Source organism: Salmonella sp. WC3 (genome assembly GCF_042932255.1).
Lineage (GTDB): Bacteria > Pseudomonadota > Gammaproteobacteria > Enterobacterales > Enterobacteriaceae > Salmonella > Salmonella enterica.
In genome coordinates, this window is the sequence record NZ_CP170629.1 from 1,031,066 (window position 1) to 1,088,736 (window position 57,671).

Annotated in this window: 49 protein-coding genes, 2 pseudogenes and 1 riboswitch (2 of these 52 running past the window's edge); of the genes and pseudogenes, 30 read left to right on the forward strand and 21 right to left on the reverse strand. The window is 54.4% G+C overall.

The window, feature by feature from the left end; genetic code table 11:
- A protein-coding gene (lptD, locus tag ACFK9X_RS04880; RefSeq protein WP_151115737.1) for an LPS assembly protein LptD crosses the window boundary here: on the reverse strand, positions 1-2,337 show its 5' portion. The gene continues 24 nt to the left of window position 1, outside the view; the window shows 2,337 of its 2,361 coding nt (coding positions 1-2,337); the start codon lies at positions 2,335-2,337; the stop codon falls past the left edge of the window.
- Positions 2,338-2,590: 253 nt separating this feature from the next.
- Between lptD and djlA the strand changes: the two genes are divergently transcribed.
- Positions 2,591-3,403, forward strand: coding sequence for a co-chaperone DjlA (gene djlA / locus ACFK9X_RS04885; RefSeq protein WP_001200595.1), 813 nt, complete (start codon positions 2,591-2,593; stop codon positions 3,401-3,403).
- Between the two features lie 94 nt (positions 3,404-3,497).
- Here the strand turns inward: djlA and rluA are convergent, their stop codons facing one another.
- The 4 genes from rluA to ACFK9X_RS04905 all read right to left on the reverse strand — a co-directional run bounded on the left by rluA (position 3,498) and on the right by ACFK9X_RS04905 (position 10,264).
- Positions 3,498-4,157: a bifunctional tRNA pseudouridine(32) synthase/23S rRNA pseudouridine(746) synthase RluA gene (rluA, locus tag ACFK9X_RS04890; RefSeq protein WP_000525198.1), complete on the reverse strand. Its 660-nt coding sequence runs from the start codon at positions 4,155-4,157 to the stop codon at positions 3,498-3,500.
- A gap of 11 nt (positions 4,158-4,168) precedes the next feature.
- Complete coding sequence (gene rapA, locus ACFK9X_RS04895; protein WP_151115738.1) at positions 4,169-7,075, reverse strand: RNA polymerase-associated protein RapA; 2,907 nt, start codon at positions 7,073-7,075, stop codon at positions 4,169-4,171.
- Positions 7,076-7,248: 173 nt separating this feature from the next.
- The gene (polB, locus tag ACFK9X_RS04900; protein WP_000035715.1) at positions 7,249-9,600 is read right to left on the reverse strand and encodes a DNA polymerase II; all 2,352 of its coding nucleotides are present in this window, start codon (positions 9,598-9,600) and stop codon (positions 7,249-7,251) included.
- A 43-nt stretch (positions 9,601-9,643) separates the two neighbouring features.
- Positions 9,644-10,264 carry a YdcF family protein gene (locus ACFK9X_RS04905; RefSeq protein ID WP_017441567.1) on the reverse strand — a complete coding sequence of 207 codons (621 nt, stop codon included), beginning with the start codon at positions 10,262-10,264 and terminating at the stop codon, positions 9,644-9,646.
- A gap of 517 nt (positions 10,265-10,781) precedes the next feature.
- Here ACFK9X_RS04905 and ACFK9X_RS04910 point away from each other — a divergent pair.
- Positions 10,782-11,201: a DUF4751 family protein gene (locus ACFK9X_RS04910; RefSeq protein WP_151115740.1), complete on the forward strand. Its 420-nt coding sequence runs from the start codon at positions 10,782-10,784 to the stop codon at positions 11,199-11,201.
- A gap of 5 nt (positions 11,202-11,206) precedes the next feature.
- Here ACFK9X_RS04910 and araD read toward each other — a convergent pair whose 3' ends face one another.
- The 3 genes from araD to araB form a co-directional block, all read right to left on the reverse strand.
- Positions 11,207-11,902, reverse strand: coding sequence for an L-ribulose-5-phosphate 4-epimerase (araD, locus tag ACFK9X_RS04915; RefSeq protein WP_015406121.1), 696 nt, complete (start codon positions 11,900-11,902; stop codon positions 11,207-11,209).
- Positions 11,903-12,042: 140 nt separating this feature from the next.
- Positions 12,043-13,545 (reverse strand): L-arabinose isomerase, encoded by a 1,503-nt coding sequence (araA, locus tag ACFK9X_RS04920; protein WP_000151697.1) that lies wholly within the window; start codon positions 13,543-13,545, stop codon positions 12,043-12,045.
- A gap of 10 nt (positions 13,546-13,555) precedes the next feature.
- A complete protein-coding gene (gene araB, locus ACFK9X_RS04925) occupies positions 13,556-15,265 on the reverse strand; it encodes a ribulokinase (RefSeq protein WP_151115743.1) in 1,710 nt (569 codons plus the stop codon).
- A 339-nt stretch (positions 15,266-15,604) separates the two neighbouring features.
- On the opposite strand from araB, the gene araC reads away from it, so the two are divergent.
- The gene (gene araC / locus ACFK9X_RS04930) at positions 15,605-16,450 is read left to right on the forward strand and encodes an arabinose operon transcriptional regulator AraC (protein ID WP_000852387.1); all 846 of its coding nucleotides are present in this window, start codon (positions 15,605-15,607) and stop codon (positions 16,448-16,450) included.
- 118 nt (positions 16,451-16,568) lie between these two features.
- Entirely contained in the window at positions 16,569-17,336 is a 768-nt protein-coding gene (locus tag ACFK9X_RS04935) for a DedA family protein (RefSeq protein ID WP_001148369.1), read from the forward strand.
- Positions 17,337-17,374: 38 nt separating this feature from the next.
- Here the strand turns inward: ACFK9X_RS04935 and thiQ are convergent, their stop codons facing one another.
- The 4 genes from thiQ to sgrR all read right to left on the reverse strand — a co-directional run bounded on the left by thiQ (position 17,375) and on the right by sgrR (position 22,471).
- The gene (gene thiQ, locus ACFK9X_RS04940; protein ID WP_000915965.1) at positions 17,375-18,082 is read right to left on the reverse strand and encodes a thiamine ABC transporter ATP-binding protein ThiQ; all 708 of its coding nucleotides are present in this window, start codon (positions 18,080-18,082) and stop codon (positions 17,375-17,377) included.
- A complete protein-coding gene (gene thiP / locus ACFK9X_RS04945) occupies positions 18,066-19,676 on the reverse strand; it encodes a thiamine/thiamine pyrophosphate ABC transporter permease ThiP (RefSeq protein ID WP_000235635.1) in 1,611 nt (536 codons plus the stop codon). Before thiP ends, thiQ begins: the two co-directional genes overlap by 17 nt.
- Positions 19,652-20,635, reverse strand: a complete 984-nt coding sequence (gene thiB / locus ACFK9X_RS04950) for a thiamine ABC transporter substrate binding subunit (protein WP_000915326.1) — start codon at positions 20,633-20,635, stop codon at positions 19,652-19,654. Before thiB ends, thiP begins: the two co-directional genes overlap by 25 nt.
- Positions 20,636-20,666: 31 nt before the next feature.
- Positions 20,667-20,766, reverse strand: a riboswitch (TPP riboswitch).
- A gap of 46 nt (positions 20,767-20,812) precedes the next feature.
- Positions 20,813-22,471: an HTH-type transcriptional regulator SgrR gene (gene sgrR / locus ACFK9X_RS04955; protein WP_017441564.1), complete on the reverse strand. Its 1,659-nt coding sequence runs from the start codon at positions 22,469-22,471 to the stop codon at positions 20,813-20,815.
- Positions 22,472-22,563: 92 nt separating this feature from the next.
- Here sgrR and sgrT point away from each other — a divergent pair, with 92 nt between their 5' ends.
- Both sgrT and ACFK9X_RS04965 read left to right on the forward strand, forming a co-directional pair.
- Positions 22,564-22,686, forward strand: coding sequence for a glucose uptake inhibitor SgrT (gene sgrT / locus ACFK9X_RS04960; RefSeq protein ID WP_001248755.1), 123 nt, complete (start codon positions 22,564-22,566; stop codon positions 22,684-22,686).
- 318 nt (positions 22,687-23,004) lie between these two features.
- Positions 23,005-23,286, forward strand: coding sequence for a DUF5339 family protein (locus ACFK9X_RS04965; protein WP_000755258.1), 282 nt, complete (start codon positions 23,005-23,007; stop codon positions 23,284-23,286).
- 53 nt (positions 23,287-23,339) lie between these two features.
- On the opposite strand, the gene leuD is transcribed toward ACFK9X_RS04965, so the two are convergent.
- The 5 genes from leuD to leuL all read right to left on the reverse strand — a co-directional run bounded on the left by leuD (position 23,340) and on the right by leuL (position 28,195).
- Positions 23,340-23,945, reverse strand: coding sequence for a 3-isopropylmalate dehydratase small subunit (leuD, locus tag ACFK9X_RS04970; RefSeq protein WP_000818261.1), 606 nt, complete (start codon positions 23,943-23,945; stop codon positions 23,340-23,342).
- A gap of 10 nt (positions 23,946-23,955) precedes the next feature.
- The gene (gene leuC, locus ACFK9X_RS04975) at positions 23,956-25,356 is read right to left on the reverse strand and encodes a 3-isopropylmalate dehydratase large subunit (RefSeq protein WP_001140632.1); all 1,401 of its coding nucleotides are present in this window, start codon (positions 25,354-25,356) and stop codon (positions 23,956-23,958) included.
- 2 nt (positions 25,357-25,358) lie between these two features.
- Positions 25,359-26,450: a 3-isopropylmalate dehydrogenase gene (gene leuB, locus ACFK9X_RS04980; RefSeq protein WP_000042340.1), complete on the reverse strand. Its 1,092-nt coding sequence runs from the start codon at positions 26,448-26,450 to the stop codon at positions 25,359-25,361.
- A complete protein-coding gene (leuA, locus tag ACFK9X_RS04985) occupies positions 26,450-28,021 on the reverse strand; it encodes a 2-isopropylmalate synthase (RefSeq protein WP_000082821.1) in 1,572 nt (523 codons plus the stop codon). Before leuA ends, leuB begins: the two co-directional genes overlap by 1 nt.
- Before the next feature lie 87 nt (positions 28,022-28,108).
- Positions 28,109-28,195, reverse strand: a complete 87-nt coding sequence (gene leuL, locus ACFK9X_RS04990; RefSeq protein ID WP_001575587.1) for a leu operon leader peptide — start codon at positions 28,193-28,195, stop codon at positions 28,109-28,111.
- A 656-nt stretch (positions 28,196-28,851) separates the two neighbouring features.
- Here leuL and leuO point away from each other — a divergent pair.
- From leuO to mutT, 23 genes are all read left to right on the forward strand, one after another.
- The gene (gene leuO, locus ACFK9X_RS04995) at positions 28,852-29,796 is read left to right on the forward strand and encodes a transcriptional regulator LeuO (protein WP_001115420.1); all 945 of its coding nucleotides are present in this window, start codon (positions 28,852-28,854) and stop codon (positions 29,794-29,796) included.
- 321 nt (positions 29,797-30,117) lie between these two features.
- The gene (ilvI, locus tag ACFK9X_RS05000) at positions 30,118-31,842 is read left to right on the forward strand and encodes an acetolactate synthase 3 large subunit (RefSeq protein WP_191964516.1); all 1,725 of its coding nucleotides are present in this window, start codon (positions 30,118-30,120) and stop codon (positions 31,840-31,842) included.
- Between the two features lie 2 nt (positions 31,843-31,844).
- Positions 31,845-32,336, forward strand: coding sequence for an acetolactate synthase small subunit (gene ilvN, locus ACFK9X_RS05005; protein ID WP_001563086.1), 492 nt, complete (start codon positions 31,845-31,847; stop codon positions 32,334-32,336).
- A 283-nt stretch (positions 32,337-32,619) separates the two neighbouring features.
- The gene (cra, locus tag ACFK9X_RS05010) at positions 32,620-33,624 is read left to right on the forward strand and encodes a catabolite repressor/activator (protein ID WP_000762406.1); all 1,005 of its coding nucleotides are present in this window, start codon (positions 32,620-32,622) and stop codon (positions 33,622-33,624) included.
- Between the two features lie 605 nt (positions 33,625-34,229).
- Positions 34,230-34,688: a division/cell wall cluster transcriptional repressor MraZ gene (mraZ, locus tag ACFK9X_RS05015; protein ID WP_151115745.1), complete on the forward strand. Its 459-nt coding sequence runs from the start codon at positions 34,230-34,232 to the stop codon at positions 34,686-34,688.
- A 1-nt stretch (position 34,689) separates the two neighbouring features.
- Positions 34,690-35,631, forward strand: a complete 942-nt coding sequence (gene rsmH, locus ACFK9X_RS05020) for a 16S rRNA (cytosine(1402)-N(4))-methyltransferase RsmH (protein WP_000970444.1) — start codon at positions 34,690-34,692, stop codon at positions 35,629-35,631.
- A complete protein-coding gene (gene ftsL, locus ACFK9X_RS05025; protein WP_000625651.1) occupies positions 35,628-35,993 on the forward strand; it encodes a cell division protein FtsL in 366 nt (121 codons plus the stop codon). Before rsmH ends, ftsL begins: the two co-directional genes overlap by 4 nt.
- A gap of 15 nt (positions 35,994-36,008) precedes the next feature.
- On the forward strand, positions 36,009-37,775 hold the full coding sequence (ftsI, locus tag ACFK9X_RS05030) for a peptidoglycan glycosyltransferase FtsI (protein WP_000642235.1): 1,767 nt from the start codon (positions 36,009-36,011) through the stop codon (positions 37,773-37,775).
- On the forward strand, positions 37,762-39,249 hold the full coding sequence (gene murE, locus ACFK9X_RS05035) for a UDP-N-acetylmuramoyl-L-alanyl-D-glutamate--2,6-diaminopimelate ligase (RefSeq protein ID WP_151115747.1): 1,488 nt from the start codon (positions 37,762-37,764) through the stop codon (positions 39,247-39,249). Before ftsI ends, murE begins: the two co-directional genes overlap by 14 nt.
- Complete coding sequence (murF, locus tag ACFK9X_RS05040; RefSeq protein WP_151115749.1) at positions 39,246-40,604, forward strand: UDP-N-acetylmuramoyl-tripeptide--D-alanyl-D-alanine ligase; 1,359 nt, start codon at positions 39,246-39,248, stop codon at positions 40,602-40,604. The genes murE and murF overlap by 4 nt, the downstream gene beginning before the upstream one ends.
- Positions 40,598-41,680, forward strand: a complete 1,083-nt coding sequence (gene mraY, locus ACFK9X_RS05045) for a phospho-N-acetylmuramoyl-pentapeptide-transferase (protein WP_000964138.1) — start codon at positions 40,598-40,600, stop codon at positions 41,678-41,680. Before murF ends, mraY begins: the two co-directional genes overlap by 7 nt.
- Before the next feature lie 2 nt (positions 41,681-41,682).
- Positions 41,683-42,999 (forward strand): UDP-N-acetylmuramoyl-L-alanine--D-glutamate ligase, encoded by a 1,317-nt coding sequence (gene murD / locus ACFK9X_RS05050; RefSeq protein WP_000796443.1) that lies wholly within the window; start codon positions 41,683-41,685, stop codon positions 42,997-42,999.
- Complete coding sequence (gene ftsW, locus ACFK9X_RS05055) at positions 42,999-44,243, forward strand: cell division protein FtsW (RefSeq protein WP_001239803.1); 1,245 nt, start codon at positions 42,999-43,001, stop codon at positions 44,241-44,243. Before murD ends, ftsW begins: the two co-directional genes overlap by 1 nt.
- On the forward strand, positions 44,240-45,307 hold the full coding sequence (murG, locus tag ACFK9X_RS05060) for an undecaprenyldiphospho-muramoylpentapeptide beta-N-acetylglucosaminyltransferase (RefSeq protein WP_023241679.1): 1,068 nt from the start codon (positions 44,240-44,242) through the stop codon (positions 45,305-45,307). Before ftsW ends, murG begins: the two co-directional genes overlap by 4 nt.
- Before the next feature lie 118 nt (positions 45,308-45,425).
- Positions 45,426-46,901 carry a UDP-N-acetylmuramate--L-alanine ligase gene (gene murC / locus ACFK9X_RS05065; protein WP_151115751.1) on the forward strand — a complete coding sequence of 492 codons (1,476 nt, stop codon included), beginning with the start codon at positions 45,426-45,428 and terminating at the stop codon, positions 46,899-46,901.
- Entirely contained in the window at positions 46,894-47,814 is a 921-nt protein-coding gene (locus ACFK9X_RS05070; protein WP_103132971.1) for a D-alanine--D-alanine ligase, read from the forward strand. Before murC ends, ACFK9X_RS05070 begins: the two co-directional genes overlap by 8 nt.
- Before the next feature lies 1 nt (position 47,815).
- Positions 47,816-48,646 carry a cell division protein FtsQ gene (gene ftsQ, locus ACFK9X_RS05075; RefSeq protein ID WP_000075728.1) on the forward strand — a complete coding sequence of 277 codons (831 nt, stop codon included), beginning with the start codon at positions 47,816-47,818 and terminating at the stop codon, positions 48,644-48,646.
- Positions 48,643-49,905, forward strand: coding sequence for a cell division protein FtsA (gene ftsA / locus ACFK9X_RS05080; RefSeq protein ID WP_000588463.1), 1,263 nt, complete (start codon positions 48,643-48,645; stop codon positions 49,903-49,905). Before ftsQ ends, ftsA begins: the two co-directional genes overlap by 4 nt.
- Positions 49,906-49,965: 60 nt before the next feature.
- On the forward strand, positions 49,966-51,117 hold the full coding sequence (gene ftsZ / locus ACFK9X_RS05085; protein ID WP_000462785.1) for a cell division protein FtsZ: 1,152 nt from the start codon (positions 49,966-49,968) through the stop codon (positions 51,115-51,117).
- A 100-nt stretch (positions 51,118-51,217) separates the two neighbouring features.
- The gene (gene lpxC, locus ACFK9X_RS05090; protein ID WP_000595487.1) at positions 51,218-52,135 is read left to right on the forward strand and encodes a UDP-3-O-acyl-N-acetylglucosamine deacetylase; all 918 of its coding nucleotides are present in this window, start codon (positions 51,218-51,220) and stop codon (positions 52,133-52,135) included.
- A 278-nt stretch (positions 52,136-52,413) separates the two neighbouring features.
- Positions 52,414-52,911 (forward strand): secA translation cis-regulator SecM, encoded by a 498-nt coding sequence (secM, locus tag ACFK9X_RS05095; protein WP_000014336.1) that lies wholly within the window; start codon positions 52,414-52,416, stop codon positions 52,909-52,911.
- Positions 52,912-52,972: 61 nt separating this feature from the next.
- Positions 52,973-55,678, forward strand: coding sequence for a preprotein translocase subunit SecA (gene secA, locus ACFK9X_RS05100; protein WP_000905756.1), 2,706 nt, complete (start codon positions 52,973-52,975; stop codon positions 55,676-55,678).
- 155 nt (positions 55,679-55,833) lie between these two features.
- A complete protein-coding gene (mutT, locus tag ACFK9X_RS05105) occupies positions 55,834-56,229 on the forward strand; it encodes an 8-oxo-dGTP diphosphatase MutT (protein ID WP_000736058.1) in 396 nt (131 codons plus the stop codon).
- Between the two features lie 33 nt (positions 56,230-56,262).
- Here mutT and ACFK9X_RS05110 read toward each other — a convergent pair.
- Positions 56,263-56,415 (reverse strand): annotated as a pseudogene (locus ACFK9X_RS05110) (aldo/keto reductase); the annotation flags it as partial.
- Between the two features lie 28 nt (positions 56,416-56,443).
- On the opposite strand from ACFK9X_RS05110, the pseudogene ACFK9X_RS05115 reads away from it, so the two are divergent.
- Positions 56,444-56,554 (forward strand): annotated as a pseudogene (locus tag ACFK9X_RS05115) (LysR family transcriptional regulator); the annotation flags it as partial.
- Here the strand turns inward: ACFK9X_RS05115 and yacG are convergent.
- The 3 genes in view from yacG to coaE are tightly spaced (at most 9 nt apart) and all read right to left on the reverse strand, a layout consistent with a single transcriptional unit that may run on beyond the window.
- Positions 56,551-56,742, reverse strand: a complete 192-nt coding sequence (gene yacG / locus ACFK9X_RS05120; RefSeq protein ID WP_001286419.1) for a DNA gyrase inhibitor YacG — start codon at positions 56,740-56,742, stop codon at positions 56,551-56,553. The pseudogene ACFK9X_RS05115 and the gene yacG overlap by 4 nt on opposite strands.
- 9 nt (positions 56,743-56,751) lie before the next feature.
- The gene (zapD, locus tag ACFK9X_RS05125; protein ID WP_023200602.1) at positions 56,752-57,495 is read right to left on the reverse strand and encodes a cell division protein ZapD; all 744 of its coding nucleotides are present in this window, start codon (positions 57,493-57,495) and stop codon (positions 56,752-56,754) included.
- Positions 57,495-57,671 carry the 3' end of a dephospho-CoA kinase gene (coaE, locus tag ACFK9X_RS05130; RefSeq protein WP_151115753.1) on the reverse strand. Its footprint extends 444 nt past the window's final position, so the window shows 177 of its 621 coding nt (coding positions 445-621); its start codon lies beyond the right edge, outside the window — the gene reads right to left on this strand; it ends in the stop codon at positions 57,495-57,497. The genes zapD and coaE overlap by 1 nt, the downstream gene beginning before the upstream one ends.

Genomic DNA, 57,671 nt, shown 5'->3' on the forward strand with positions numbered 1-57,671 from the left:
AATGTTCGAACGCAACATTTCTTGCGTGCCGAGGCCGTAGTTAGAGCTCAAACCGCGCAGCTCAATGTTGAAGCCAATCGCGTTATCATAAATCGCGTGTTGTTTATCGTTATCCCAACCGTTCAGCTTACGTTCGTATCCGACGCGGATCGCATAGCAGCAAGAGTTGTACTGCAAGCCGAGCATCTGGTCTGCAGGTTTGCTCGAATTGGTATCGAAGTAGTACGCGCCGACAATCGACCAGCGATCGGCAATCGGCCAACTTGCCACCGCGCCCACCTGGTTGATGCCGTTTTTATACTGCTCTGCCGTGGAATAATACGAAGGCAACGTAGCCTGAATATATTCCGGGCTGGCATAGCGGTAGTTCAACTGTACCAGACGATCCTGATCCTGACGGTATTCGAGGCTGCTGCTGCTGGTAGCGACGCTATCCAGACGGGTATCGTACTGCACTCCGCTACGCAGCCCCCAGCGTTCTGAAATACGCCAGTAAGTGTCGCCTGCCCAAACCAGCGAACCGGTTTTGTCGTCATTCTCCCATTTAATGTTGTCATCGCCGGTGCGAGACTCCGTGAAATAGTAGATTTGACCAACAGAAACGTTAAAACGTTCAACGGCGGCATCATCATAAATGCGTGTTGTGACGCCGGTCGTGACCTGGTTGGCGGAAGCAATACGGTCGAGACCGCCATAAGTGCGGTCGCGGAACAGGCCGTTATAGTCGGATTGCAGCAAAGAAGAATCGTAGTTATAGATGCCGCTCTGGTCGCGGTACGGCACATACAGGTACTGCACGCGTGGTTCCAGCGCCTGGGTATACCCCGGCGCCAGCATCGCCATATCGCGTTCGAAGATGAGCTTACCGTCGACTTTAAACTGCGGCATGACGCGGTTAACCGAATCTTCCAGCTTATTTTTATTGTTTGGATCGCTGTTATAGCTGTCCAGATTCGTTTGCTGATAGTGCGTCGCCATCAGCTTCGCTTCGGTGTTCAGGCTGCCCCAGCGGTTGGAGAGCGGCAAATTGATGGTTGGCTCCAGGTGGACGCGGGTTGCTTCCGGCATATTGTCTTTGGTGTTAACAAAGTGCACCGCCTGGCCGTAAATCCGGGTATCAAACGGGCCGAGATCGTTATGGTAGTAGTTAACGTCTAACTGCGGCTCCGCTGAATAGCTGCTGGTGTTTTGATCGTTAAAGACCTGGAATTGTTTGGTCGACACCGTAGCGTCAAAGTTTTGTACGGCGTAGCCGACGCTGAATTTCTGCGTTGCGTAGCCGTCGGTACTGGAACCGTACTTACTGTCGAAATCGTTAAAGTAGCTGGAGTCGCTGACTTTGGTGTAATCGACGTTAAAACGCCACACCTGATCCATCACGCCTGAGTGCTGCCAGTAGAATAACCAGCGGTGCTTATCGCCCTCTTTGGGGTGATCGTCCTCGTAGACTTTATCAGAAGGCAGATAATCTAATTCCATCACTCCCTCGCCTGCCTGCGTGAGATAACGGAATTCGTTCTCCCACATAATATTGCCGCGGCGGTGCATATAGTGCGGGGTGATGGTGGCGTCCATATTGGGCGCGATGTTCCAGTAATACGGTAAGTAGAACTCGAAATAGTTCTTGGTCGTGTATTTCGCGTTCGGGATCAGGAAACCTGAGCGACGCTTGTCACCGACGGGTAGCTGTAAATAGGGGCTATAAAAGATCGGAACCGGACCTACTTTAAACCGGGCGTTCCAGATCTCCGCAACCTGTTCTTCGCGGTCATGGATGACTTCACTCCCCACCACGCTCCAGGTATCGGAGCCAGGCAGACAGGAGGTAAAGCTGCCGTTTTCCAGAATGGTATAGCGGTTTTCGCCGCGCTGCTTCATGAGATCGGCTTTACCGCGCCCCTGACGGCCCACCATCTGGTAATCGCCTTCCCAGACGTTCGTGTCTTTGGTGTTCAGGTTCGCCCAGCCCTTCGGCCCTTTAAGGATGACCTGATTGTCATCATAATGCACATTACCCAGCGCATCGACGGTGCGTACAGGTTCCGGCTGACCTTCCGCCTGCTTCTGATGAAGCTGCACTTCATCCGCTTGCAGGCGGCTATTCCCCTGCATAATGTCCACGTTGCCGGTAAAAACGGCATCGTCCGGGTAGTTACCTTTAGCGTTATCGGCATTGATAGTAACCGGCAGATCGTTGGTATCGCCTTTTACCAGAGGACGATCGTAGCTCGGCACGCCCAACATACACTGTGAGGCGAGATCGGCTGCCAGCCCCTGATGACTATAAAGGGCGCTGGCGATCATGGTGGCCAGAAGAGTGGGAATACGTTTTTTCATACGTTGTATTTATTGTTCCATCATCGGTAGCGTTGCGCGTGACAAACGGTCACAGCCTAACTTACTCATCTTCGCTGCGCCAGTGTTAATCCTGCCGTTTAGCGTCTGTGGTGTTAGGCACGGCATTGAATGACAGGTATGATAATGCAAATTATAGGCGATGTCCCACAATTGACCGTAGCCTTCATTCGCAGAAAAGCACCTTATTTTGTGGGAGATAGCCTCACCGATAGCGTAACGTTTTGGGGAGTCTATGCAGTACTGGGGAAAGATAATTGGCGTCGCCGTAGCCCTGATGATGGGCGGCGGCTTTTGGGGCGTGGTCCTGGGTCTGCTGGTGGGCCATATGTTCGACAAAGCCCGCAGCCGAAAAATGGCGTGGTTTGCCAACCAGCGGGAACGGCAGGCGCTGTTTTTTGCCACCACCTTTGAGGTGATGGGCCACTTAACCAAATCAAAAGGACGGGTGACGGAAGCGGATATTCATATCGCCAGTCAGTTGATGGATCGTATGAATTTACACGGCGATTCACGTACTGCCGCGCAGAACGCCTTTCGGGTCGGAAAAGCGGATAATTACCCATTACGTGAAAAGATGCGGCAGTTTCGTAGCGTCTGCTTCGGGCGTTTTGATCTGATCCGGATGTTTCTGGAAATTCAGATCCAGGCGGCGTTTGCCGATGGCTCTCTGCATCCTAATGAGCGGGAAGTGCTGTACGTGATTGCGGAAGAGTTAGGTATTTCCCGCGTACAGTTCGATCAGTTTCTGCGCATGATGCAGGGCGGCGCGCAGTTTGGCGGCGGTTATCATCAACAGTCCGGCGGCGGCTGGCAGCAGGCGCAGCGCGGCCCGACGCTGGAAGATGCCTGTAATGTGCTGGGGGTTAAAACCACCGATGATGCAACCACCATTAAACGCGCTTATCGCAAACTGATGAGCGAGCATCATCCGGACAAACTGGTCGCGAAAGGTTTACCGCCGGAAATGATGGAAATGGCGAAGCAAAAAGCGCAGGAAATTCAGAAAGCGTATGAGCTAATCAAAGAACAGAAAGGCTTCAAGTGATTGAATTGCCGGATGCGGCTAGCGCCTTATCCGGCCTACGTTAATGAATGTAGGCCGGGCAAGCGAAGCGCCCCGGCATAAATTGGCTCTGAATTTAAAAATCTGCCGGGACTTTAAACGTCATGCTGGTGCCGTAAGCGGGATGGGTAATGGTCAGCATTTCGGCGTGTAACTGCAAACGCGGCGCCAGCGACAACGCTTCCGGCGAGGCGTAAAACCGATCGCCTAAAATCGGGTGGCCTAACGCCAGCATATGCACACGAAGCTGATGCGAACGCCCGGTGATCGGCTTGAGCACCACGCGGGCGGTATTATCCGCCGCAAACTCCACCACGTTATATTCCGTTTGCGCCGGTTTGCCGGTTTCATAACACACTTTCTGCTTTGGCCGGTTCGGCCAGTCGCAGATGAGCGGTAAGTCAACCAGCCCTTCCGCCGGGGAGGGATGACCCCATACGCGCGCTACATACTGCTTTTTCGGCTCACGTTCGCGGAACTGGCGTTTTAGCTCCCGCTCCGCGGCTTTGGTCAGCGCCACTACAATCACGCCGCTGGTGGCCATATCCAGACGATGCACCGATTCTGCCTGCGGGTAGTCGCGCTGGATACGCGTCATAATGCTGTCTTTGTGCGCTTCCAGACGCCCCGGCACGGACAACAGGCCGCTGGGCTTATTGACCACCATAATGTGCTCATCCTGATACAGGATAACCAGCCAGGGTTCCTGCGGCGGATTGTAGTTTTCCATCCCCATGTACGGCTCCGTTATTGGTGCGTGACGACGATAAGACGCAGCGCGTCCAGACGCCAGCCTGCCTGATTCAGGCTTTCCAGCACCTGCTGACGGTTGCTGTCGATAGCGGCAAGTTCGTCGTCGCGAATGTTCGGGTTGACGGCGCGCAGCGCTTCCAGACGCGACAGTTCCCCGGACAGTTTTTCATCCGCCTCGCGACGCGCGTTATCAATCAGCGCTCTGGCGGACTTTTCAATCTGCGTCTCGCCCAGTTGCAAAATGGCGTGGACGTCCTGTTGCACGGCGTTAACCAGTTTGCTGCCGGTGTGGCGATTCACGGCGCTGAGCTGACGGTTGAAGGTTTCAAACTCGACCTGGGCGGCCAGATTGTTGCCGTTTTTATCTAACAGCATACGTACCGGCGTCGGCGGCAGGAAGCGGTTCAGTTGTAGCTGTTTCGGCGCCTGCGCTTCCACGACGTAAACCAGTTCGACCAGCAGCGTGCCGACGGGCAGCGCTTTATTTTTCAACAGCGAAATGGTGCTGCTGCCGGTGTCGCCGGAGAGGATCAGATCCAGTCCGTTACGGATGAGCGGATGTTCCCAGGTAATAAACTGCGCATCTTCGCGAGACAGGGCTACGTCACGTTCAAACGTGATAGTACAGCCGTCTTCCGGCAGGCCGGGGAAATCCGGCACCAACATGTGGTCGGACAGCGTCAGCACGATCAGGTTGTCGCCGCGATCGTCCTGGTTAATGCCGACGATATCGAACAGGTTCATGGCGAACGCGATCAGGTTGGTGTCGTCGTCCTGTTCTTCAATGCTTTGTGCAAGCTGTTGGGCTTTTTCACCACCGTTGGAGTGGATCTCCAGCAGGCGGTCGCGGCCCTGTTCTAACTGGGCTTTTAGCGCTTCATGTTGCTCGCGGCAGGATTTGATCAGATCGTCAAACCCGTCGGTTTCTTCAGGCGCGGCCAGATAGTTAATCAGACTGGCGTAGGCTGAATCATAAATCGCGCGACCGGTCGGGCAGGTGTGCTCAAAGGCGTCCAGCCCTTCGTGATACCAGCGAACCAGCACCGACTGGGCGGTTTTTTCCAGGTACGGGACGTGGATCTGGATATCATGCGCCTGGCCGATACGATCCAGACGACCAATACGCTGTTCCAGCAGATCCGGGTTAAACGGCAAGTCGAACATCACCAGATTGCTGGCAAACTGGAAGTTACGTCCTTCGGAGCCGATTTCGGAACATAACAGCACCTGCGCGCCGGTATCTTCTTCGGCGAACCAGGCGGCGGCGCGGTCGCGTTCGATAATCGACATGCCCTCATGGAACACGGCGGCGCGGATGCCTTCGCGTTCGCGCAGCACCTGTTCCAGCTGTAACGCGGTGGTTGCCTTGGCGCAGATCACCAGCACTTTTTGCGAACGATGGCTGGTCAGATAGCCCATCAGCCACTCAACGCGTGGGTCGAAGTTCCACCAGGTGCCGGTATCGCCTTCGAACTCCTGATAAATTTGTTCCGGATAGAGCATATCGCGGGCGCGATCTTCCGCGCTTTTACGCGCGCCCATAATGCCGGAGACCTTAATGGCGGTCTGATACTGGGTCGGCAGCGGCAGTTTTACCGTATGCAGTTCACGTTTCGGGAACCCCTTGACGCCGTTACGGGTGTTGCGGAACAGAACGCGGCTGGTGCCGTGGCGATCCATCAGCATCGACACCAGCTCATCACGGGCGGCCTGCGCGTCGTCGCGATCGCTATTAGCGGCCTGCAACAGCGGTTCAATATCCTGTTCGCCGATCAGATCACCCAGCCTGTTCAGTTCGTCGTTGCTGAGTTTATTGCCCGCCAGCAGCATGGCCACCGCATCAGCGACAGGGCGGTAGTTTTTCTGTTCTTCGACAAACTGTTCGAAATCGTGGAAACGGTTCGGATCGAGCAGGCGCAGACGGGCGAAATGGCTTTCCATCCCCAGCTGTTCTGGCGTGGCGGTCAGCAGCAGCACGCCCGGTACGCGTTCAGCTAATTGTTCGATGGCCATATATTCACGGCTCGGCGCATCGGTGCTCCACACCAGATGATGCGCTTCGTCGACCACCAGCAAATCCCACTCGGCGTCGCACAAATGTTCCAGACGCTGCTTATTACGGCGGGCGAAATCCAGCGAGCAGATCACCAGTTGTTCGGTTTCAAACGGGTTATACGCGTCGTGCTGCGCTTCGGTATAGCGTTCGTCATCGAACAGCGCGAAGCGCAGGTTGAAACGGCGCAGCATTTCTACCAGCCACTGGTGTTGCAGGGTTTCCGGAACAATGATCAATACGCGTTCCGCCGCGCCGGATAATAACTGTTGATGCAGAATCATCCCGGCTTCAATGGTTTTACCTAAGCCCACTTCATCCGCCAGCAGTACGCGCGGCGCGTGGCGACGACCCACATCATGAGCGATATTAAGCTGATGCGGGATCAGGTTGGTCCGCTGGCCGCGCAGGCCGCTGTATGGCATCCGGTACTGCTCGCTCTGAAATTTACGGGCGCGATAGCGCAGCGCGAACCGATCCATTCGATCGATTTGACCGGCGAACAGACGATCCTGGGGCTTACTGAAAACCAACTTGCTGTCGAGCAGAACCTCGCGCAACGTCACATTGGTCTCTTCGGTATCCAGGCGGGTGCCGACATAAACAAGCAGGCCATTTTCTTCTTTTACTTCATCGATATGTAGCTGCCAGCCTTCATGGCTTGTAATCGTATCGCCAGGGTTGAACATGACGCGGGTCACGGGAGAATCACTGCGCGCATACAGGCGGTTTTCCCCCGTGGACGGGAAAAGTAAGGTGACGGTTCGCGCATCCATCGCAACAACGGTTCCAAGTCCCAGCTCGCTTTCTGTATCGCTGATCCAGCGTTGACCAAGTGTAAAAGGCATATGTGTTCGGCTCTATATCTTTAATTGCAGGCATTACTCGCCATTCCCAGGCGACAGCACTGGATAATTGCGAGTATACGACCCCGCTACCAGGCTAATGTGGTAGTGGCGTTAATTAGGTCCAGGAATGGAAAGGGCGCTATGGTACTGGAAGGCGGCGCTTTCGTCACGCGTCAAAATAACCCCAGTTGCCCGGTCAGTAGTGTAGCAAAATTATCTTCAACGAAGGGAAGAATTCCTTCCGCCACGGGTTGTAGCTGGCGGGTAAGATAGTGTTCGTAATCCAGCGGCGACTGCTGGTAATCCACGGGCTCGGGGCCGTTAACAGTCCAGACATATTTTATGGCGCCGCGATTCTGGTACTGCGCCGGACGACCCTGCTTCAGGTTTTGTTCATCCGCCAGCCGGGCGGCGCGAACGTGCGGCGGAACGTTACGTTGGTACTCATGTAAAGGGCGACGCAGACGCTTACGATAAACCAGCTGTGCGTCCAGTTCGCCCGCCATCAGTTTATCGATAGTCTCGCGCACATAGTCTTGATAAGGTTCATTGCGAAAAACACGCAGATACAGCTCCTGTTGAAAGCGCTGCGCCAGCGGCGTCCAGTCGGTCCGCACCGTTTCCAGACCTTTAAATACCATGCGCTGGCTGTCGCCTTCCTGAATCAGGCCCGCGTAGCGTTTTTTACTGCCAGTATCCGCGCCGCGGATGGTCGGCATCAGAAAACGGCAAAAGTGGGTTTCAAACTCCAGCTCCAGCGCGCTGGTCAAATTTTGCTGTTGTAACGTCTGCGCCCACCATTCGTTCACGTGACGCACCAGCCTGTGCCCGATTTCCGCCGCATCGGCTTCTGAATGCGCGCGCCGGAGCCAGACGAAAGTGGAATCGGTATCGCCATAAATCACGTCATAACCCTGCGCCTCAATCAGCGCTTTGGTCTGGCGCATAATCGCATGACCGCGCATGGTGATTGACGACGCCAGACGGGGATCGAAAAAGCGACAGGCCGTGGTGCCGAGTACGCCATAAAAGGCGTTCATAATGATTTTAAGCGCCTGCGAGAGCGGTTTATTGCCCTGACGTTTGGCTTCATCGCGCCCGTGCCAGATTTGGCTAACAATTTCCGGCAGGCAGTGCTTTTCTCGTGAAAACCAGGCGTCAAGGAAACCTTCGGTACTGTGTTCCGGATCCGGCTGCGCCATGCCTTCGACCAGCCCGACGGGATCAATCAAAAACGTGCGGATAATCGACGGGTACAGGCTTTTATAATCCAGCACCAGTACTGAATCGTATAATCCGGGTTGTGAATCCATTACGTAGCCGCCGGGACTTGCCAGCGGCGGCACTTCGCCGAGATTGGGCGCGACATAGCCGGCGCGGTGCATTCGCGGAAAGTAAAGATGCCCGAATGCGGCGACCGAACCGCCGTGGCGATCGACCGGCAGGCCGTTGATCGTCGCGCGTTCCAGCAAAAACGGCATGATCTCGGTTTTATGGAAAATGCGCGTGACCAGCTCGCAGTCTTTCAGGTTGTAGGTGGCGAGGGCGGGTTTATCCTGGGCAAAGCGGCGATCGATCTCATCCATACGATCCCAGGGATTATCAATGGATTTTCCTTCGCCGAGCAGTTCCTGCGAGACGGCTTCCAGCGAAAAAGACGAAAAATTCCAGAACGCGGATTTAAGCGCGTCGATACCATCGATAATGACTCGCCCTCTGGCCTGGGCGAAAAAAACGCCGTTTTTGAAGCCATGTTCGCGCCACTCCAGTTCGCTATTGTCTCGCCCCAGCCGTAAAGGGATACGGTAGCGTTCGGCATGTTTTTGCAGCATACGCAGGTCGAACTGCACCACGTTCCAGCCGATGATGACGTCAGGATCATGTTCGGCAAACCAGGCGTTGAGTTTTTCCAGCAGCTGCGGGCGGCTGGCGACATACACAAGCTCGAAGTCCAGTTGGCGGTCATCGCCATTCGCCGGGCCCAGCATATAAACGGTACGCTGGCCGCAGCCTTCCAGACCAATGCAATACAGTTCGCCGTGTCGCGTGGTTTCGATATCCAGCGAGACCCATTTTAGCGGCGGTCGATAGTCGGGGTGGGGTTTAAGACGCGCATTGCGGATAACGCCGTTGCGCATCTCGCCGTCTACCCAAACGGGCGACGTAATAAAACGCTCCATCAGGTAACGTTCCGGCGGGCGTACATCCGCTTCATAAACGGTGACGCCGTTTTCGCGCAGCAGTTTCTCCATCCGCATAAGCTGGCGGTGAGTACGGCAATACAGACCGGATACCGGCTGACGATGAAAGTCTCGCAGCTGGAGCGGCGTCAGGCGATAGTCTTTTTCCGCCTGTAGCAGCGAGGCGGCGCGGGAGGTCTGGCTGGTCGGAATAAACGCCACGGACTCTTGCGGTGCCAGCGTTGCCTGCACAGGGCCGTTGTCTGTCGCCAGCCAGAAAGAGACCTCCGTCCCTTGCGGCGTATCCCGCCAGTGCCGGGTTAAAATGAAACCTGCCTGCGCCACGATGATTACCTGTCTAAAAAATTCACGCTAATTATAACCTGTTTTAGGGAGTAATACTGTTATTTTGTACAGGCATATAACGTAAAAGCCGATATCCGCTGTAATAAAAAGTTTCTCGCAGTAAGAAGCGGGTTTTCGCCCACCAGGATTTATAGCGGGTGGATCGCGTGGGTGATGAGCGGCTATCGATACCATTATCCTGAGCGATAGTTTTCAGACGCAGCATATGCAGCGGATCGCTGACCAGTAACGCTGTGCGCCATTGTTGTTGTCGCAGTATCTGTTTTGCGTAACGAATATTTTCGCGCGTCACGGTAGAGCGCTCTTCAATAAAAATTGCCTTAGCCGGAATCCCTTTTTCCAGAACGTATTGACGGGCTATCGCCGCGTCGGAAACCGTTGCGCCAGCGCCGTAGCCGCCGGTTAATACCAACGCGCGGACAATGTGTTGTTGGTAAAGCCAGATGGCATGATCCAGTCTGGCCTTAAAAACGGGAGAAGGCGTTTTTCCGCTAACGCCTGCTCCTGCGACAATCGCGCAGTCAGCTACGCGCGTCTGGTTTTGCTGACTGAACTGATAAATAGCGATGGCGTTATGGATAAACACCGTAGCCATAATGAGAATTATGCCTGCCGCGATTCTGATGATGTAGCGATATTTCATGAATGAGTTCGTTCCCCATGACGGGTGTAATGGATATTTTAACGATAAAAGGGCTTTTAGCGTCAGATATTTTTGCTGACGTCTATTTATCAATATAATGATGCCGGTATATACAGCAGATATAATTATCCTATAACTGCTAATTTTGAATCATGTTTATTTACAATTTTTACCCATGTATTAGTTGTTTTGTGTCAAGTCTGTTTTCATACATTCAGTATTTTTCAGAAAGGCGCTTGTTCGAATCTGTTACTTATTTCTCGGATTAACAAAAAAGCGATATTTTTTGTTTGTTTTAATTAATGAAAAGTGTAACAATTTCATTTGGAACATCCGCACCGTCAGGTAGAAATATAATATTCCAATTGGCCTCTATGGTTAAATAAAAATGGATTACAGTGCGAATTCGTCGGGAACTCTCTGCATAATTTAATTTTTATTTTAGAATATAATTTTATTTTGACTTTCGGGTGCGGGTGTTTTTATCAAAATTTGTGGTATTCGGGAATGATCTTTTATGAATGTGAGTATGCAGGCGCGTCTGGTAGGGAACGACCGTTATCTTTTCGTCAATACTCAACGCGCTAACCCTTCCATAAAAACCGTGAGTCGATTTTTTGAGTATAAAACATGGACAGAACAGATTTGGCGTACCGAATTTATTGAAAACGGCAATGCTTTTTTTCACTGGCAAGGACACGACAGAAAAAACGGACATCGGGATACCATTATTAATTATCTGTTAAATGGGCAACGCTGGCAGTCAACAATCGAGGATTATATTTTCTTCCATGCGCTGGAAGGAAAAGTGTTGCAGGGATATTATGATAATATTATTGAATATGTGAGTTCTGATCATTACGTCTATCAAAGCGCATTTGCTGAATATATCACCGACCAGACTCATCAACGCGCCCCCCATGGGACGCGTTTTTAGAGGCATTACTGCCCGTAATAGGCTTTTGCGCCATGTTTGCGTAGATAGTGTTTATCCAGCAGGGATTGCTGCATGTCGGGCAACTGCGGCGCAAGCTGGCGGCAGAAGATCCCCATATAGGCCACTTCTTCCAGCACGATGGCGTTATGCACTGCATCCTCGGCATTTTTACCCCAGGCAAACGGGCCGTGCGAATGGACAAGCACGCCGGGCATTTGAGCGGCGTCAATGCCTTTTTTTTCAAAGGCTTCAACAATGACATTGCCCGTTTCCCATTCATACTCGCCATTAATTTCCGCCTCGGTCATTTTGCGAGTGCAGGGAATCGTACCGTAGAAATAGTCGGCGTGGGTGGTGCCCGTCGCCGGAATCGGCTGACCCGCCTGCGCCCAGATAGTCGCGTGGCGCGAATGGGTGTGTACGATGCCGCCGATAGTCGGAAATGCCTGATATAACAAACGGTGAGTTGGCGTATCGGACGACGGTTTCTTATGACCTTCAACGACTTCACCGGTCTCCAGGCTGACCACCACCATATCGTCAGCGGTCATGACGCTATAATCGACGCCGGACGGCTTAATCACCAATACGCCGCGTTCGCGATCGACGGCGCTAACATTACCCCAGGTGAGGGTGACCAGGTTGTGTTTTGGCAGCGCCAGATTGGCTTCCAGTACCTGGCGTTTGAGATCTTCTAACATTGTTTTCTCCCTGCCGGATGGCGCTTCGCTTATCCGGCCTACGAGTGACGGTGTGCCGGATGGCGACATAAATGCCTTATTCGGCCTACAGGACCGTAGGCCCGGTAAACGCAGTGCCACCGGGCATTCAGACTCCACTTTTAGCGTTTTAAACCGTAATACACCTCGTTCCAGCGCAGCGCGTCCTTAAAGGCTGGCAGACGGGTATCGTTATCAATCACCGCGATTTCGATATCGTGTATTTCTGCAAACTGGCGCATATCGTTCAGATCCAGCGCGTGGCTGAAGACGGTATGGTGCGCGCCGCCAGCCAGAATCCACGCTTCGGAGGCGGTCGGCAGATCCGGCTGCGCCTTCCACAGCGCGTTAGCCACCGGCAGTTTCGGCAGGGAGTGCGGCGTTTTTACGGTGTCAATGCAGTTGACCAGCAGGCGATAACGATCGCCGAGGTCGATCAGGCTGGCGACGATCGCCGGGCCGGTTTGGGTATTGAAAATCAAACGCGCCGGATCTTCCTTGCCGCCAATCCCGAGGTGCTGGACGTCAAGGATCGGTTTCTCTTCCACCGCGATGGAGGGACACACCTCCAGCATGTGCGAGCCGAGCACCAGATCGTTGCCTTTCTCGAAGTGGTAGGTGTAATCCTCCATAAATGAGGTGCCGCCCTGCAGACCGGTTGACATCACTTTCATAATGCGAAGCAGAGCGGCGGTTTTCCAGTCGCCTTCGCCCGCAAAGCCGTAGCCCTGCTGCATCAGACGCTGTACGGCCAGACCCGGAAGTTGTTTCAGACCGTGTAAATCTTCAAAGGTAGTAGTGAATGCGTGGAATCCGCCCTGTTCCAGGAAACGCTTCATACCGAGTTCAATGCGCGCCGCTTCCCGCACGTTCTGGCGTTTATCACCGTGGATCCGGGTGGCGGGCGTCAGGGTATAGCTGCTTTCATACTCGTCAATCAGAGCGTTGATATCGCCGTCGCCGATGGAATTCACCACCTGCACCAGATCGCCGACCGCCCAGGTATTGACCGAAAAGCCAAATTTGATTTGCGCGGCCACTTTATCACCGTCAGTCACTGCGACTTCACGCATGTTGTCGCCGAAGCGGCAGACTTTTAGCTGGCGGGTATCCTGTTTAGAGACCGCCTGGCGCATCCAGGCGCCGATACGCGTATGGGCCTCTTTATCCTGCCAGTGACCAGTGACGACCGCGTGCTGCTGACGCATCCGCGCGCCGATAAAACCGAACTCACGACCGCCGTGCGCAGTCTGGTTCAGGTTCATAAAGTCCATATCGATGCTGTCCCACGGCAGGGCGGCGTTAAATTGGGTATGGAATTGCAGTAGTGGTTTGTTAAGGATACTCAGCCCGTTGATCCACATTTTGGCCGGGGAGAAGGTGTGCAGCCAGACCACCAGCCCTGCGCAGCGATCGTCATAATTGGCGTCACGACAAATAGCGGTAATCTCATCCGGCGAGGTGCCCAGCGGTTTTAATACCAGTTTACATGGCAGTTTGGCTTCGGTATTCAGCGCGTTGACCACATGCTCGGCATGTTGAGTGACCTGACGCAGGGTTTCTGCGCCATACAAATGCTGGCTGCCAATCACAAACCATACTTCATAATTATCAAAAATCGTCATTGTCGTGTCCTTAATGAGTCAGGATTGCCTGATTGGCCGGGGTCGTTGGCGCCGGCGCGGCAGTCGGAAGATAATGTTGTTCTGCGCTTAGCGCCCACTGCTGGTAGCGGCGGTAAAGCTGTTCGAGGCGTTGCGCCTGTTCAGGGCGGGGACGCAGAGTGCGTTCTACCGCGCTTGCCATGCTTTGCTGGGCGGCAGGAATATCGGCATGGACTTTCGCAGCGACGGCGGCAAAGATAGCGGCGCCTAATGCGCAACACTGGTCGGAAGCGACGATCTGCAACGGACGATTCAGTACGTCGCAGCAGACCTGCATAATGACCTGATTTTTACGGGCGATGCCGCCAAGCGCCATCACGTTATTGACCGCGATACCCTGCTCGGTAAAACACTCCTGAATGGCGCGCGCGCCGAAGGCGGTCGAAGCTACCAGACCGCCAAACAGCGCTGGCGCGTCGGTGGCGAGATTGAGATCGGTAATGACGCCTTTCAGACGCTGATTAGCGTTTGGCGTGCGGCGACCGTTAAACCAGTCGAGCACCACCGGCAGGTGATCCAGGGACGGATTTTTCGCCCAGGCGTTGGTGAGCGCTGGCAGTAGCTGCTTCTGGCTGGCGTTAATCTGGGTTTTCAGTTCCGGGTGCTGCGCGGCAAGTTGTTCCAGCGGCCAGCTCAACACGCGGCTAAACCAGGCGTAGATGTCGCCGAAAGCGGACTGGCCCGCTTCCAGACCGATAAAGTTCGGCACCACGCTGCCGTCAACCTGACCGCAAATGCCTTTCACGGCGCGATCCCCGACGCTCTGTTTATCCGCAATCAGAATGTCGCAGGTAGACGTGCCGATGACTTTTACCAGCGTATTGGGCTGTGCGCCCGCGCCGACCGCGCCCATGTGACAGTCGAACGCGCCGCCGGAAATCACCACGCTTTCCGGCAAGCCGAGGCGCTGCGCCCATTCGGCGCACAGGGTGCTCACGGGCAGATCGGCGGTGAAGGTTTCGCTAAATAACGGGGAGCGCAGATGACGGTTAATGCACGGATCGAGTTCATCAAAGAAGCTCGCGGGCGGCAGACCGCCCCAGCTTTCATGCCACAGTGTTTTGTGCCCGGCGCTGCAGCGGCCACGGCGGATATCCTGCGGGCGAGTGGTGCCCGAAAGCAGCGCCGGCACCCAGTCACACAGTTCAATCCACGAGACGGCGGCCTGCGCGACGGCGCTATCCTGGCGGGTGACGTGCAGAATCTTCGCCCAGAACCATTCGCTGGAGTAAATGCCGCCAATATAGCGGGAGTAGTCGACCTTGCCTGGCTTATGGCACAGACGAGTGATTTCGTCGGCTTCTTCCACGGCGGTGTGATCTTTCCACAGCACAAACATCGCATTCGGGTTCTCGGCGAACTCCGGACGCAGCGCCAGGACGTTACCGTCGGCGTCAATCGGCGCTGGCGTAGAACCGGTGCTGTCAACGCCAATGCCAACGACATTTGCGCGTTGCGCGGCGCTTAATTGTGCCAGAACGGCTTTCAGCGCGGCCTCCATTGACTCCATGTAGTCGCGCGGATGATGACGGAACTGGTTGTTCGGGCCGTCGCAATAACGGCCTTCTTGCCAGCGCGGATACCACTCTACGCTGGTGGCGATCTCGTCGCCGGTGGCGCAGTCCACTGCCAGAGCGCGCACTGAATCACTGCCAAAATCGAGGCCAATTGCAATTGCCATCGTCTTACTCCATCCAGAAAAACAGGTATGGAGAAATAGTAGAGAGTCGCGGCAAAAACCGTCAGGCAGGATCCGCTAATCTTATGGACAAAAATGCTAATGCTTTGCAAAGTGTGACGCTGTGCAAATATTCAATGTGGACATTCCAGCCATAGTTATAGACACTTCTGTTACTTAATTTTATCGCCTGAACTGTACGCTTTTGTTACAAAGCGCTTTTCACAAGCGGGGTTGATACGTGCTTTCATCAAGCGCAAGGTCTTGCGGAGACGGAAGCTCTGTCGTCCTGGTCAATATGGACAATTTGTTTCTTCTCTGAACATCGGGGGTAGAGAAATCATGGCTGAAACGCAAAATGATCCGCTATTGCCGGGATATTCATTTAATGCCCATCTGGTCGCCGGGCTGACGCCAATTGAAGCGAATGGATATCTGGATTTTTTTATCGATCGTCCGTTGGGCATGAAGGGATATATTCTTAACCTGACCATCCGCGGAGAGGGCGTCATTAATAATAATGGCGAGCAGTTTGTCTGTCGGCCTGGAGATATATTATTGTTTCCGCCGGGCGAGATTCATCACTATGGACGGCATCCGGACGCCAGCGAGTGGTATCACCAGTGGGTTTATTTCCGGCCTCGCGCCTACTGGCAGGAGTGGCTGACCTGGCCGACAATCTTTGCCCAGACAGGATTTTTCCGCCCGGACGAGGCGCGCCAGCCGCATTTCAGCGAACTGTTCGGGCAGATCATCAGCGCCGGGCAAGGGGAAGGTCGCTATTCTGAGCTACTGGCGATCAATCTGCTGGAGCAGTTGTTGCTCAGACGTATGGCGGTAATTAATGAGTCGTTGCATCCGCCGATGGATAGCCGTGTGCGCGATGCCTGCCAGTATATCAGCGACCATCTGGCGGACAGCCATTTTGATATCGCCAGCGTCGCCCAGCATGTCTGCCTGTCGCCCTCCCGGTTATCGCATCTGTTCCGCCAGCAGTTAGGCATTAGCGTATTGAGCTGGCGCGAAGATCAGCGTATCAGCCAGGCGAAACTTCTGCTTAGCACTACGCGAATGCCGATAGCGACCGTTGGGCGCAATGTTGGATTTGACGATCAGCTCTATTTTTCGCGGGTATTTAAAAAATGCACCGGGGCAAGTCCTAGCGAGTTCAGGGCCGGATGTGAATAAAAAGTGAATGATGTGTCCACAAAGATGTCATAAGCCGTAACTATTCGGATAATTGACGGCTTGACGAAGGGGGACGGGGTAAGCAGAATCCCTGCTTCATCACGCTGACGGACACACTATGCAAGCACTGCTGGAACACTTTATCACCCAATCCACTCTGTATTCGCTTATCGCCGTGTTGCTGGTCGCCTTCCTGGAATCGCTGGCGCTGGTGGGGTTGATTTTACCCGGCACGGTACTGATGGCGGGGCTGGGCGCGCTTATCGGCAGCGGCGAGCTCAATTTTTGGCATGCCTGGCTGGTGGGTATTATCGGCTGTCTGATGGGCGACTGGATTTCGTTCTGGCTGGGGTGGCGCTTTAAAAAGCCGCTACACCGCTGGTCTTTTATGAAAAAGAACAAGTCGCTGCTGGATAAAACCGAACACGCGCTGCATCAGCACAGTATGTTCACGATCCTGGTCGGACGTTTTGTCGGTCCGACGAGGCCGCTGGTGCCGATGGTGGCAGGGATGCTGGATCTTCCCGTAGCGAAATTTATTGGGCCGAACTTGATTGGCTGTTTGCTGTGGCCGCCGTTTTATTTCCTGCCGGGCATTCTGGCGGGAGCGGCAATCGATATTCCTTCCGATATGCAGAGCGGAGATTTCAAATGGCTGCTGCTGGCGACGGCGTTGCTGCTGTGGGTCGGAGGCTGGCTATGCTGGCGGCTGTGGCGCAGCGGCAAAGCGGCAGTCGATCGTTTAACCGCGTATTTCCCCCGCAGCCGTTTGCTGTATCTGGCGCCGTTGACGCTCGGGATCGGCGTGGTCGCGCTGGTGGTGCTGGTTCGCCACCCGCTGATGCCGGTATATATCGATATTCTGCGCAAAGTTGTGGGTTACTAACGATTCCTTTGCCGGATGGCGGCTTCGCCTTATCCGGCCTACAAAATATGGGATTTGATGCCCAATAGCGCTGAGGCGCTGGCTTGACCGCTTAGTAGCTCGTCTGTTTTGCCTTGCCACGCAATGCGTCCGTCGGCCACGACGATTGACCGGGGCGCAATTCGCGCCGCATCTTCCACGCTGTGCGAGACCATCAACAGCGTGAGCTGTCGCTCGCGGCAGATATCGCTGACCAACGTCAGCATCTCCTGGCGCAGCGCGGGATCGAGCGCGGAGAACGGTTCATCCAGCAGCAGTACCGGCTGTTCACGTACCAGGCAGCGCGCCAGCGCTACCCGCTGACGCTGGCCGCCGGACAGTTCGCCCGGTAAACGCGTCATCAGACTCTCAATGCCCATCTGATGTGCGATAGCGTCCCGTTTTTCCCGCTGGCTGGCGTTGAGCGTTAACCCAGGGTTTAGCCCCAGACCGATATTTTGCTGCACATTCAGGTGGCTGAATAAATTATTCTCCTGAAACAGCATTGAGACCGGACGGCGTGAGGGCGGCGTAAGCGTATGATCGTCGCCGGCAATCAGTAGCGTACCGCTGGCAGGCGCAAGAAAACCGGCAATTAAATTCAACAACGTGCTTTTCCCCGCGCCGCTGGGGCCAAGAATCGCCACCTGCTCGCCGCGTTCTACCGCCAGCGTAAAACGCATCGGCAAATGATGGTAAAGCCAGGTGATATCAATCAGTTTTAGCATGTCGGCCCGGTAGTTTCTCTATGAGGGTAAATAACGTAAAGCAGAGCAGCAATAGTATCAGCGCGGTCACCGCGCCGTCCTGGCTGCGGTAGGAGCCGATCTGCTGATACAGATAAAACGGCAGCGTGCGGAAATTGTCATTGCCGAAAAGCGCGACGACGCCAAAATCACCGATAGAAAGTACGCAGGCAAACGCCAGCGCCTGCGCCAGCGGACGTTTCAGCGCCCGCAGTTCCACGACCTTTAACCGCGACCAGCCTTCAATTCCTAATGACTGGCACAGCATTCCATAACGGGCGGTAATATCGCGCATTGGGTTTTCCAGGACTTTTAGCGCGTAGGGGATTGCCATCAGCGCATTGGTGAAAATCACGATGCCGTCGGCGGATTCCGGTAAGCCAACGCTGTTATTGAGCAGTAAAAAGAAGCCTGTCGCCAGCACGATCCCCGGCATCGCGAGGATCAACATCCCGCTGAGTTCCAGCGTTTGTCCGGCGAATAGTTGCTGGCGTTGGCGTAGCTCGCGGCTACTCCACAGCAGCATCATGGTCAGCACCACACACAGAACGCCCGCCGCCAGCGCAATGCGTAGCGATGTCCAGACAGCCTGCCACAGAATGGGTTGCGCCAGCACCTCCGGCAGGCTGCGGTTGACGCCATCGACCACCACGGCGACCAGCGGCGGAAGCAGCAGCAGCAGCGCCAGCACGATTAATAAGGCGTCCGTCAGACGGCTGTGGAGACGATCGTCAGGATCGCGCCAGCCCTGCGTCAGCGTCATCCCCGGCGCAATCGCTTTGCTCAACCGTTGGCTTAGCAGTACCAGCGCCAGGCAGCAGACCATCTGGATTAATGCCAGCATCGCCGCGCGGGCGGGATCGTAGTCATAACTGAGCGCCTGAAAGATAGCCAGCTCGATAGTGGTGGCCTGCGGGCCGCCGCCGAGCGACAGAACCGTTGCGAAACTGGCGAAGCAGAGCATAAAAATCAGCGCCGCGACGGGCGGAATTTGGCGGCGCAGCCACGGCCATTCGACAAAACGGAAAAAATGCCAGCCGCGCATACCGAGCTGGGCGGCGAGCTGGCGCTGCTCGCCGGGGATGCTTTCCAACGATTGCAGCAACAAACGGCTCGCCATTGGCAGGTTAAAAAAGACGTGCGCCAGTAAAATGCCCTGCAAGCCGTAGGGGGAGAATGTCCACTGAAGCCCCAGCATCTGCCACAGCGAGGCCAGCCAGCCCTGACGGCCATACACGCTAAGAATACCGAACACGGCAACCAGTACCGGCAGAATCAGCGTCATGGCGCACAGACGCAGCAGCGCCAGACGTCCAGGAAAACGGCGTCGATAAAGCGCGCGGGCGAGAAAAACCGCCGGGACCACAGACAGCACTGCGGACAGAAACGCCTGCCAGAATGAGAAGCGCACCACATGCCACAGGTAGCTATCCCGCCAGATTGTCGACCACGCGCCCGACGGCGCGTTCAGCCAAAGTGCCAGAAAGGCCGCCAGCGAGACGGTTATCATCAGCGCGGCGGCGCACAGCCCCGGAATCAGCCAGCCGGGAATTAACGGCTGACGGCGCGTTGCCATTCGCTAATCCATGCCTGGCGTTGTGCTGCCACTTGTTGCGGCGTGAATTCCAGCGTTGTGGCGGGTTTTGCCAATGATTCAAACCCTGCTGGTAGGGCGACGTCCGCTACCGGGTACATCCAGTTGCCGGTGGGTATGGCGTTCTGAAACGCCGGAGAAACCATAAATTTGAGGAATTTCTCCGCCAGTTCCGGCTGCTTACTGGCGACGGTACGCGCCGCGACTTCTACCTGTAAGTAATGGCCTTCGCTGAAGTTCGCGGCGGCGTAATTGTCCTTCTTCTCTTCAATAATGTGATACGCCGGAGAGGTGGTGTAACTGAGCACCAAATCGCTTTCACCTTTCAGAAATAAACCGTAGGCCTCGCTCCAGCCTTTCGTCACCGTCACCGTTTTGGCCGCCAGTTTTTGCCAGGCCTGCGGCGCGTTATCGCCATAGACTTTGCGCATCCACAGTAACAGCCCCAGCCCTGGCGTACTGGTACGCGGGTCCTGATAAATCACCCGCCATTTTTGATCGCTCTCGACCAGTTCTTTCAGGCTTTTCGGCGGATTTTTCAGCTTGCTTTTATCGTAGACAAAAGCGAAATAGCCGTAATCGAACGGCACAAATGTGTCGTTTTTCCAGCCGCCGGGCACCTTGACCGCCTCATTCGCCACGCCGCTTTTGGCAAAGAGTTTAGTTTGCGTGGCCGCTTCCAGCAGATTGTTGTCCAGCCCCAACACCACATCGGCTTTGCTGTTCTTCCCCTCCATCCGCAGGCGGTTGAGCAGCGAAACGCCATCCTCCAGCGCCACCAGTTTCAGCTCGCAGTTGCAATCGGCTTCAAACGCTTTTTTCACCGCCGGGCCTGGCCCCCAGTCGGCGGCGAACGAGTCGTAGGTATAGACGGTGAGAACGGGTTTGGCGAAAGCAGGCGCCGCGCACAGGAGTAAAAGCGGAAGATATTTTTTTAACACTTTGCACCTCAGTGAAAGAGTGGCAAAGGACTTGAGAGGTAGCCTCAAATCCCTTCGCCGGCATTATCCGGATCAGGTTCGACGGGTATTTTCTCAGCGCGCGCATGAGCGCGGCACCCCGTTGAGTTCGGCGTTAGTGTAGTGATTTTGTTGCCGGGCAGCAATCAAGAGCTGGCGTTAAGGATCTGGCGGCGCAAACCACGCCGATTTAAAATCAAACCAGCCGAGGGTATTCATGCGCAGCCCGCGCATACTGCGCTGTCCCTGGATAATCAGCCAGTGGTGGATCAGCGGCACAATCGCTTTGTTGGCCAGCAGTTGCTGGCACCAGTTCGCCAGGTTCATCTCGCCAGCGCGCCACTGCGCGGCGTCGTCCTGCCAGTCGCGCGGAATGCAGTTCTGCAAGAGCGGTACTTCGCACAGGTGCGCGAACAGCGAGAAATCCAGCGGCAGCGTAAAGTTAGCGCTATTGAGCCAGATATCGCTTTCGATCTCGCCGGCGTGCCATTGATCGTAGTCGATCTCCTGAATATGCAGATGCACCTGATGTTCAGCCAGAAGCGCGCTCATGATACGGGCGATAACCCGGTGCTCAATGTGTTCGCGATAGAAGGTCAGCGTGAGGGTTTCCAGCCCGGCGGGTTTTTCGCCCGGGCCTGGACGGGCGTGATGCCAGCGCGGTAAAAGCCCATAGGCCGGGAACCAGAGCTGCTGTAGCGGTTCATCGGCATGATAGAGTAAATTGGTGGGGGAGAGGACGTGGCTTACCCATTCTCTGACCTGCGGATGTGCGCCGCGCGGCGTTCTGGCGTCGAATAGTAGGTAATAGCACCCCTCTTCCAGTCGGCTTTCTATCGCTTTTTCACCGCCTTGTATCGGCCCTTCCAGCATCAAGCCGCAGGCCGGTTCTTCACTGATATCCGGCAGTACCCAGACGTTCACTTCGTCTATCAACGCCCGATAGCCGAAGTAATCATCAAAGGCGAGTATCTTGAGCTGGTTTGGCGTATTACGCCGCACGGCATAAGGCCCGGTGCCGATAGGGTGGCTGGCGAAATTAGCCAGCGTTTCCCACTCCCGCGGCAAAATCATCGCCGGGACCTGGCCCAGCAGCCACGGCAACCAGCGATCCGGCTGGGAAAGATGAATATCCAGCGTCCACGCGGTAGGGGAGTCTATCTTTGTGATGTGCGAGTAAAGCGGAAGCGTATTGATACGCGTCAGCGAGGAGATGACATCTTCCATCTCCAGCTCGCGGCCATGATGAAAATGAATGCCGGGGCGCAGGTAGAAGCGCCACAGTAAAGGGGAAATTTGCTGCCAGTGGTGCGCAATGTCCGCTTCCAGTTCCCCGTTTTCCTCATTTACCCGCGTGAGCGAACTGAAAATTTGCCGGGCAATATGAGTTTCCGAGCGACGTAATGCGGTTCCCGGCAGGAGATTGTGCATCGGACGATAGTAAAGAACCCGCAGAATATGCCGCCCCTGGCGGAAGCTGCGTCCCAGATGGGAAATCAGCATTTGCCTGACAGCGCTTTTATCGCCGACCAGTTGTACCAGTTGATCGATTCGATCTTGTTCCAGCAGGTCTTCCGCCCGCTGCTGTTGCAGCGCCAGTCCGGTATACAGGAACGTCAGACGCGAACGCTTTCCGCGTCCAACCTCGGCCTCCCATGTTAGCCAACCGCGCGCCTGCATCGTATTTAGCAGCGTACGCATATGGCGACGCGAACAGTTCAGCAGATCCGCCAGCTCATTAAGCGTGGTGTCTTGCGTTTTACCGTCACAACATTGCCAGAGACGGATAAATTGTTGTTGCAGGCGACCTGAGGGCATAAAAGGGGAACTCCGATGAAAAACTCAGCAATTTTATTATCCCTATATTAGGCCAATAATATCTTTCGATGAAGCAAGAGGAAGAGGTCACTATGCGCCAGTTCTGGTTGAGATATTTTGCCGCCACGGAAAAAACGTCCTGGCTGGCTTGCCTGAGCGCGCCGCAGCGCTTAAAAATGCTCGCGGAACTGATGCAGTGGGAGGCGACCGATTGAAGCCAATTGCAGACATCATGTGTGACTGAGTATTGGTGTAGGCGATAGCCTAAAATCACCCGCCAGCAGATAATATCTGCTGGCTTTTTTTATTTCGACTGTTTCTGGATGACGACGATGGGACGGCGCCTCAACGGGATTTCTGCGGCGGTTTCTGTGGTCACGCGGGGGTGACCGGGCGAGTAAAAGACGTGTAATGTTGCGTGACAAGCGCCATTTTGCATGGTACTGAAACAGACTTTTTTTTATTTTTATCATCGCTAATCTTATACGCGTTATCGCATGGTGCTTTAACGTGTTTAGTACAAAGGAATGATAATGAAAAAGGTTTTTTTGCTTGCAGCGCTTTTTGCTATGTCCAACTCCTCTTTCGCGGCAATGGCTGAAAGTTGTCAGCAATATTTTAATGATATTGATGCCTTGGTTGAGCAGGCTGCAGCAACGAGTGAACAGGCAAAACAGCAATTTGACGCGATGAAGCCTCAACTCGAAGCGTCAAAAAAACAGTTGGAAACTGTAGCTGCATCTGACCAGGATGCTGCGTGTAAGCAGGCTCTGGCGTCAATGGTTCAGATTAAACAGGCTCTGGGATTAAAATAAGATAGATACCAGCAATAAGCGATGAGTATCGCTTATTGCTGGTCGTTTTGGTATCAACGCATAAACTCAGGCTGCTTGTCTTCGTACTCGGCAATCGCGTCTTCGTGCTGCAGCGTCAGCCCGATGCTGTCCAGACCGTTCAACATGCAGTGGCGGCGGAAGTCGTCGATTTTAAAGCTGTAGGTCTTATCGCCTGCTTTCACCACCTGTGCTTCCAGATCCACTTCAAAATGAATGCCCGGATTGGCTTTCACCAGGCTGAACAGCTCATCGACCTGTTCGTCGCTTAATTTCACCGGCAGCAGTTGGTTATTGAAACTGTTGCCGTAGAAGATGTCGGCGAAGCTTGGCGCGATCACCACTTTAAAGCCGTAATCGGTCAACGCCCACGGCGCGTGTTCGCGTGAAGAGCCGCAGCCAAAGTTTTCCCGCGCCAACAGTATCGACGCGCCTTGATATTCCGGAAAGTTCAGCACGAATTCCGGATTTGGCTGTTGGCCCTTTTCGTCCAGGAAGCGCCAGTCGTTAAACAGATGGGCGCCAAAACCGGTGCGCGTAACCTTCTGCAAAAACTGTTTAGGGATAATTGCATCGGTATCGACGTTGGCGGCATCCAGTGGGACAACCAGGCCGGTATGCTGGGTAAATTTCTCTGCCATGGTAGTTTCCTTATTTGATGCTGCGAATATCGGCGAAGTGGCCGGTAACGGCGGCAGCGGCGGCCATCGCCGGGCTGACTAAATGCGTGCGCCCCCCGCGGCCCTGACGACCTTCAAAGTTACGGTTGCTGGTGGAGGCGCAGCGCTCGCCCGGGTTCAGGCGGTCATTATTCATGGCCAGGCACATGGAACAGCCCGGTAAGCGCCATTCAAATCCTGCTTCGATAAAGATCTTGTCCAGACCTTCCGCTTCCGCCTGCGCTTTCACCGGACCTGAACCCGGCACCACCAGCGCCTGCACGCCAGGCGCAACTTTGCGCCCTTTGGCGACTTCCGCCGCCGCGCGCAAATCTTCAATACGCGAATTGGTACAAGAGCCGATAAAGACTTTATCAATAGCAACGTCCGTTAACGGTACGCCCGGCTGTAAGCCCATATAAGCCAGCGCTTTTTCGGCGCTGGCGCGCTCAACCGGATCGCTAAAAGAGGCGGGATCGGGGATGATGTCGGTGACGGAAATCACCTGGCCCGGATTCGTGCCCCAGGTCACCTGCGGCGCGATCTCTTCTGCTCGCAGGGTGACGACAGTATCAAAGGTCGCGCCGTCATCGGTTTTCAGCGTTTTCCAGTACTCGACGGCTTCGTCAAAATCGCGGCCCTTCGGCGCGTGCAAACGCCCTTTTACGTAGTTAAAAGTGGTTTCATCCGGGGCGACCAGACCGGCTTTGGCGCCCATCTCAATTGCCATATTGCACAGCGTCATGCGGCCTTCCATACTCAGCGCGCGGATAGCGTCGCCGCAAAATTCAACCACGTGTCCGGTGCCGCCGGCGCTACCGGTTTTACCGATGATCGCCAGCACGATGTCTTTGGCGGTAATGCCCGGCGCGGCGTTGCCCGTGACTTCAATCTTCATGGTTTTAGCGCGCCCCTGTTTCAGGGTTTGCGTCGCCAGTACATGTTCTACCTCAGAAGTGCCGATGCCGAAGGCCAGCGCACCAAACGCGCCGTGGGTGGCGGTGTGGGAGTCGCCGCAGACGATGGTCATGCCCGGCAGGGTGACGCCCTGTTCCGGCCCCATCACATGGACGATGCCCTGATATGGGTGATTCAGGTCATACAGCTCGACGCCGAACTCGTTACAGTTCTTAATCAGCTCCTGCATCTGGATACGCGCCATTTCACCGGAGGCATTAATGTCTTTAGTCTGCGTAGAGACGTTGTGATCCATCGTGGCGAAGGTTTTCCCTGGCTGACGTACCGGACGATGGTGCGCGCGCAGACCGTCAAACGCCTGCGGAGAGGTGACTTCATGCACCAGGTGGCGGTCGATGTACAGCAGCGGCGTTTCGTTTGGCGCCTCAAAGACCACGTGGGCATCAAATAATTTTTCGTATAACGTTTTGGCCATGATTACACCCCTTCTGCGACATAGCGGGCGATAATATCGCCCATCTCATCGGTACTGACTGCGGCAGCGCCCCTGGCTAAATCGCCGGTGCGAACGCCCTCTTCTAATGCGCGATTGATCGCCTGTTCAATGGCTGTTGCCGCATCGTTGGCATCCAGGCTGTAGCGCAGCAGCAGCGCCAGCGACAGGATCTGCGCAATTGGGTTGGCGATATTTTTCCCGGCGATATCCGGCGCGGAGCCGCCAGCCGGTTCATACAGGCCAAACCCTTGCTCGTTCAGGCTGGCGGAGGGCAACATCCCCATTGAGCCGGTGATCATGGCGCATTCGTCGGACAGAATGTCGCCGAACAGGTTAGAGCACAGCAGTACGTCAAACTGCGACGGGTCTTTAATCAACTGCATGGTGGCGTTATCGATATACATGTGCGCGAGTTCCACATCGGGATACGTTTTCGCGACATCATTGACGATCTCACGCCACAGGATAGAGCTTTGCAGTACGTTGGCTTTATCAATAGAGGTGACTTTACGGCGGCGTTTACGCGCCGATTCAAAGGCGATACGGGCAATGCGCTCGATCTCAAAGCGGTGATAAACTTCGGTATCAAAGGCTTTTTCGTACTGACCGCTGCCTTCACGGCCTTTTGGCTGTCCGAAATAGATCCCGCCGGTCAGCTCGCGCACGCACAGGATATCGAAACCGTTAGCGGCGATATCGGCGCGCAACGGGCAAAATGCTTCCAGTCCCTGATACAGTTTCGCCGGACGCAGGTTACTGAATAACTTGAAATGTTTGCGCAGCGGCAGCAGGGCGCCGCGCTCTGGCTGGCTTTCCGGGGGCAAATTTTCCCATTTCGGGCCGCCGACGGAGCCAAACAGAATGGCATCCGCCTGCTCGCACCCTTCAACGGTGGCTTTCGGCAGTGGATGACCATGATTGTCGATAGCAATACCGCCGACGTCATAGCGGCTGGTGGTGATACGCATATCAAAACGGCTGCGTACCGCATCCATAACTTTCTGGGCTTGCGCCATGACTTCCGGGCCGATACCGTCGCCCGGCAGTACGGCAATATGATAGTTCTTCGACATTACACGGTTTCCTTGTTGTTCTCTTTATTTTGAGCTTTGCGTTGCAATTCTTTTTCAACTTCGGCGGCGCGCCAGATATTGTTCAGTACGTGTACCATCGCTTTGGCGGAGGATTCGACGATATCCGTCGCCAGCCCGACGCCGTGGAAGCGGCGACCATGATAGTTCACGACGATATCGACCTGACCCAGCGCGTCTTTGCCCTGGCCTTTGGCGTTCAGGTCGTATTTAACCAACTCAACGTCGTAACCGGTGAGGCGGTTAATCGCCTGATAGATGGCGTCGACCGGGCCGTTGCCGTTCGCCGCCTCGGCCTTGATCTCTTCACCACAGGCCAGCTTCACGGAAGCGGTGGCGATATCGCTGGAGCCGGACTGCACGCTGAAGTAATCCAGACGGAAATGCTCTGGTTCTTCTTGCTGTTTATTAATAAACGCCAGCGCTTCCAGGTCATAGTCGAACACCTGGCCTTTTTTGTCCGCCAGCTTCAGGAACGCGTCGTACAGGTGGTCCATGTTGTAGTCTGTGTCCTTGTAACCCATCTCTTCCATGCGATGTTTCACGGCGGCACGGCCAGAGCGGGAGGTCAGGTTCAGCTGTATCTGGTTCAGACCGATGGACTCTGGCGTCATGATTTCATAGTTTTCGCGGTTCTTGAGGACGCCATCCTGGTGGATGCCGGAAGAGTGGGCGAAAGCGCCGCTGCCGACAATCGCTTTGTTGGCCGGGATCGGCATGTTACAGATCTGGCTGACGGTCTGGCTGGTGCGCCAGATTTCGTGGTGATTGATGTTGGTGTGTACGTTCATGATGTCTTTGCGCACTTTAATCGCCATGATCACCTCTTCCAGCGCGCAGTTACCGGCACGTTCTCCGATACCGTTCATCGCGCCTTCAACTTGACGCGCGCCCGCATGTACTGCCGCCAGCGAGTTGCCTACTGCTATCCCTAAATCGTCGTGGGTATGAACGGAGATGATAGCTTTGTCGATATTGGGGACACGTTCATACAGGCCGGAAATGATTCCCGCGAACTCAAACGGCATGGTATAGCCCACGGTATCGGGAATATTAATGGTTCTCGCGCCGGCGTTTATAGCGGCTTCCACCACGCGCGCCAGATCGTCAACAGGCGTCCGGCCAGCATCTTCGCAGGAGAATTCCACGTCATCAGTGTAATTACGCGCCCGCTTAACCATGTATACCGCGCGTTCGATGACCTCATCCAGCGTGCTGCGCAGCTTGGTGGCGATGTGCATTGGCGAGGTGGCGATAAAAGTATGGATGCGAAACGCGTCGGCGACCTTCAGCGCCTGTGCCGCGACGTCGATGTCTTTTTCTACACAACGCGCCAGGGCGCAAACGCGGCTGTTTTTAATGGTGCGGGCGATGGTTTGGACGGATTCAAAATCACCCGGAGAAGAGACCGGGAAGCCTACTTCCATGACATCAACACCCATGCGCTCAAGGGCCAGGGCAATCTGCAGCTTCTCTTTCGCGCTCAGGCTGGCCTGTAACGCTTGTTCGCCGTCGCGTAAGGTCGTATCAAAAATAATGACTTGCTGGCTCATGATGTGGTCCTTGTCTCCAGGGGCGCCTTGCGTCAGGCATAAAAAAACCCGCGCAACGGCGCGGGTTTTGTTTGACTTCGAGCTGACTTAATGTTGAATGCCGCCCACCGGTCTACCGCGCACAATAAATGCGTTGAGTAGTAGTAGCCCAGTGAAACGAACGATATGTGACATTAATTCAGCTCCAGCGAATGCGTTATGCTTTTAGTGGTACTGGATATGCCGTTTAATGTCAACTCTATTTTCTGTCGCCATTGCATTTTGTTGACGATATCCGGATACGTACTTTAGCTAATTGTGCTGGGCTGCGCGTCCAATAAAGGATAAAAGAACGAGTGGACATTCATACTTTTCATTGTTTGAAATATTTAGGCATTTTTGTTTGCAAATTGGTTAGGGGAATGGCCTGTTAAAGGTATGCTAAAGGTTTGGTTTATCTTTTTGATTTGTTTTATATTTTAACAAATAACCTTGTTTACTTAATGGATAAGGATAAAGTTATTGATAAATTAATGTTAACTTTTTAGCTATTAATAATATAAACATTTAATTGAAACTTAAATGATCATTCACTTGGTGTATGATTGTGTATTCGCCATAGTTATGGTTATATTGCTTGCGTAATTTAAACATTATGAATCGCAATGGTGTGACTCAGGACACATTACGCTTGCGCTGGCATTCTATTTGTCTCTGTCAGCTTCTTTATGTTTTCCGAATTTTAACGCTTTCCCTTTTTCTTATTTTATATGCATGGTAAATCATATTTTCAGGAATTATTTCTGCCTTCAGCCAGAAAAAGGGAGTTAAGCGTGACAGTGGAGTTAAATATGCCAGAGGTCAAAACCGAAAAGCCGCATCTTTTAGATATGGGCAAACCACAGCTTCGCATGGTTGATTTGAACCTATTGACCGTGTTCGATGCGGTAATGCAAGAGCAGAATATTACGCGCGCCGCCCACACGCTGGGAATGTCGCAGCCTGCGGTTAGTAACGCCGTAGCGCGTCTGAAGGTTATGTTTAATGACGAACTTTTTGTTCGATATGGACGAGGAATTCAGCCGACTGCCCGTGCATTTCAGTTATTTGGTTCAGTCCGTCAGGCGTTACAGTTGGTGCAAAATGAATTGCCGGGATCGGGGTTTGAGCCGACCAGCAGCGAACGTGTATTCAATCTTTGCGTGTGCAGTCCGCTGGATAATATCCTGACGTCACAGATTTATAATCGTGTAGAAAAAATTGCGCCAAATATTCATGTCGTTTTTAAAGCGTCGTTGAATCAGAATACTGAGCATCAGCTACGCTATCAGGAAACCGAGTTCGTTATTAGTTATGAAGAATTCCGTCGTCCTGAGTTTACCAGCGTACCGCTATTTAAAGATGAAATGGTTTTAGTCGCCAGCCGAAAACACCCGCGTATTAGCGGCCCGCTACTGGAAGGCGATGTTTATAATGAACAACATGCGGTTGTTTCTCTCGATCGTTATGCGTCATTTAGTCAACCGTGGTATGACACGCCGGATAAACAGTCGAGCGTGGCTTATCAGGGCATGGCGCTTATCAGCGTTCTGAACGTGGTTTCGCAGACGCATTTGGTCGCTATTGCCCCGCGCTGGCTGGCGGAAGAGTTTGCGGAGTCGCTGGATCTGCAAATATTGCCGTTGCCTTTAAAACTGAATAGCCGGACATGCTACCTTTCTTGGCATGAAGCGGCTGGGCGTGATAAAGGGCATCAATGGATGGAAGATTTATTAGTTTCTGTTTGTAAGCGATAAAACCGGGCAGAATAAATCAGAAACAAATTCTGGTTTATTCTGCTTTTTAGCGTATATCAAAAATTTTATGCTGAATTAACGGTGAGCGATTCTTTTCGTCGCTGTGAAAAATAGATGAATTGCTGTAAGTCTGCATTTATAAGTGATTATTTATTACCTGGTGTGATTCAGACGGAGTATTTCTCCATTTCTTCTCTTCTTGCCTCCTGATTATTCTAACCTTTCCCATCTTTACGTCATTCCACCCAATTGCCAGGCGTGATAGCGAGCGGTTAAGGTGTCCGTCAAACCGTGATGACAGGTATAAAGTGGAGGCAAGCCGTGGAGATGTTGTCTGGAGCCGAGATGGTCGTCCGATCGCTTATCGATCAAGGCGTAAAGCAGGTGTTCGGCTATCCTGGAGGCGCAGTGCTTGATATTTATGATGCGCTACATACCGTTGGAGGGATCGATCATGTGCTGGTGCGTCATGAGCAGGCTGCGGTGCATATGGCGGATGGCCTGGCGCGAGCCACTGGCGACGTTGGCGTGGTGCTGGTGACTTCCGGACCGGGAGCGACCAATGCGATTACCGGGATTGCTACGGCCTATATGGATTCCATTCCGCTGGTGATTCTTTCCGGCCAGGTCGCCACCTCATTGATTGGCTATGATGCCTTTCAGGAGTGCGACATGGTGGGGATTTCCCGACCGGTGGTCAAACATAGCTTCCTGGTCAAACAGACGGAAGATATTCCCCAGGTGCTTAAAAAGGCCTTCTGGCTGGCGGCAAGCGGACGTCCTGGGCCGGTGGTCGTGGATTTGCCGAAAGACATTTTGAATCCGGCGAAAAAAATGCCGTATGCCTGGCCGGAGACGGTCAGTATGCGCTCTTACAATCCCACAACATCAGGACATAAAGGACAAATTAAGCGTGCCTTGCAAACGCTGGCGTCGGCAAAAAAGCCGGTGGTCTACGTTGGGGGAGGGGCGATAAGCGCGGCCTGCTATGCGCCGCTGCGCCACATCATTGAAACCTTTAACCTGCCGGTGGTCTCTTCATTAATGGGACTGGGCGCGTTTCCTGCTACTCATCGCCAGTCGTTAGGAATGCTGGGAATGCATGGCACTTATGAAGCCAATATGACCATGCATAACGCCGACGTGATTTTCGCTGTTGGCGTACGATTTGACGACCGCACGACGAATAATCTCGCTAAATATTGTCCGAACGCGACGGTATTACACATCGACATTGACCCGACGTCCATATCCAAAACGGTTAACGCTGATATCCCGGTGGTGGGCGATGCCCGCCTGGTACTGGAACAAATGCTGGAGCTACTGGAGCAGGATGCGCCGTCTCAGCCGCAGGATGATATTCGCGACTGGTGGCAGCAGATAGAGAGCTGGCGCGCCCGTCAGTGCCTGAAATATGACGCGGAAAGCGAAAGTATTAAACCCCAGGCGGTGATTGAAACCCTCTGGCGTCTGACGAAGGGCGACGCTTACGTGACGTCCGATGTAGGACAACACCAGATGTTTGCCGCCCTCTATTACCCGTTCGATAAACCACGTCGCTGGATTAATTCCGGCGGGCTCGGCACGATGGGTTTTGGCCTACCGGCTGCGCTGGGCGTTAAAATGGCCCTGCCGAAAGAAATGGTGGTCTGCGTGACCGGCGATGGCAGTATACAGATGAACATTCAGGAGCTGTCGACAGCCTTACAGTATGAACTGCCGGTACTGGTTCTGAACCTGAACAACCGTTATCTGGGGATGGTAAAACAGTGGCAGGATATGATCTATTCCGGTCGCCATTCTCAGTCTTATATGCAGTCGTTACCGGATTTTGTGCGCCTGGCGGAAGCATATGGCCATGTCGGGCTGCAGATTAACCACCCGGATGAGCTGGAAAGTAAACTCAGCGAAGCCCTTGAGCATGTGCGTAATAACCGACTGGTGTTCGTCGATGTCACCGTTGATGGCAGCGAGCATGTCTATCCGATGCAGATTCGCGGGGGCGGGATGGACGAAATGTGGTTAAGCAAAACGGAGAGGACCTGATGATGCGCCGGATTTTATCGGTATTACTGGAAAACGAATCTGGGGCGTTATCGCGGGTTATCGGCCTCTTTTCGCAACGCGGATATAATATTGAAAGCCTGACCGTCGCGCCGACAGACGATCCGACGTTGTCGCGTATGACTATCCAGACGGTAGGCGATGAAAAAGTGCTTGAGCAAATTGAAAAGCAACTGCACAAGTTGGTTGATGTGCTGCGCGTCAGCGAGCTGGGACAGGGAGCGCACGTTGAGCGGGAAATCATGCTGGTGAAAATCCAGGCCAGCGGCTACGGACGGGAAGAGGTGAAGCGTAATACGGAAATTTTCCGTGGTCAGATTATTGATGTCACGCCAACGCTGTATACCGTTCAACTGGCGGGCACCAGCGATAAACTGGATGCTTTTCTGGCCTCGCTGCGCGACGTGGCGAAAATTGTTGAAGTGGCGCGTTCAGGCGTCGTCGGGCTTTCGCGCGGCGATAAGATTATGCGCTGAGCAGATTCGCCGGATGACGACGCGGTTGCGTTTTATCCGGTCTACAGGCTGATATCTGGCCCAGGTCCGATAAGCGTAGCGCCATCAGGCAGGTTTGCCGGATATCAGCCAACAGGAATTATCGCCCAACCCAATATCACCGGTTGGGCTTTTTTTTGCGAAATCCGTGGTAACCCGGAATAAAAGCGGTTGCCGGAGTGATCAAACTGCGCTTAGATGTTAACGATTTTAACCCATGCCGACATAAAGGTTATGGTTTGTACAATTTACACAAGGGGCAATTGTGAAACTGGATGAAATCGCTCGGCTGGCCGGTGTCTCGCGCACAACTGCAAGCTACGTTATAAACGGTAAAGCAAAGCAATACCGCGTGAGCGACAAAACCGTAGAAAAAGTCATGGCGGTAGTGCGTGAGCACAATTACCATCCTAACGCTGTGGCTGCCGGGCTGCGTGCTGGACGCACACGTTCCATTGGTCTGGTGATCCCGGACCTTGAAAACACGAGCTACACCCGTATCGCAAACTATCTTGAGCGCCAGGCACGCCAGCGTGGCTACCAACTGCTGATCGCCTGTTCTGAAGATCAGCCGGATAACGAAATGCGCTGCATTGAGCACCTTTTGCAACGCCAGGTGGATGCAATCATTGTTTCAACTTCGTTACCGCCGGAGCATCCCTTCTATCAGCGCTGGGCCAACGATCCGTTCCCCATCGTCGCGCTCGACCGCGCGCTGGATCGCGAACATTTCACCAGCGTGGTCGGCGCCGATCAGGATGATGCCGAGATGTTGGCGGAAGAGCTGCGTAAATTCCCGGCGGAAACGGTGCTTTATTTGGGCGCGCTGCCGGAGTTGTCCGTCAGTTTCCTGCGCGAGCAGGGGTTCCGCACCGCATGGAAAGACGATCCGCGGGAGGTGAATTTCTTATATGCCAACAGCTATGAGCGCGAAGCCGCCGCGCAGCTGTTTGAGAAATGGCTGGAAACGCATCCTATGCCGCAGGCGCTCTTTACGACATCGTTCGCGCTATTACAGGGCGTGATGGACGTTACGCTGCGGCGCGATGGAAAACTGCCTTCGGATTTAGCGATTGCGACCTTTGGCGATCATGAGCTGCTGGATTTTCTGCAATGCCCGGTACTGGCGGTGGCGCAGCGTCATCGTGATGTCGCGGAACGCGTGCTGGAGATTGTGCTGGCAAGTCTTGATGAACCGCGTAAACCGAAACCCGGCTTAACGCGTATTCGGCGAAACCTGTATCGTCGCGGCATTCTGAGCCGTAGCTAAAGGACCGGCGGTAAAAGACTCTCTCTTCTGCCGCCGTCAAACAAATGCGTATCAGTAAAAATATCCCTTAAATAATTAAGATTATTCCTTAAAATTATCCGAAAATTCTTTTTTATTACCTTTCTTTTGTCCGAAATCGTCCATATTCCACTAATTAAGACGTAACGAGTCTTTTCCTTTGTCTTGTTTTGTTACAAGCAGGCAAGAAATCGTCGAATTAACAGCCACTTTTTGTCTTTGGCGCGACAGTCGCTCGTAGGCGCTGGTATAGCAGGCGCTGCACACGTTAAACAGGCACTGTTAACACGGTGCAATATGTCCTAAAATGCCGCTCGCGTCGCAAACTGACACTTTATATTTTTCTCGGATTATATTGAGTCCGTTTTAAACGGCGGTGGGTCTTTGGTTTTTTTCTTACAAATATTCATAACGTTAATTTGACTTGCACGCTGGGTGGAAATTAATCAACGCAGATATTCGCCGTAAACATTGGCTTTTTTACTTAGGTAAGCGTTGTGACTTGCTTGACAAGCTTTTCCTCCGCTCCGTAAACTCCTTCGAGTGGGAATTTGTGGGATAAAGTGGTAAGAAGGGGTGAGACTGGCATGTTCCGGGGGGCAACGTTAGTCAATCTCGACAGTAAAGGGCGCCTGACCGTGCCGACCCGTTATCGGGAGCAACTGATCGAGAGCGCTACCGGTCAAATGGTATGTACCATTGACATCCATCACCCATGCCTGCTGCTTTACCCCCTGCCTGAATGGGAAATTATTGAGCAAAAGTTATCTCGTCTGTCGAGCATGACCCCGGTAGAACGTCGCGTACAGCGTTTACTGTTGGGCCATGCCAGCGAATGTCAGATGGATGGTGCAGGTCGATTACTGATCGCGCCAGTTCTGCGGCAACATGCCGGACTGACGAAAGAAGTGATGCTGGTTGGACAGTTCAACAAATTTGAGCTGTGGGATGAAACGACCTGGTATCAACAGGTCAAGGAAGATATCGACGCTGAACAGTCAGCTACCGAAACGTTATCGGAGCGGCTGCAGGACTTGTCTCTATAAGATGATGGAAAATTTTAAACACACTACGGTACTGTTGGATGAAGCCGTTAATGGGCTGAATATTCGTCCGGATGGTATCTATATTGATGGCACATTTGGTCGCGGCGGCCACTCGCGCCTGATCCTCTCGCAACTGGGCGAAGAGGGGCGCTTGCTGGCGATCGATCGCGATCCGCAGGCGATCGCCGTTGCGCAGACCATTAATGATCCTCGCTTCTCCATCATTCATGGACCTTTTTCCGCGCTGGCTGATTATGTAGCCGAGCGCGAGCTTACCGGCAAGATTGACGGGATCCTTCTCGATCTTGGCGTCTCTTCTCCGCAGCTTGACGATGCGGAGCGCGGTTTTTCATTTATGCGCGACGGTCCGCTGGATATGCGAATGGACCCGACGCGCGGCCAGTCTGCCGCCGAGTGGTTACAAACGGCGGAGGAAGCGGATATCGCTTGGGTGCTGAAAACATTCGGCGAGGAGCGTTTTGCCAAACGTATTGCTCGCGCCATTGTTGAGCGCAATCGCGAACAGCCGATGACCCGCACCAAAGAGCTGGCGGAAGTGGTTGCGGCGGCGACCCCGGTAAAAGACAAATTCAAACATCCCGCGACCCGTACCTTCCAGGCGGTGCGCATCTGGGTAAACAGTGAACTGGAGGAGATAGAGCAGGCGCTAAAAAGCTCGCTCAGCGTACTGGCCCCAGGCGGGCGGCTTTCAATCATCAGTTTCCACTCGCTGGAAGACCGTATTGTGAAACGCTTTATGCGTGAGCAAAGCCGCGGTCCGCAGGTGCCGGCGGGATTACCGATGACGGAAGCGCAGCTCAAAAAACTGGGCGGTCGTGAGTTACGAGCGTTAGGCAAGTTGATGCCGGGTGAAAAAGAGGTAGCTGAAAATCCTCGGGCCCGTAGTTCAGTTCTGCGTATCGCAGAGAGGACGAACGCATGATCAGCAGAGTGACAGAAGCCCTAAGCAAAGTGAAGGGATCGATAGGAAGCAACGAGCGCCATGCCTTGCCTGGCGTGATCGGTGACGATCTTTTGCGGTTCGGGAAGCTGCCACTCTGCTTGTTCATTTGCATCATTTTAACGGCGGTGACGGTGGTCACGACGGCGCACCATACTCGTTTACTCACCGCGCAGCGTGAACAACTGGTTCTGGAGCGCGATGCATTGGACATTGAATGGCGCAACCTGATCCTTGAAGAAAATGCGCTCGGCGATCACAGCCGGGTGGAGCGGATCGCAACGGAAAAGCTGCAAATGCAGCATGTTGATCCGTCCCAAGAAAATATCGTAGTGCAAAAATAAGGATAAACGCGACGCATGAAAGCAGCGGCAAAAACGCAAAAATCGAAGCGCCAGGAAGAACAGACCAACTTCATCAGTTGGCGTTTTGCGTTGCTGTGCGGCTGTATTTTACTGGCGCTGGTTTTTTTACTTGGACGCGCGGCGTGGCTACAGATTATCGCCCCGGATATGCTGGTGCGTCAGGGCGATATGCGTTCGCTGCGTGTTCAGGAAGTCTCCACCTCACGCGGTATGATTACCGATCGTTCCGGGCGTCCACTGGCGGTCAGCGTACCGGTTAAGGCGATCTGGGCCGACCCGAAAGAAGTTCATGACGCCGGCGGCATCAGCGTCGGCGATCGCTGGAAAGCGCTTTCTACTGCGCTCAATATCCCGCTCGATCAGCTCTCCGCCCGTATCAACGCCAACCCGAAAGGGCGTTTTATTTATCTGGCGCGCCAGGTAAATCCTGACATGGCGGACTACATCAAAAAACTCAAACTGCCGGGCATTCATTTGCGTGAAGAGTCCCGCCGCTACTACCCGTCAGGAGAAGTAACCGCTCACCTCATCGGTTTTACCAACGTCGACAGTCAGGGGATTGAAGGCGTTGAAAAGAGCTTTGATAAGTGGCTTACCGGTCAGCCTGGCGAGCGAATCGTGCGTAAAGACCGCTATGGCCGCGTGATTGAAGATATCTCCTCCACTGACAGTCAGGCAGCGCACAACCTGGCGTTAAGCATTGATGAACGCTTACAGGCGCTGGTTTACCGCGAACTGAACAACGCGGTGGCGTTTAACAAGGCGGAATCCGGTAGCGCGGTGCTGGTCGATGTCAATACCGGTGAAGTACTGGCGATGGCGAATAGCCCTTCCTATAACCCCAACAACCTTGCCGGTACGCCGAAAGACGCGATGCGTAACCGTACCATCACCGACGTGTTTGAACCGGGTTCTACGGTTAAGCCGATGGTGGTGATGACTGCGCTTCAGCGCGGTATCGTCAACGAAAATACGGTGTTGAATACCGTTCCATACCGAATTAACGGCCACGAAATTAAAGACGTGGCGCGCTACAGCGAATTAACCCTGACCGGGGTTCTACAGAAGTCGAGTAACGTCGGTGTATCCAAACTGGCGTTAGCGATGCCGTCCTCAGCGTTAGTAGATACTTACTCACGTTTTGGGCTAGGAAAGGCGACCAATTTGGGGTTGGTCGGAGAACGCAGTGGCTTATATCCTCAAAAACAACGGTGGTCCGACATAGAGAGGGCCACCTTCTCTTTCGGCTACGGGCTAATGGTAACGCCGTTACAGTTAGCGCGAGTCTATGCAACGATCGGCAGCTATGGCATTTATCGCCCGCTGTCGATTACCAAAGTTGATCCGCCTGTACCCGGCGAACGCATCTTCCCTGAATCCACCGTACGCACCGTGGTGCATATGATGGAAAGCGTAGCGCTGCCGGGCGGCGGCGGCGTGAAGGCGGCAATTAAAGGCTACCGTATCGCGATTAAAACCGGTACGGCGAAAAAAGTGGGGCCGGACGGTCGCTACATCAACAAATACATTGCTTACACCGCAGGCGTCGCGCCTGCGAGTCAGCCGCGCTTCGCGCTGGTGGTTGTCATCAACGATCCGCAGGCGGGTAAATACTACGGCGGCGCCGTTTCCGCGCCGGTATTTGGTGCCATCATGGGCGGCGTTCTGCGCACCATGAACATCGAACCGGACGCGCTGGCAACGGGCGAAAAAAATGAATTCGTAATTAATCAAGGCGAGGGAACAGGTGGCAGATCGTAATTTGCGCGACCTTCTTGCTCCGTGGGTGGCTGGACTACCCGCGCGAGAACTGCGAGAGATGACGCTCGACAGCCGTGTGGCTGCGGCGGGCGATCTCTTTGTGGCAGTGGTGGGTCATCAGGCGGACGGGCGTCGATATATCCCGCAGGCGATAGCGCAAGGCGTAGCTGCCATTATTGCAGAGGCGAAAGACGAGGCGACCGACGGTGAGATTCGCGAAATGCACGGCGTACCGGTTGTCTATCTCAGCCAGCTCAATGAGCGTTTATCTGCGCTGGCGGGCCGCTTTTACCATGAGCCATCTGAAAACATGCGTCTGGTGGCGGTGACCGGCACCAATGGCAAGACCACCACCACCCAACTACTGGCGCAGTGGAGCCAGTTGCTCGGCGAAACCAGCGCAGTGATGGGAACGGTAGGCAACGGACTGTTGGGTAAAGTGATCCCGACGGAGAACACAACCGGTTCCGCTGTGGATGTTCAGCATGTGCTGGCCAGTCTGGTTGCGCAGGGCGCGACCTTCGGCGCGATGGAAGTCTCTTCTCACGGCCTGGTGCAGCATCGCGTGGCGGCGTTGAAATTTGCCGCCTCCGTGTTTACTAATTTGAGCCGCGACCATCTCGACTATCATGGCGATATGGCGCATTACGAGGCGGCAAAATGGATGCTTTATTCCACCCACCATCACGGTCAGGCAATCGTCAACGCCGATGATGAAGTTGGACGCCGCTGGCTGGCGTCGCTACCCGATGCGGTCGCAGTATCGATGGAAGGGCATATCAACCCTAACTGTCACGGTCGTTGGCTGAAAGCGGAGGCGGTGGAGTACCACGACCGCGGAGCGACGATTCGTTTTGCTTCAAGCTGGGGTGAAGGCGAAATCGAAAGCCGCCTGATGGGCGCGTTTAACGTCAGCAACTTACTGCTGGCATTGGCGACGCTACTGGCGCTGGGCTATCCGTTAACGGATTTGCTGAAAACCGCCGCGCGTTTGCAGCCGGTTTGCGGGCGTATGGAAGTGTTCACTGCGCCAGGCAAACCGACGGTGGTGGTGGATTACGCGCACACGCCGGATGCGCTGGAAAAAGCGTTGCAGGCGGCGCGCCTGCACTGCGCCGGAAAATTGTGGTGTGTCTTTGGCTGTGGCGGGGATCGTGACAAAGGTAAGCGCCCACTCATGGGGGCCATTGCCGAAGAATTCGCGGATATCGTCGTGGTGACTGACGATAACCCGCGTACCGAGGAGCCGCGCGCCATTATCAACGATATTCTGGCTGGAATGCTGGACGCCGGGCAGGTCAGGGTAATGGAAGGCCGCGCTGAGGCGGTAACCAATGCCATTATGCAGGCAAAAGACAATGACGTCGTGCTGATTGCAGGTAAAGGGCACGAGGATTACCAGATTGTCGGCACGCTGCGTCTTGATTATTCAGACCGCGTGACCGCAGCGCGTTTGCTGGGGGTGATCGCATGATTAGCGTAACGCTCAGCAAAATTGCCGATGTCCTTAGCGCCGAACACCGCGGGGCGGATCTCACGCTCGATACGGTCATTACCGACACACGGAAAGTGACGCCGGGATGCCTGTTCGTGGCGCTGAAAGGGGAACGCTTTGATGCGCATGATTTTGCCGATAAAGCAAAAGCGAACGGCGCTGGCGCCCTGCTGGTCAGTCGTCCTCTGGATATCGATCTTCCGCAGGTGATTGTAAAAGACACGCGTCAGGCATTTGGCCAACTGGCCGCCTGGGTACGTATGCAGGTACCGGCGCGGGTGGTGGCGTTAACCGGTTCGTCCGGCAAAACCTCGGTCAAAGAGATGACCGCCGCGATTCTTAGCCAGTGCGGAAATACTCTGTATACCGCAGGCAATTTTAACAACGACATCGGCGTGCCGATAACGCTGCTGCGCTTAAACCATGATTATGACTATGCGGTAATCGAGTTAGGCGCTAATCACCTGGGAGAAATCGCCTGGACCGTTAGCCTGACGCGCCCGGAAGCGGCGCTGGTCAATAACCTGGCGGCGGCGCATCTGGAAGGCTTCGGCTCGTTGGCCGGCGTGGCGAAAGCGAAAGGCGAAATCTATACCGGTTTGCCTGAGAACGGTATCGCGATTATGAATGCCGATAATAATGACTGGCTGAACTGGCAAAGCATTATTGGCGATCGTCAGGTGTGGCGCTTTTCGCCGAATGCGGCAAACAGCGACTTTACCGCTGCGAATATCCACGTGACGTCACACGGTACCGAATTTACCCTGCAAACGCCGATGGGCAGCATTGATGTGCTGCTGCCGTTGCCGGGGCGGCACAATATTGCCAACGCGCTGGCGGCCGCTGCTTTATCAATGGCGGTGGGGGCGACGCTGACGGCGATTAAAGCAGGGCTGGCGGCGTTAAAAGCCGTACCCGGGCGTCTGTTCCCGATTCAGCTAAGTGAAAACCAACTGGTACTGGATGACGCTTATAACGCCAACGTTGGTTCGATGACCGCCGCAGTGCAGGTCCTTTCTGAAATGCCCGGCTACCGCGTGCTGGTGGTAGGCGATATGGCCGAGCTGGGCGCAGAAAGCGAAGCGTGCCACCTCCAGGTTGGTGAGGCCGCAAAAGCGGCGGGTATTGATCGCGTGTTAAGCACCGGAAAACTCAGTCAGGCTATCAGCCACGCCAGCGGCGTCGGCGAACATTTTGCCGATAAAGCCGCGCTCATTGCGCGTTTACACGCTCTGCTTCAGGAGCAACCAATGATGACTATTTTAGTGAAAGGATCACGCAGCGCCGCGATGGAAGATGTGGTTCATGCGTTACAGGAGAAAGGTTCATGTTAGTTTGGCTGGCCGAGCATTTGGTCAAATATTATTCCGGCTTTAACGTCTTTTCTTATCTGACGTTTCGCGCCATCGTCAGCCTGTTGACCGCGCTGTTCATCTCTTTATGGATGGGCCCGCGTATGATCGCTCGTCTGCAAAAACTCTCTTTTGGCCAGGTGGTACGTAACGATGGCCCGGAATCGCACTTCAGTAAACGCGGTACGCCGACGATGGGCGGCATCATGATCCTGACGGCGATTGTGATTTCCGTTCTGTTATGGGCTTACCCGTCTAACCCGTACGTCTGGTGCGTGCTGGTGGTATTGATCGGCTACGGCATTATCGGTTTTGTCGATGACTACCGCAAAGTAGTGCGGAAAGATACCAAAGGGCTGATTGCGCGCTGGAAATATTTCTGGATGTCGGTTATCGCGCTCGGCGTGGCCTTTGCGCTTTATCTCGTCGGGAAAGACACGCCCGCGACCCAACTGGTGGTGCCGTTCTTTAAAGATGTTATGCCGCAATTGGGGCTGTTTTACATTCTGCTGTCCTACTTTGTCATCGTCGGTACGGGTAACGCCGTAAACCTGACCGACGGGCTGGATGGTCTGGCGATTATGCCGACTGTTTTCGTTGCCGCCGGCTTTGCGCTGGTGGCCTGGGCGACCGGGAACATGAACTTCGCCAATTACCTGCATATTCCGTATTTACGCCATGCGGGCGAGCTGGTGATTGTCTGTACGGCGATTGTCGGCGCGGGATTAGGATTCTTGTGGTTTAACACCTATCCGGCGCAGGTTTTTATGGGCGATGTCGGATCGCTGGCGTTGGGCGGTGCGTTGGGCATTATCGCCGTGCTGCTGCGTCAGGAGTTCCTGCTGGTGATCATGGGCGGCGTCTTTGTGGTGGAAACTCTGTCGGTCATCCTGCAGGTGGGTTCCTTTAAACTACGCGGACAGCGTATTTTCCGTATGGCGCCTATCCATCACCACTATGAACTGAAAGGCTGGCCGGAACCGCGCGTGATTGTGCGCTTCTGGATTATTTCGCTGATGCTGGTGCTGATTGGCCTGGCAACGCTGAAGGTACGTTAATCATGGCTGATTACCAGGACAAAAACGTCGTCATTATCGGTCTGGGCTTAACCGGACTCTCTTGCGTGGACTTTTTTCTCGCCCGCGGCGTGACGCCGCGGGTGATGGATACTCGCGTGACGCCGCCGGGTCTGGATAAGCTGCCGCAAGAGGTTGAGCGTCACGTTGGCGGCCTGAACGACGAGTGGCTCTTAGCGGCGGATTTAATCGTTGCCAGCCCTGGTATTGCTCTGGCACATCCCTCTCTTAGCGCTGCCGCCAGCGCTGGAGTGGAAATTGTCGGCGATATCGAACTGTTTTGCCGCGAAGCGCAGGCGCCGATTGTGGCCATCACCGGCTCGAACGGCAAAAGCACCGTGACCACCTTAGTGGGCGAGATGGCGAAAGCGGCGGGCGTCAATGTCGGCGTTGGCGGCAATATCGGTCTTCCGGCGCTGATGCTGCTGGATGCCGATCGCGAATTGTACGTGCTGGAATTATCCAGTTTCCAACTGGAAACTACCTCAAGTTTGCAAGCGGCGGCGGCAACGGTGCTCAACGTCACTGAAGATCATATGGACCGGTATCCGTTTGGTTTGCAACAGTACCGGGCGGCGAAACTGCGCGTCTACGAGAAGGCGAAAGTGTGCGTAGTGAATGCCGATGACGCGTTGACGATGCCGGTACGCGGGGCCGATGAGCGCTGCGTCAGCTTTGGCGTCAATATGGGTGATTATCACCTTAATCGTCAGCAGGGCGAAACCTGGCTGCGAGTCAAAGGCGAGAAGGTGCTGAACGTGAAAGAGATGAAGCTTTCCGGTCAGCATAATTATACCAATGCGTTAGCGGCGCTGGCGCTGGCGGATGCCGTAGGTCTGCCGCGCGCCAGCAGTTTGAAGGCGTTAACGACATTTACCGGTCTGGCGCATCGCTTCCAGCTGGCGTTGGAGCATAACGGCGTACGTTGGATCAACGACTCGAAAGCGACCAACGTCGGCAGTACCGAAGCGGCGCTAAACGGTTTGCATGTGGACGGTACGCTGCATCTGCTGCTGGGCGGCGACGGTAAGTCGGCAGACTTTTCTCCGCTGGCGCGCTATCTGACCGGCGATCGTATCCGCCTGTATTGCTTTGGGCGCGATGGCGCGCAGCTTGCCGCACTGCGTCCGGAAATCGCCCAACAGACTGAGACGATGGAAGAGGCGATGCGTTTGCTGGCGCCGCGCGTTCAGCCGGGTGATATGGTGCTGTTGTCGCCCGCCTGCGCCAGCCTCGATCAGTTTAAAAATTTTGAGCAACGGGGCGATGTCTTTACCCGTCTGGCGAAGGAGTTAGGTTGATGCGTTTATCTCTCCCCCGTCTGAGAATGCCGCGCGTACCAGGCTTTGGCCTCCTGGCCTGGCTGTTTGCGGCGCTTAAAGGCTGGGTGATGGCTTCGCGCGATAAAGACGCCGACAGTCTGATCATGTATGACCGCACGCTGCTATGGCTGACCTTCGGGCTGGCGGCGATTGGTTTTGTCATGGTGACGTCGGCCTCCATGCCAGTCGGGCAGCGCCTGGCGAACGATCCGTTTTTGTTTGCCAAACGTGATGCGCTCTATATCTTCCTGGCATTTTGTCTGGCGATGGTCACGCTACGTTTGCCCATGACCTTCTGGCAAAAATACAGCACGACGATGCTGATTGCGTCGATCATTATGCTGCTTATCGTGCTGGTCGTCGGGAGCTCGGTTAACGGGGCGTCGCGCTGGATTGCGCTGGGGCCGCTGCGTATTCAGCCTGCGGAGTTTACCAAGCTGTCGCTGTTCTGCTACCTCGCGAACTATCTGGTGCGTAAGGTTGATGAAGTGCGAAATAACCTGCGCGGCTTTTTAAAACCAATGGGCGTGATTCTGGTGCTGGCGGTGTTACTGCTGGCGCAGCCTGACCTCGGGACAGTGGTCGTACTGTTTGTCACCACGCTGGCGATGCTGTTTCTCGCCGGGGCGAAATTATGGCAGTTCATCGCCATTATCGGGATGGGCATCTCGGCGGTGATTCTGTTAATCCTCGCCGAACCGTATCGTATTCGCCGCGTTACCTCGTTCTGGAACCCCTGGGAAGATCCGTTCGGCAGCGGTTATCAGCTGACGCAGTCGCTGATGGCTTTTGGTCGCGGTGAGATATGGGGGCAAGGGCTGGGGAATTCGGTGCAGAAACTGGAGTATTTGCCGGAGGCGCACACCGATTTCATCTTCGCCATTATTGGGGAAGAACTGGGTTATATCGGTGTGGTATTGGCGCTTTTAATGGTATTCTTCGTCGCTTTTCGCGCGATGTCGATTGGCCGTAAGGCATTGGAGATTGACCACCGTTTTTCCGGATTTTTAGCGTGTTCTATCGGTATCTGGTTTAGTTTCCAGGCGCTGGTAAACGTTGGCGCGGCCGCGGGGATGCTGCCGACCAAAGGTCTTACGCTGCCGCTGATCAGTTATGGCGGGTCGAGTCTGTTGATTATGTCGACGGCCATTATGTTTTTATTACGTATTGATTATGAAACGCGTCTGGAAAAAGCGCAGGCGTTTACACGAGGTTCTCGATGAGTGGTCAACCGAAGCGGTTAATGGTGATGGCGGGCGGTACCGGCGGGCACGTGTTCCCCGGACTGGCCGTTGCGCATCATTTAATGGCCCAGGGCTGGCAGGTTCGCTGGCTGGGTACCGCCGATCGTATGGAAGCGGATTTAGTGCCGAAGCATGGCATCGATATTGACTTTATTCGGATCTCCGGTCTGCGCGGTAAAGGCGTAAAAGCGCTTCTGGCGGCGCCGCTGCGGATTTTTAACGCCTGGCGGCAGGCGCGGGCGATCATGAAGCGGTTTAAGCCGGATGTCGTGCTGGGAATGGGCGGTTATGTTTCCGGCCCCGGCGGTCTTGCCGCCTGGTCATTGGGTATTCCGGTCGTTTTGCATGAGCAAAACGGTATCGCCGGGCTAACCAATCAGTGGCTGGCCAAAATCGCGACCACGGTGATGCAGGCGTTTCCCGGTGCGTTTCCGAACGCGGAAGTGGTGGGTAACCCGGTGCGTACCGACGTACTGGCGTTGCCGTTGCCGCAGGAGCGTCTGGCCGGTCGTGACGGCCCGATTCGCGTGTTGGTGGTCGGCGGTTCTCAGGGGGCGCGAGTCCTGAACCAGACGATGCCGCAGGTTGCCGCCAGACTGGGCGATACGGTTACAATCTGGCATCAAAGCGGAAAAGGCGCGCAGCTCACGGTAGAACAGGCATATGCCGGGGCGGGACAACCGCAACATAAGGTAACGGAATTTATCGATGACATGGCCGCCGCCTATGCGTGGGCGGATGTGGTGGTATGTCGTTCCGGCGCTTTAACGGTGAGCGAGATCGCCGCCGCCGGATTACCGGCGATATTCGTGCCGTTTCAGCATAAAGACAGGCAGCAGTACTGGAATGCGCTGCCGTTAGAAAACGCCGGCGCAGCTAAGATTTTTGAGCAGCCGCAGTTTACTGTAGAGGCTGTCGCCGACACCCTGGCGGGGTGGTCGCGCGAGGCGTTGTTAACCATGGCGGAGCGTGCCCGCGCGGTATCCATTCCGGATGCTACCGAACGTGTCGCCAGTGAAGTCAGCCGGGTTGCCCGGACATAATTTGTGGCGGTGCCTTTTGCATCGCAGGGTTTTTCTACCCTCAATAATTTGGGTTGCAGGCAAGCCAACGCATCTGCAATTTGAAGTATGGCGGGTATTGGAGTTAATGGCGTAAAGAATGAATACACAACAACTGGCAAAACTGCGTTCCATCGTGCCCGAAATGCGTCGCGTTCGGCACATTCACTTTGTCGGCATCGGTGGTGCTGGTATGGGCGGTATTGCCGAAGTTCTGGCCAATGAAGGGTATCAGATCAGTGGTTCCGATTTAGCGCCGAATCCGGTGACCCAGCAGTTGACGAGCCTGGGGGCGACGATTTTCTTTAACCATCGTCCGGAAAATGTGCGTGATGCCAGCGTGGTCGTCGTTTCCAGCGCAATTTCCGCGGATAACCCGGAAATTGTCGCGGCGCATGAAGCGCGTATTCCGGTTATTCGCCGTGCGGAAATGCTGGCGGAACTGATGCGTTTTCGCCACGGCATCGCCATTGCCGGGACGCACGGAAAAACCACAACGACCGCGATGGTGTCCAGTATTTATGCCAAAGCGGGGCTGGACCCGACTTTCGTGAATGGCGGACTGGTGAAAGCCGCAGGCGTTCATGCGCGTCTGGGCCATAGTCGTTACCTGATTGCCGAGGCAGATGAGAGCGACGCATCCTTCCTGCATTTGCAGCCGATGGTCGCGATCGTCACCAACATCGAAGCCGACCATATGGATACCTATCATGGCGACTTTGAAAATTTAAAGCAGACGTTTATTAACTTCCTGCATAACCTGCCGTTCTACGGTCGCGCGGTAATGTGCGTCGACGATCCGGTCATCCGCGAGCTGCTGCCGCGGGTGGGGCGTCAGACCACGACGTATGGCTTTAGCGAGGATGCTGACGTCCGCGTAGAAGATTATCAGCAGATAGGGCCGCTGGGGCACTTTACGCTGTTGCGCCAGGGAATGCCGAATCTGCATGTCACGTTGAATGCGCCGGGTCGCCACAATGCCCTGAATGCCGCCGCGGCAGTGGCGGTAGCGACCGAAGAAGGCATTGACGATGACGCTATCCTGCGCGCGCTGGAAAGCTTCCAGGGGACCGGGCGTCGTTTTGACTTCCTCGGCGAGTTCCCGCTTGAGCCGGTGAATGGTAAAGCCGGGACGGCGATGCTGGTGGATGACTATGGCCATCATCCGACTGAAGTAGACGCCACCATTAAAGCTGCGCGAGCAGGGTGGCCGGATAAAAACCTGGTGATGCTGTTTCAGCCGCACCGTTACACGCGCACGCGCGATCTGTATGACGATTTCGCCAATGTGCTGACCCAGGTCGATGCGCTGCTGATGCTGGACGTTTACCCGGCGGGCGAAGCGCCGATTCCGGGCGCGGATAGCCGTTCTTTATGTCGTACGATTCGTAATCGGGGAAAAATTGACCCGATTCTGGTTTCCGATCCGGCTCAGGTTGCGACAATGTTAGCGCCGGTGCTGACGGGTAACGACTTGATATTAGTGCAAGGCGCAGGAAATGTTGGCAAAATTGCGCGTTACTTATCTGAAATCAAGCTGAAGCCGCAAATCCAGGAGGAAGAGCAACATGGCTGATAAAATCGCGGTCCTGTTGGGCGGAACCTCTGCGGAGCGGGACGTTTCGTTAAATTCCGGCGCGGCAGTGTTGGCCGGGTTACGTGAAGGCGGCATTGATGCGCATCCCGTCGATCCGCAAGAGGTCGATGTCGCGCAGCTTAAAGCAATGGGCTTTCAGAAGGTCTTTATTGCGTTGCATGGCCGTGGCGGTGAAGATGGCACCTTACAGGGAATGCTTGAACTGCTCGGCCTGCCTTATACCGGCAGCGGCGTGATGGCCTCGGCGCTTTCAATGGATAAACTGCGCAGTAAATTGCTGTGGCAGGGCGCAGACTTACCGGTTGCGCCGTGGGTCGCGCTGACGCGCGCTGAGTTTGAAAAAGGCCTTAGCGAAGAACAAAAAGCGCGAATTTCGGCGCTGGGTTTACCGCTGATCGTCAAACCCAGCCGTGAAGGCTCCAGTGTCGGTATGACGAAAGTAGTAGAAGAAAATGCTTTACAGGGTGCGTTATCATTGGCTTTTCAGCATGATGACGAAATACTGATTGAGAAATGGCTGTGCGGTCCGGAATTTACGGTGGCGATAGTTGGCGAAGAAATTTTACCGTCAATTCGTATCCAACCGGCAGGAACCTTCTATGATTATGAGGCGAAGTATCTCTCTGATGAGACTCAGTATTTCTGCCCTGCCGGTTTAGAAGCGTCCCAGGAAGCCGCGCTACAGTCTCTCGTCCTGCAGGCATGGAAAGCTTTAGGCTGCACGGGATGGGGGCGTATTGACGTCATGCTGGACAGCGATGGTCAGTTTTATCTGCTGGAAGCCAATACTTCTCCGGGGATGACCAGCCATAGTCTGGTGCCGATGGCGGCGCGTCAGGCGGGAATGAGCTTCTCGCAGTTAGTGGTACGAATTCTGGAGTTGGCGGACTGATATGTCGCAGGCTGCGCTGAACACGCGAAACAGTGATGAAGAGACGCCTTCTTCACGCCGCAATAATGGAACGCGTCTTGCAGGAATATTATTCCTGCTGACGGTACTGTGCACCGTGTTTGTTAGCGGGTGGGTCGTGTTAGGGTGGATGGAAGATGCGCAGCGTTTACCGTTATCAAAGCTGGTATTAACCGGCGAGCGTCACTACACGCGTAACGATGATATCCGTCAGGCGATACTGGCTCTGGGCGCGCCGGGAACCTTCATGACGCAGGATGTGAACATTATCCAGAGCCAGATTGAGCGTTTGCCGTGGATTAAACAGGCCAGCGTCAGAAAACAGTGGCCTGATGAATTGAAGATTCATCTGGTTGAATATGTGCCGATTGCGCGTTGGAATGATCAACATATGGTCGATGCTGAAGGGAACACCTTCAGCGTGCCGTCAGACCGCATCGGCAAACAGGTTTTACCCATGTTGTATGGCCCGGAAGGCAGCGCGAGTGAAGTGTTGCAGGGATACCGCGAGATGGGGCAGGTGCTGGCTAAGGATAAATTCACTCTAAAGGAAGCGGCGATGACCGCACGTCGCTCCTGGCAATTGACGCTTAATAACGGCATTAAGCTCAATCTCGGCAGGGGCGATACGATGAAAAGGTTGGCTCGCTTTGTAGAACTCTATCCGGTTTTACAGCAGCAGGCGCAAACCGATGGCAAACGGATTAGCTACGTTGATTTGCGTTATGACTCAGGTGCGGCAGTTGGCTGGGCGCCGCTCCCCCCTGAGGAATCTAATCAGCAACAGAATCAGGCACAGGCAGAACAACAATGATCAAGGCGACGGACAGAAAACTGGTAGTAGGACTGGAGATTGGCACCGCGAAGGTTGCCGCTTTAGTAGGGGAAGTTCTGCCCGACGGTATGGTCAATATCATTGGCGTGGGCAGTTGCCCATCGCGGGGTATGGATAAAGGCGGGGTGAATGACCTTGAGTCAGTGGTGAAATGCGTTCAGCGCGCCATTGACCAGGCGGAATTGATGGCTGATTGCCAGATCTCCTCGGTATATCTGGCGCTTTCCGGCAAACATATTAGCTGTCAGAATGAAATTGGTATGGTGCCCATTTCCGAAGAGGAAGTGACGCAGGAAGATGTGGAAAACGTCGTGCATACTGCGAAGTCAGTGCGCGTGCGCGATGAACATCGCGTGCTGCATGTGATTCCTCAGGAGTACGCCATTGACTACCAGGAAGGCATTAAAAATCCGGTCGGTCTTTCCGGCGTGCGTATGCAGGCGAAAGTACATTTGATTACCTGCCACAACGATATGGCAAAAAACATTGTCAAAGCTGTTGAACGTTGTGGTCTGAAAGTTGACCAACTGATATTTGCCGGACTGGCGGCCAGTTATTCCGTGTTAACGGAAGATGAACGTGAACTGGGCGTCTGTGTCGTGGATATCGGCGGTGGTACAATGGATATCGCCGTTTATACTGGCGGCGCGCTGCGTCATACCAAAGTGATCCCTTACGCGGGGAACGTGGTGACCAGCGATATCGCTTATGCCTTTGGTACGCCGCCGAGCGATGCTGAAGCCATTAAAGTCCGCCACGGTTGCGCGCTGGGTTCCATCGTCGGTAAAGACGAAAGCGTTGAAGTACCGAGCGTAGGCGGGCGTCCGCCGCGCAGCCTGCAACGTCAGACGCTGGCGGAAGTGATTGAGCCGCGTTACACCGAGCTGCTCAATCTGGTCAACGAAGAGATATTGCAATTACAGGAACAGCTTCGCCAACAAGGGGTAAAACATCACCTGGCGGCGGGGATTGTGTTAACCGGCGGCGCGGCGCAAATCGAAGGGCTTGCTGCTTGCGCTCAGCGCGTGTTTCATACGCAGGTGCGTATCGGCGCGCCGCTGAATATCACCGGTCTGACGGATTATGCCCAGGAGCCGTATTACTCAACGGCGGTGGGATTGCTTCACTACGGGAAAGAGTCCCACTTAAACGGTGAAGCAGAAGTGGAAAAACGTGTTACGGCATCAGTTGGCTCGTGGATCAAGCGACTTAATAGCTGGCTGCGAAAAGAGTTTTAATTTTTATGAGGCCCCCAGATATTACGGCCTCAGGCGACAGGCACATGACGGAGAGAGATTATGTTTGAACCTATGGAACTAACCAACGACGCGGTGATTAAAGTCATCGGCGTCGGTGGTGGCGGCGGTAACGCTGTTGAACACATGGTGCGCGAGCGCATCGAAGGTGTTGAATTCTTCGCGGTGAATACCGACGCGCAGGCGTTGCGTAAAACGGCGGTTGGCCAGACCATTCAAATTGGTAGCGGCATTACCAAAGGTCTGGGCGCTGGCGCTAACCCGGAAGTCGGTCGTAACGCGGCGGACGAAGACCGTGAAGCGCTGCGTGCGGCGCTTGAAGGCGCAGACATGGTATTTATCGCGGCAGGCATGGGCGGCGGTACCGGAACCGGCGCGGCGCCAGTGGTTGCTGAAGTGGCAAAAGATTTAGGTATTCTGACCGTTGCCGTGGTGACTAAACCTTTCAATTTTGAAGGTAAAAAGCGCATGGCATTTGCGGAGCAGGGTATCACTGAGCTGTCCAAGCATGTGGACTCGTTGATCACCATCCCGAACGACAAGCTGCTGAAAGTGCTGGGCCGTGGTATCTCCCTGCTCGACGCGTTCGGCGCGGCTAACGACGTGCTGAAAGGCGCGGTTCAGGGCATCGCAGAGCTGATCACCCGCCCGGGCCTGATGAACGTCGACTTTGCTGACGTGCGTACCGTGATGTCTGAAATGGGCTACGCAATGATGGGCTCCGGCGTGGCGAGCGGTGAAGACCGTGCGGAAGAAGCGGCTGAAATGGCTATTTCTTCTCCGCTGCTGGAAGATATCGACCTGTCCGGCGCGCGCGGCGTGTTGGTCAACATTACGGCGGGCTTCGACCTGCGTCTGGACGAGTTTGAAACCGTCGGTAACACCATTCGCGCGTTTGCGTCGGATAACGCCACCGTGGTTATCGGTACCTCTCTGGACCCGGATATGAATGATGAACTGCGCGTGACGGTAGTGGCGACCGGTATTGGTATGGACAAACGTCCGGAAATCACCCTGGTGACCAATAAACAGGTGCAGCAGCCGGTGTTGGATCGTTATCAGCAGCACGGTATGGCGCCGCTGACGCAGGAGCAAAAAACGGTCGCGAAAGTGGTTAACGACAATACACCACAGGCGGCGAAAGAGCCGGATTATCTGGATATCCCCGCATTCCTGCGTAAGCAAGCTGATTAAGAATTAGCTGGAATTTGGGATTCTGGGCTCTTTGTGCTAAACTGGCCCGCCGAATGTATAGTACACTTCGGTTGGATAGGTAATTTGGCGAGATTATACGATGATCAAACAAAGGACACTTAAACGTATCGTTCAGGCGACTGGCGTCGGTTTACACACCGGCAAAAAAGTCACCCTGACATTACGCCCTGCGCCGGCCAATACCGGGGTCATCTATCGTCGCACCGACTTGAATCCACCGGTAGATTTCCCGGCCGATGCCAAATCTGTGCGTGATACCATGCTCTGTACGTGTCTGGTGAATGAGCATGATGTACGGATTTCAACCGTTGAGCACCTGAACGCTGCTCTGGCGGGCTTAGGTATCGATAACATCGTTATTGAGGTTAATGCCCCGGAAATCCCGATCATGGATGGCAGTGCCGCTCCGTTTGTCTACCTGCTGCTTGACGCCGGTATTGATGAACTGAACTGCGCCAAAAAATTCGTACGCATCAAAGAGACTGTTCGGGTTGAAGATGGCGATAAATGGGCTGAATTCAGACCGTACAATGGTTTTACGTTGGATTTCACCATCGACTTTAACCATCCGGCGATCGATTCCAGCAGCCAGCGCTACGCGATGAACTTCTCTGCGGATGCGTTCATGCGCCAGATCAGCCGTGCGCGTACCTTCGGTTTTATGCGTGATATCGAATATCTGCAGTCCCGCGGCCTGTGCCTGGGCGGCAGCTTCGATTGTGCCATCGTTGTTGACGATTATCGCGTATTGAACGAAGACGGCCTGCGTTTTGAAGATGAATTCGTTCGTCACAAAATGCTTGACGCGATCGGTGACTTGTTCATGTGTGGTCACAATATTATTGGTGCGTTTACCGCGTATAAATCCGGTCACGCATTGAATAATAAATTGTTACAGGCAGTCCTGGCAAAACAGGAAGCCTGGGAATTTGTGACCTTCCAGGACGACGCAGAACTGCCGTTGGCTTTCAAAGCGCCTTCGACGGTACTGGCATAACGACATACGCTGTCGTATAAAATTCGACTGGTTAACCTGGCACTCTCTCCGGCCAGGCGAGCCAGTCGTTTTTTTTACTATCCTTTATCTGCGCTTTCCTTAATACAGCCATTTTGACAGGGTTAAATGGAAACACGGCGCGTTCGCTGTTTTCTTAGCCGATTTTCACCTTAGCTTCTCGTCATTACTGCTGTAGCGCGTACGCTTTAATGATAAGATTTGTGCGCAAATTGTTTTGATTCCGTAAGCCCATGAGGGGCATATCAGGTGGCAATGACGTGAGTGGAATACTGACGCGCTGGCGACAGTTAGGCAGACGATACTTCTGGCCGCATCTCTTATTAGGGATGGTCGCGGCGAGTTTTGGTTTGCCCGCGCTCAGTAACGCCGCTGAAACCAATACGCCTGCAAGGACGACCGCCAGCACCGCGTCTAAAGTTAACTTTAGCCATCTTGCGCTGTTAGAAGCCTCTAACCGTCGTCCCAATTTCACCGTAGATTACTGGCATCAGCACGCTATTCGCACGGTGATTCGCCACCTTTCTTTTGCAATGGCGCCGCAAACGCTGCCCGTCGCCGACGCGCCGTCGCCATTACAGGCGCATCATATCGCCTTACTGAATACGCTCAGCGCGATGCTCACGCAGGAGGGCACGCCGCCGGCGATTGTTCGCCGCCTCTCCCTGGCGTATTTTGCGCCACAAACCGCATTTAGCATCCCGGCCTGGATAAGTCAGGCGCAGGGTATCCGCGCCGGTCCGCAACGTCTCAGCTAACGAAAAAAGACCCTTTTACTTTATTTGTAGCTCCGCGGCGCGGGGCATTTGAGACTTTATTATGCTAATCAAATTATTAACCAAAGTATTCGGTAGCCGTAACGATCGTACGCTGCGTCGTATGCGTAAGGCCGTCAGCCTTATTAATGCGATGGAACCGGAGATGGAAAAACTCTCCGATGACGAACTGAAAGCGAAAACCAACGAATTTCGCGCCCGTATTGAAAAAGGCGAAAGCGTAGAGAGCCTGATTCCGGAAGCGTTCGCGGTGGTGCGTGAAGCCAGTAAACGCGTCTTTGGGATGCGTCACTTCGACGTTCAGCTATTGGGTGGTATGGTGCTCAACGATCGCTGTATCGCCGAAATGCGTACTGGTGAAGGTAAAACGCTGACCGCAACGCTGCCAGCCTACCTGAACGCGCTGTCCGGCAAAGGCGTTCATGTGGTGACCGTGAACGACTATCTGGCGCAGCGTGACGCCGAAAACAACCGTCCGCTATTTGAATTCCTCGGTATGTCCGTTGGTATCAACCTGCCAGGTATGCCTGCGCCAGCCAAACGTGAAGCTTACGCTGCCGACATCACTTACGGCACTAACAACGAATACGGTTTTGACTACCTGCGCGACAACATGGCGTTCAGCCCGGAAGAGCGCGTGCAGCGTAAACTGCATTATGCGCTGGTGGATGAGGTTGACTCCATCCTGATCGATGAAGCGCGTACGCCGCTGATTATTTCCGGCCCGGCGGAAGATAGCTCGGAAATGTACAAAAAAGTGAACAAAATCATTCCGCACCTGATTCGTCAGGAGAAAGAAGATTCTGACACTTTCCAGGGCGAAGGCCACTTCTCCGTTGATGAGAAAGCGCGCCAGGTTAACCTGACCGAACGCGGTCTGGTGCTGATTGAAGAGCTATTGGTGCAAGAAGGCATTATGGATGAAGGCGAGTCGCTCTACTCGCCTGGCAATATTATGCTGATGCATCACGTCACCGCCGCGCTGCGCGCGCACGCGCTGTTTACCCGTGACGTGGATTACATTGTGAAAGACGGCGAAGTCATCATTGTTGATGAACATACCGGTCGTACCATGCAGGGGCGTCGCTGGTCTGACGGTCTGCACCAGGCGGTAGAAGCGAAAGAAGGCGTTGAAATTCAGAATGAAAACCAGACGCTGGCGTCTATTACCTTCCAGAACTACTTCCGTCTGTATGAAAAGCTGGCCGGTATGACCGGTACGGCGGATACTGAAGCCTTCGAATTTAGCTCTATCTATAAGCTGGACACCGTCGTTGTTCCGACCAACCGTCCGATGATCCGTAAAGATTTGCCGGATCTGGTCTACATGACCGAAGCGGAAAAAATCCAGGCCATTATCGAAGATATTAAAGAACGTACCGCGAACGGTCAGCCAGTGCTGGTCGGGACGATTTCTATCGAGAAATCTGAAGTGGTCTCCAGAGAGCTGACCAAAGCGGGCATCAAACATAACGTACTGAACGCAAAATTCCACGCCAACGAAGCAGGCATCGTTGCGCAGGCTGGTTATCCAGCGGCGGTCACTATCGCTACCAACATGGCGGGTCGTGGTACCGATATTATGCTGGGCGGTAGCTGGCAGGCGGAAGTCGCCGCGCTGGAAGCGCCGACGGAAGAACAGATTGCGCAGATTAAAGCGGACTGGCAGGTACGCCATGACGCGGTTCTGGCTGCCGGCGGTCTGCATATCATTGGCACCGAGCGCCATGAATCCCGCCGTATCGACAACCAGCTGCGTGGCCGTTCCGGTCGCCAGGGCGATCCGGGTTCTTCCCGTTTCTACCTGTCGATGGAAGATGCGCTGATGCGTATTTTTGCCTCCGATCGTGTCTCCGGTATGATGCGTAAACTGGGAATGAAGCCGGGCGAAGCGATTGAGCACCCGTGGGTGACGAAAGCTATCGCTAACGCGCAGCGTAAAGTAGAAAGCCGTAACTTCGATATTCGTAAGCAACTGCTGGAATATGATGATGTGGCGAACGATCAGCGCCGTGCAATTTATACCCAGCGTAACGAACTGCTGGATGTGTCTGACGTGAGCGACACCATTAACAGCATTCGCGAAGATGTCTTTAAGGCGACTATCGACGCCTACATTCCGCCGCAGTCGCTGGAAGAGATGTGGGACATCCCGGGTTTGCAGGAACGCCTGAAAAACGACTTCGACCTGGAGATGCCGATTGCCGAATGGCTGGATAAAGAGCCGGAGCTGCATGAGGAGACGCTGCGTGAGCGCATCCTGGCGCAGTCCATCGAGGTGTATCAGCGTAAAGAAGAGGTGGTTGGCGCTGAAATGATGCGTCATTTCGAAAAAGGCGTGATGCTGCAAACGCTCGATTCCCTGTGGAAAGAGCATCTGGCGGCGATGGATTACCTGCGTCAGGGTATTCATCTGCGCGGCTATGCGCAAAAAGATCCGAAGCAGGAATACAAGCGCGAATCCTTCGCTATGTTCGCCGCAATGCTGGAATCGCTGAAATATGAAGTGATCAGTACCCTGAGCAAAGTCCAGGTACGTATGCCGGAAGAGGTCGAAGCGATGGAAATGCAGCGTCGCGAAGAGGCGGAGCGCCTGGCGCAGATGCAGCAGCTAAGCCATCAGGATGACGATGCCGCCGTGGCTGCCGATCTGGCCGCCCAAACAGGCGAACGTAAGATTGGACGTAACGATCCTTGCCCTTGCGGTTCCGGTAAGAAATACAAACAGTGTCACGGTCGCCTGAGCTAATGCGATAAACTTACCGGCCTGATAAGACATAATGTGTTGCCATCAGGTCGGTCGGTGCTGGCATTATTGCCGAAGGGCGCTACGCTTATTCGGCCTGGCATTGAACACAGATAAAAAGGCGCAGGCGACTGCGCCTTTTTTATGGATGCAACAAGATGAAAAAACTGCAAATCGCGGTTGGGATTATCCGCAACCCGAACGACGAAATTTTTATTACCCGACGCGCCGCTGATGCGCATATGGCGAACAAGCTGGAATTTCCCGGCGGAAAAATTGAAGCCGACGAAACACCAGAGCAGGCGTTGATCCGGGAGCTACAGGAAGAGGTGGGGATTACGCCAACACAGGTGACATTATTCGACACTCTGGAATATCAATTCCCGGATAGACACATTACGCTGTGGTTTTGGCTGGTTGAACGCTGGGAGGGCGAACCGTGGGGGAAAGAAGGACAGCCGGGACGGTGGATCGCGCAAAACGCGTTGAATACGGACGATTTTCCGCCGGCCAATGAACCGATTATTCGTAAATTACGCCAATTTGCGCCTTAGTGGGGGATCGCAACACGATCCCCATCGATCTTATTAGCGATTTAATGTCGACATAATTTCCGGCCAGTAGCGGGGGCCGGCCGCGGCGTCGTGAGGAAAAACCGCCTCAATTGCCGCCAGCTCCTGCGGGCTTAGGGTCAGTGATAACGCGCCGAGGTTTTCATCCACCCTGGCGCAGTGGCGGCTACGTTTCTGTTATAGCCTAATCTCGCCGGTTTATTTGTATTATCCCGGCCGCGCGCATATGGCGCCAAAACTACGCGTATTTATTGATTATTTTTGTCATAAGGCGATATTGCCGTCTCAACAGAGCCATCACTGTTAGCGCTCTTCGCTCCAGTCGTCGCTATCAGACTGGTCGCCGCTGCTGGCGATTCGTTTCTCTTCGGCGGCCCATTCGCCCAAATCAATTAACTGACAGCGTTTAGAACAAAATGGGCGGAAGGGGCTAATTTCCCCCCAGACGACCGGTTTACCGCAGGTCGGACAGTTTACGACGGTCACGTCAGACATTTTTACTCCTTAGCAACAGGCCAGTTCAAAATCAAGACGCTCCGGCACCAGACCATTTTCACTATCCAGCGGCATAAAGCGAATGGCAAAACGGCTCTTATGGCCGGAAATTTGCGGATAAAGTTGTGAATCGAGCGTCAGCATAAGACGCAGCAAATCGGCGTCGTCCCCGTTATCCTGATAAAAACCGTTCAGGCTGGTTTGCTTACGGAAAGGTGCTGAATTACGGATCAGATCAAGCACCAGCGTCAGCGCCTGGGTGAGGGGATTCAGGCTGGCAAGCCAGCTTTCAATCTGGGCGTCGCGCTGCGCCTGTTGTAGGTGCAACCAGATATGCAGAGTGGGTAAATCGAAACTGCAACAGCCGCCAGGAATACTTAAGCGTTGACGCACAAGGGCAATCAAGCGATCTTCGCGTAGCTGCTGGCCAATCCTCGGGGCGGAGATCAGCACGCTGCCCGCGGATTTTAACTGCTGGCGCAGGGCTTCAATACGGTCTTGATCGACGCCGGGAACCTCAACCCAGGCCTGTAATTTACGCTGCTGGCGCTCCAGTTCTTTCAGCAGTTCGGTACGGACTTCGCCCCGTTCGAACACATCCAGTAGATCGCTGATGTTACGGAAAAAATGCAGTGCGCCAGCATGGTCTGCAATTGGCAGGTTTATGGCGAGCTGTTGGATCAAAAACTCTATGCGCAGCCACGTACGCATCTTCTCATTGAGAGGGTGTTCAAATAGGACCTGGGTGTGCATTACGGTTTTTCCTGTGAGACAAACTGCGACGCGAGTTTAAGATAACTGGCGTGCAGGCGGGCCACATCTGATACGATAGCATCCGGTGCGCCGTTATTATCAATAACATCGTCCGCCACGGCAAGGCGCGCTTCACGCGTCGCCTGCGCAGCGAGAATGTGTTCAACATGCTCGCG

What these genes read in the sequence shown, in the direction of transcription:
- djlA (WP_001200595.1), top strand. Translation starts at nt 2,591, where the DNA reads ATGCAGTACTGGGGAAAGATAATTGGCGTCGCCGTAGCCCTGATGATG.
- rluA (WP_000525198.1), bottom strand. Translation starts at nt 4,157, where the DNA reads ATGGGGATGGAAAACTACAATCCGCCGCAGGAACCCTGGCTGGTTATC.
- rapA (WP_151115738.1), bottom strand. Translation starts at nt 7,075, where the DNA reads ATGCCTTTTACACTTGGTCAACGCTGGATCAGCGATACAGAAAGCGAG.
- ACFK9X_RS04905 (WP_017441567.1), bottom strand. Translation starts at nt 10,264, where the DNA reads ATGAAATATCGCTACATCATCAGAATCGCGGCAGGCATAATTCTCATT.
- ACFK9X_RS04910 (WP_151115740.1), top strand. Translation starts at nt 10,782, where the DNA reads ATGAATGTGAGTATGCAGGCGCGTCTGGTAGGGAACGACCGTTATCTT.
- araD (WP_015406121.1), bottom strand. Translation starts at nt 11,902, where the DNA reads ATGTTAGAAGATCTCAAACGCCAGGTACTGGAAGCCAATCTGGCGCTG.
- araA (WP_000151697.1), bottom strand. Translation starts at nt 13,545, where the DNA reads ATGACGATTTTTGATAATTATGAAGTATGGTTTGTGATTGGCAGCCAG.
- araB (WP_151115743.1), bottom strand. Translation starts at nt 15,265, where the DNA reads ATGGCAATTGCAATTGGCCTCGATTTTGGCAGTGATTCAGTGCGCGCT.
- araC (WP_000852387.1), top strand. Translation starts at nt 15,605, where the DNA reads ATGGCTGAAACGCAAAATGATCCGCTATTGCCGGGATATTCATTTAAT.
- ACFK9X_RS04935 (WP_001148369.1), top strand. Translation starts at nt 16,569, where the DNA reads ATGCAAGCACTGCTGGAACACTTTATCACCCAATCCACTCTGTATTCG.
- thiQ (WP_000915965.1), bottom strand. Translation starts at nt 18,082, where the DNA reads ATGCTAAAACTGATTGATATCACCTGGCTTTACCATCATTTGCCGATG.
- thiP (WP_000235635.1), bottom strand. Translation starts at nt 19,676, where the DNA reads ATGGCAACGCGCCGTCAGCCGTTAATTCCCGGCTGGCTGATTCCGGGG.
- sgrR (WP_017441564.1), bottom strand. Translation starts at nt 22,471, where the DNA reads ATGCCCTCAGGTCGCCTGCAACAACAATTTATCCGTCTCTGGCAATGT.
- sgrT (WP_001248755.1), top strand. Translation starts at nt 22,564, where the DNA reads ATGCGCCAGTTCTGGTTGAGATATTTTGCCGCCACGGAAAAAACGTCC.
- ACFK9X_RS04965 (WP_000755258.1), top strand. Translation starts at nt 23,005, where the DNA reads ATGAAAAAGGTTTTTTTGCTTGCAGCGCTTTTTGCTATGTCCAACTCC.
- leuD (WP_000818261.1), bottom strand. Translation starts at nt 23,945, where the DNA reads ATGGCAGAGAAATTTACCCAGCATACCGGCCTGGTTGTCCCACTGGAT.
- leuC (WP_001140632.1), bottom strand. Translation starts at nt 25,356, where the DNA reads ATGGCCAAAACGTTATACGAAAAATTATTTGATGCCCACGTGGTCTTT.
- leuB (WP_000042340.1), bottom strand. Translation starts at nt 26,450, where the DNA reads ATGTCGAAGAACTATCATATTGCCGTACTGCCGGGCGACGGTATCGGC.
- leuA (WP_000082821.1), bottom strand. Translation starts at nt 28,021, where the DNA reads ATGAGCCAGCAAGTCATTATTTTTGATACGACCTTACGCGACGGCGAA.
- leuL (WP_001575587.1), bottom strand. Translation starts at nt 28,195, where the DNA reads ATGTCACATATCGTTCGTTTCACTGGGCTACTACTACTCAACGCATTT.
- leuO (WP_001115420.1), top strand. Translation starts at nt 28,852, where the DNA reads ATGCCAGAGGTCAAAACCGAAAAGCCGCATCTTTTAGATATGGGCAAA.
- ilvN (WP_001563086.1), top strand. Translation starts at nt 31,845, where the DNA reads ATGCGCCGGATTTTATCGGTATTACTGGAAAACGAATCTGGGGCGTTA.
- mraZ (WP_151115745.1), top strand. Translation starts at nt 34,230, where the DNA reads ATGTTCCGGGGGGCAACGTTAGTCAATCTCGACAGTAAAGGGCGCCTG.
- rsmH (WP_000970444.1), top strand. Translation starts at nt 34,690, where the DNA reads ATGATGGAAAATTTTAAACACACTACGGTACTGTTGGATGAAGCCGTT.
- ftsL (WP_000625651.1), top strand. Translation starts at nt 35,628, where the DNA reads ATGATCAGCAGAGTGACAGAAGCCCTAAGCAAAGTGAAGGGATCGATA.
- ftsI (WP_000642235.1), top strand. Translation starts at nt 36,009, where the DNA reads ATGAAAGCAGCGGCAAAAACGCAAAAATCGAAGCGCCAGGAAGAACAG.
- murF (WP_151115749.1), top strand. Translation starts at nt 39,246, where the DNA reads ATGATTAGCGTAACGCTCAGCAAAATTGCCGATGTCCTTAGCGCCGAA.
- mraY (WP_000964138.1), top strand. Translation starts at nt 40,598, where the DNA reads ATGTTAGTTTGGCTGGCCGAGCATTTGGTCAAATATTATTCCGGCTTT.
- murD (WP_000796443.1), top strand. Translation starts at nt 41,683, where the DNA reads ATGGCTGATTACCAGGACAAAAACGTCGTCATTATCGGTCTGGGCTTA.
- ftsW (WP_001239803.1), top strand. Translation starts at nt 42,999, where the DNA reads ATGCGTTTATCTCTCCCCCGTCTGAGAATGCCGCGCGTACCAGGCTTT.
- murG (WP_023241679.1), top strand. Translation starts at nt 44,240, where the DNA reads ATGAGTGGTCAACCGAAGCGGTTAATGGTGATGGCGGGCGGTACCGGC.
- murC (WP_151115751.1), top strand. Translation starts at nt 45,426, where the DNA reads ATGAATACACAACAACTGGCAAAACTGCGTTCCATCGTGCCCGAAATG.
- ACFK9X_RS05070 (WP_103132971.1), top strand. Translation starts at nt 46,894, where the DNA reads ATGGCTGATAAAATCGCGGTCCTGTTGGGCGGAACCTCTGCGGAGCGG.
- ftsQ (WP_000075728.1), top strand. Translation starts at nt 47,816, where the DNA reads ATGTCGCAGGCTGCGCTGAACACGCGAAACAGTGATGAAGAGACGCCT.
- ftsA (WP_000588463.1), top strand. Translation starts at nt 48,643, where the DNA reads ATGATCAAGGCGACGGACAGAAAACTGGTAGTAGGACTGGAGATTGGC.
- ftsZ (WP_000462785.1), top strand. Translation starts at nt 49,966, where the DNA reads ATGTTTGAACCTATGGAACTAACCAACGACGCGGTGATTAAAGTCATC.
- lpxC (WP_000595487.1), top strand. Translation starts at nt 51,218, where the DNA reads ATGATCAAACAAAGGACACTTAAACGTATCGTTCAGGCGACTGGCGTC.
- secA (WP_000905756.1), top strand. Translation starts at nt 52,973, where the DNA reads ATGCTAATCAAATTATTAACCAAAGTATTCGGTAGCCGTAACGATCGT.
- mutT (WP_000736058.1), top strand. Translation starts at nt 55,834, where the DNA reads ATGAAAAAACTGCAAATCGCGGTTGGGATTATCCGCAACCCGAACGAC.
- yacG (WP_001286419.1), bottom strand. Translation starts at nt 56,742, where the DNA reads ATGTCTGACGTGACCGTCGTAAACTGTCCGACCTGCGGTAAACCGGTC.
- zapD (WP_023200602.1), bottom strand. Translation starts at nt 57,495, where the DNA reads ATGCACACCCAGGTCCTATTTGAACACCCTCTCAATGAGAAGATGCGT.